The following is a 47,055-nucleotide window of genomic DNA, read 5'->3' on the forward strand; positions in this document are numbered from 1 at the left end:
CACCCGACCCCGAGAAGAGGCGACGTTCGACATGTCCAGGTATGAATGGAACGGCACCCACCCCGCCATCGAGACGCTCAAGGACGCCATCGAGGGCAGGGGCAGGGGCGGCGACGGGAGCGGGTGCCGGTGCCGGTGCCGGTGCCGGTGCCGGGGCGGAAGCGGGCGCGGGGGGCTGTGCGGCGGCGGGCGCCGGAGCGGCGACGCCCCCCGGCCCCTGCACGGCTGCTCCCGTGGCCCCTCCCGGCGCCCCCGGGGCCTGCGGGGCCCCCGACCGCACCGCCGCCCGGGCAGCGGCCGCGCCGCCGCCCGGCGGGATCGGCGCTCCGCCGCCGTGGGCCTCGGGTCCGGGGACGTAGCCCATGGCGGGCGCGCCGGCGCCGCCCGAGAAGCCGACGCCGCGCTCGATGCGGTCGAGGCGGGCCATCACCGAGCGCTCGTCGCCGTAGGCGGCGGGGAGCAGCACGCGCGCGCAGATCAGCTCCAGCTGGAGGCGGGGCGAGGTGGCGCCGCGCATCTCGGTCAGGCCCTCGTTGACCAGGTCGGCGGCGCGGCTCAGCTCGGCGGCCCCGAAGATGGAGGCCTGGGCCTGCATGCGCTCCAGGACGTCGGCCGGGGCGTCGAGGAGGCCCTTCTCCACGGCGTCCGGCACGGCGGCGAGGATCACCAGGTCGCGCAGCCGCTCCAGCAGGTCGGCGACGAACCGGCGCGGGTCGTTGCCCCCCTCGATGACCCGGTCCACGACCTCGAAGGCCGCGGCCCCGTCACCGGTGGCGAAGGCCTCGACGACGGAGTCGAGCAGGGAGCCGTCGGTGTACCCGAGCAGCGAGGTCGCCATGGCGTACGTCACACCGGCCTCGCCTGCGCCGGCGAGGAGCTGGTCCATGACGGACATGGAGTCACGCACGGAACCGGCGCCGGCGCGCACGACGAGCGGGAGCACGCCCTCCTCGACCGGGATCTCCTCCCGCCCGCAGACCTCGGCGAGGTAGTCGCGCAGGGTGCCGGGCGGCACGAGCCGGAAGGGGTAGTGATGGGTCCGGGACCGGATGGTGCCGATGACCTTCTCGGGCTCGGTGGTGGCGAAGATGAACTTCAGATGCTCCGGCGGCTCCTCGACCACCTTCAGCAGCGCGTTGAAGCCGGCCGACGTGACCATGTGGGCCTCGTCGATGATGTAGATCTTGTACCGGCTGCCCGCGGGGCCGAAGAAGGCCTTCTCGCGCAGCTCACGGGCGTCGTCCACACCACCGTGGGAGGCCGCGTCGATCTCGATGACGTCGATCGAGCCCGGCCCGTTGCGCGCGAGGTCCCGGCAGGACTGGCACTCCCCGCAGGGGGTGGGAGTGGGGCCCCGCTCACAGTTCAGGCAGCGGGCGAGGATGCGCGCGCTGGTGGTCTTCCCGCACCCACGCGGACCGCTGAACAGGTACGCGTGATTGACCCGGTTGTTCCGCAGCGCCTGCTGCAGCGGGTCGGTGACATGCTCCTGCCCGATGACCTCCGCGAAGGTCTCCGGGCGATAGCGGCGGTACAGGGCGAGAGACGACACGCATACGAGGTTATAGGCGCCCACCGACAACGGGCTCCGCCCGAGGCTCCCGCCCCTCGGCGGTCCACCGCATTTCCGCGCCCTCGGGGGAACGCAAGGGCCCCCCACGCACCCGCCAGAGCCGACCTACCCTTGCTGCCTTCCGGCCCTGGGGGAGTTCAGTCAGATAGCGCCACGTGAGGGGCTGGGCCCCACAGTACCCGATCGCGGCCCGCGGTCTGTACCCGGTGCGCGCCGCGGACCGCACCCGAGGACGGCCTGCGGGAACGGGTTCGCGAGCACTCCCCTCGGTCATGTAATGTTTCCGGCGGAGGATTCGCCTAGAGGCCTAGGGCGCACGCTTGGAAAGCGTGTTGGGGGCAACCCCTCACGAGTTCGAATCTCGTATCCTCCGCCAGTGCCTCACCGGGCACGATGTCGAAGGGCCCCGCCGCAAGGTGGGGCCCTTCGACGTTGTCCTCAGACCTCGTTGTCCTGGTTTTGTCCACAGCGGGTGTTTCCGAGGGGCCCCAGATGGCTTCGGCGATCTTCCGGGCCACGTCCTTGAGCATGGCGTCCGGCACATGCAGGTACCTCGCCCGCATGCTCGCGGAGGTGCCGGCTCCCACCCCATGATCTGATCGATGACGCCGTCCGGGGACGCCGAGCAGCATGAGCACGGTGGCGGCCGTGTGACGTGCGTCATGCGGCCGGGCGTTCCGGACCCCCGCGTCTTCCAGGAGCCGCTTCCAATCGCGATAGTCCGTGTTCGGGCTCAGCGGGCCGCCCAGCGGCTTGGTGAACACGTAGTCCGACTCGGTCCACAGGTCGCCAGCCGTCTTGCGCCCGCGCTCCTGCGTCTCGGCATGGGTACGGAGCATGGCGACCAGTGGGCCCGGCAGGGGCACGGCGCGCCGGCCCGTGCGCGACTCGGTGTTCTTGGTCTCGCGCCGCCCCTGCACCTTGGCCGGGCAGTACCCCGCCTTCCGGCCGCACGGTGAGGCTTCCGGGCACCCGTGCTCGCACCGGGGGCGCAGACGGTTGCGGCGAAGCTTCAGGTACTCGTTGTCCAGGTCGACGTCAGACCAGCGCAGTCCGAGCGTCTCGCCCTGCCGCAGTCCGAGCGCCAGAGCCAGCATCCAGCGGGCGCTGATCCTGCGCTTGTTGGCTTCCAGCAGTAGGCGCTGAACCTCTTCCACGGAGTAGGGCTCAACCTCGGATTCGTCCTCTTCCACCTGGGGCGACTTCGCCAGCGCGGCGGCATTCTTCGTACGGTGTTGTGGATGTGTCGCCGGGTCGGGCGGCACGATCGCAAGTGCTGCTGCAGCGCCCTGGCCAGCACCCCGCAGGCTTGCACGGCCGGTAGCGTCGGGGCCCCAGACGGGGGTGGCGCGCACGTGAGGAGTGCGCCTGCCAGACCGGACCGCTGCTCATTCTCCCTTTGGCCGGGCAGTTTGCAAAAATCAGTGCGCGGCACTTTACGGTGTGCGTATTGAGTCGATCTCCTGGTGCCCTTCATACTCGGCGCCATCCTTAAGGGAATCCCTCACCGCATTCCAGCGCACTGAGATGAGGGAGAAGCCCCAGATCTGGACTGTTTCCATCCAAAGGAGACGGCTGTGCGGCCTTTCATCCAGGCGAGCACTCTGTAGCAAGCCCCAGGTGAACAAGGTGGCGGCTGTGTCACCGATCGTTGTCACAGCCACATCTAGCGGATTGAATCGTAAGGCCATCGGCCAGTTTCTGCTCTCCGGCCGGATGGCGCATATGGCACCGCGCAGGGAAATCAAGCGGACATGTCGGTGAAATTGTCGGCGGAATTCTTCACTGGATTCACCTTACAACGCGGCAGCCATTCCGTCTGAAATAGGCAGGAGTAATCTTTACTCTATTCCATTGGAGATTCAGTGAAATCCTTCATTTATCGACGGTTTGCTACATTCATTTGCCCGGCTGCAGCGTGCGCTTCGGCTGCAATGGTACTCGTAGCGCCTCTCGCACATGCCACGAATCTTGTGCTGCCGATGTCAGGCGCGGACAACGATGCTCTGAACCGGGTCGTCGGCTTCGGCCCCTCCTACAGCGGCCCCCCGCGCGGATTCACCAACTCGGACTATGAGAAGTACTGCGACCAAGCTGGATACGGTACCGGTTGGGGCCAATGCGCGATTAGTACATATGTCGAAGAGGAGCGTGCCGCAGACATCAACTACCACAAGCAGGTATCAAATCCGGTCACTAACTGCAATACCGGCACCAGCGACATGATCATGCGCAGTGACGGCTATCAATACGGCGCTACCTACAAGGTAGGCCAGAAAGTGTCGATCGCAGTGACGATCGCCTTCAAAGAGTCACCTCTCGGATTTGGAGCCAACGAAGCAGCCTTGTTCAGTGCCAGCGTCAGCCAGGATGTTTCGTGGGGTGACACAGCCGGTGAGACCGTGAGCCAGACCAAGCAAATAAGCCCCGGCTATCAGGGATGGTTTGAGTTTTACACGGATCACGGCACCTCGCACGGGATTGCCCATGTAGTGATCGTAGGCGCGCCAAATCCTAATATTTATCAGTCAGGTTCCCTTATTCCGTATCCTCGCCCCAGCGCTACCTTGTCCTTCCCCATGGAGTTTAAGGGAGACCTTCCCGCACCACTCGATGCGGCTACGGCAGCAGCCGATGAACCTATCCATGGCCTTGTGCCGATCGAGGTAGCCATTAATTGCTAGCGCAAACACGCTGCACAGAGATTAAATCCGAAATAAGGAACCGCAAAGAGCTTGAGGCGGAGGAAGTCCCGCACGGGGTGTAATAACACAGTAAGGCACTAATGAATGAACAATTCAAAATTCCTGCGCATCTTCATCCCACTCTAGGAGATCACATGAAGCCCTTCAACCGTCGACGATTTGCCAGACTCTTTTGTCCAGCGGCAGTCTCTGCTTCGATCGTCATGGCACTTGGCGCGCCTCCCGTTCAGGCCGCAGGATCATTGACCACGCTCGACAATGCGATGCTGGGTAAGATTGTCGGATTCGGCCGCTCGAGTACCGGGAGCCGCGCATTTACGAATCAAGACTACTGGAATTACTGCAAGAAGGCTGGATTCGGCACGGGCTGGGGTCAGTGCGCGACCAGTGCATTCGTTGAAGAACAGCGCATCCAGGAAGATCAGAACTATAATCAGCACATCCTTCATAAGCCGAACTGCGGACCAGACCCCGAAACTTGGACCGACATCAAGAATTACACTCATTCAACAACCTATTCTGTCGGAACTTCGATCGGGACCGGGTTCTCTATTGAATTTGATCAGGCGCCGTTGGGTGTCGGCATTACCGAAAATGTCACTTTCCAGATAGAAGCCAGCTTCTCGGCCACTTGGACCCATGATGTCACGTATTCGAACGGAGTGGGCCTTACCATTCCCGGTGATAGTTGGGGTGACATCTACTTCTACACGTATCATGGACAGTCGCATGGACTCGGCTCGATTGAAATCGTTGGCGGGCCGAGGCAGGATATATACCAGCCGAGCACTAGTATCCCCTACCCGGCACCCAGCGCCACCGTGTCAATCCCCATGGACGTGAGTGGCGATCTGCCGAAGCCGCTGGATCCAAGTATGGCTGCCTTGCAGACATTGACCGGCTGGAAGACGATGACGCCGGCCATGAGCGCTGACGACAAGAGAAATATTTGTCATGAGGCATAGACGCTCATTCCACGTCTTCCTCTGAGAACCGGGATGGGTTTCGAGAAGAAGGCGCAAGTAATCGAGAAGTGATCCGGGCCGCGAGGGACGAGGGCGGCCCGGATCACTTCTCGTTCGCCTAACATTATTTCCCGACGCAATCGCATCGTCCGGTGGCCTGCACACACTGTCACGTTCGTGTCCATCGAAGTCTGACCGTCGGGTGACAGTCCCCCCATAACGGATCAGCCCTCAACACCCCACACATACAAGCGAAATTCCCTGATCGCAGCCTTCACCCGGTCGCCAAGCGACAGACACCGTGGCCGCCCGATTCGCGGCCCGTCGCCACCCCGCTCCCCCACCACCTTCAACAGTCGCTCAAACTGCTTCATCCGCAGCCCCGTGAACGTCTGCTTGTGGTGGCTGTCTACTACCGGACGAACCTCACCATGCGGCAGCTCGCTCCGCTGTTCGGGGTCTCGCCGACCACGGTGTGCAGGGTCATTAAGCGGCTTTGGCCTCTCCTCGCGCTCGAGCCGGCCGCGCGTCCCGTCGATGCCGCGGACCGGCTGTGGATCGTGGACGGCACGCTCGGTCCGGTCCGGCGCGGCCTACCTCCGCAACATCGCGATGGCCTCCGCGGCACTCGACACGATGAGGTCGGGCTTGCGGGGGCCATCGCCCGATTCACGGCCGCCGGCCACCCCGGCGGTCCGCAGTCCGGCCGCCTGTGCCCCCGCTATGTCCGTCGCGGTGTTGTCACCCACCAGCCACCCTCCGGCGCTCAGCGGCACGCCACAGGCCGCGGCTGCGGCATCAAAGAAGGCGCGCTCTGGCTTCCGTGCTCCGACACCTTCCGAGATGGTGACTCCGTCGAAGAGTCCGGTGAGTCCGGTTACGTCAAGCTTGGCGCGCTGGATATCAACCGCCCCATTTGTCGCAATCCCCAGTGTCCATCCCTCGCGGCGGAGCTCTTGGAGACCTTCCAGGACCCCGGGAAAGCAGCGCATCGAGCGAGTCACTCCGTGGACGTACTCACGCCACGGGTCCTCAGCGCCGTCCGTGAGCCGTAGGACGTCTCGCAGGTAATCGAAGTCTTCGGGGTACGCCCGGTCTCGCAGCCTGGCAGTCAAATGCCACGGCCTGATCTGACAGTCCACGGGAGCGGGCGAAGGCACTCGCCCATGCGTCCAAGCCGCCCTGTCGGTCAATCAGGGTGTTGTCGAGGTCAAAGAGTGCCAGCACACGCCGGACGCTACGCGACGACTGCTGAGCCAGATCAGCAAAAGCCGTGCGCGGGGATCATCGGTCAGCTGTCATGGAACAGACCGAACCCGTTTGGAGGGAAGCGTGCCTCAGAGTCACGAGGGAATCCTCGTTCCAGTGCAGCGGGACGTAGGAAGGTGGAGCATGCAGTGGCAGCTCAATTGCCCTGCGTGCGGCATCGCGGAAGTGGAGCAGGGGCAGGTCGGCGCCGACCACGAGGCGGTCACGGTGCATCCCGACCGCGACAGCAGTGGGAGCCCGCTTGGAACCAGAGGCGGATACGTCAGCGTGGAACTGACCTGCGCGGCAGGCCACGGCTTTGACTTCATCGTCAGCAACCACAAAGGGGCCGAGTTCGTTGGGGTAGTCGCTCGTACCTGATCTCGTTGTCCTGGTCTTTGCCCAGTGCACCGACGGCCGCCACCGTTCACCGCCGTACGCGCACCCCCTCTGACCTGCCCCGCCAACCCGTCCGTACGCCCCTGTACGGCCACGCGGACAGTTGGAAAGCGTGTTGGGGGCAACCCCTCACGAGTTCGAATCTCGTATCCTCCGCCAGTGCCTCACCGGGCACGATGTCGAAGGGCCCCACTGTTCGCAGTGGGGCCCTTCGACGTTGTCCGGCCTGCTGAGCGACCTAGCGGAGCATGACTCCCGTCACATGCATCGGCGGTCAGTCGATGCCTTCGACGATGCGGAAGTCGCGCTCGACGCCGTCGGAGAGGGCGGCCAGCGCCTCCTGGTAGGCCGCACTCTCGTGCGCCGCGACGGCCTGCTCGAAGCTGTCGAACTCGATCAGGACGGTGCGCTCGGCGATTCCGGCGTCATGCGCCTCGACCCGGCCGCCACGGACGAGGACCCGGCCGCCCCCGGCCTTGACGGCCGGACCGGCCAGCTCGTTGTAAGCAGCCAGCTTCTCAGGGTCGGAAATGGTGCGGTAGGCGCTGACCCAGTAGCCCTTGGGCATGGAACCTCCAGTGTCGGGATGAGTGCATCTGACTGTGTCGGGATGAGTGCATCTGACTTACGGGTTGGTCTCGGACGAGCGTCGGCGGGCGAGAGCGAGGCTCGTCAGCGTCGTGATCGCCATGGCGCCGATGCCGATCAGCGCCGCGGTGGTGTAGGCGCCGTCGTCGGGGAAGAGGTGGCCGGGGCCGGTGCCCGCGGCGAGGATCAGGCCGCCGATGGCGCTGCCCAGGGAGTACCCGACGCTGCGTACGACGTAGTTGAAGCTCATGGCGCTCGACGTCTCACTCTTGGGGGTGACGGCCAGGATGACGCCGGGCATCGCGGCCGAGAAGCCGCCGACGCCGAAGCCGAGCACGCCCATCGCCGCGAACAGTTCGGCCAGGTCCGACCGGGCCGCCGCGAACAGGGCGAACCCGCCGCCGACCACGACGGAGCTGCCGGCCAGGAGCAGGGGGCCGGCGATCCGCGTACGGACCCGCGGCGTGAGCTTGCCGGCGACGAACCCCAGCACCGAGAACGGGATGAGGACCAGCCCGGCGACGAAGGTCGTCAGCCCGAAGCCGTAGCCGGCGCCGTGCGGCGTCTGCGCGTACCGGGTGATGAGCGTGAGCAGGAGGTACATGCCGATCCCGCCGACGAACATGGCGAGGTTCGCCCCGGCGACCGCCGGGTGCCGCACCGCCCGCACATCGACCAGGGGCGTCGTGCCGCGCAGCTCGATGACGGCCCAGACGCGGAGCAGCACCACCGCGACGACGGCGAGGCCCGCCGCCACGGCGAGGTGCCGGCTCCACAGATTCCGTTCGCCGGCGAGGAACAGCACCAGGAGCAGCGCAGCGGCCAGGACGACCGCGCCCGCCACGTCCACGTGGGCGGAGCGGCCCTCGGGGGCTTCGGGCATGGAGCGCCACGCGGTGAGGAGGGCGGCGGCGGTGACGACCAGGCCGAGGCCGTAGGCGGCCCGTACCCCGCCGAGCTCGGCGAGCAGTGCGGCCAGCGGGTAGCCGACGCCGGCCCCGATGATCGAGACCACCGAGATCAGGGCGATCACGGCCGCGCCGCGCTCCTCGGGGAGGTGGTCCCGGGCCACGCCCATCATCAGCGCCGTCAGCCCGAGCCCGACGCCCTGGGCCGCCCTGCCGGCCAGCAGCCACGCGAACGGCAGCGGCAGCACGGTGAGCGCGCTGCCGGCGACGACGACCGCCAGCGTGGCGAGGATCGTGGCCCGGCGGTGCGGGCCGGCTCCGAGCCGGCCCAGGACCGGCGTGGCGACGGCGCCGCTGAGCAGCGCGACGGTCAGCGTCCACTGCGCGCTGCCGAGCGAGACGTGGAACGAGGTCGCCACGCTGGTGATGAGCGGCGTCCCGAGGCTGGCGACCGCCGCCACGACCAGAGCGATGAACATCAGGGCGGGAACCAGCAGCCGCGCCTCGGAACGCGCCACCGGGAACGCCTTCACCGCGCTCCCGCCGGCCGGCTGCCCGGTCACCGCTTCGGCACTTCGCGGTCCTGGCTCTCGAGCTCTGCCAGATGCTTCAGCGCCGGAAGGGCCGCCACCAGCGCCTCGACCTCGTCGCCGGTGAGCGCGCAGATCAACCGCTCGAACGCGTGGACGCCCGCCTGGCGCCGCGTCCGGACGTAGGAGGCGCCGGCCTCGGTCAGGCACACCAGCGTGACCCGCTTGTCGGACGCGTCGCCCCGCCGCTCGACCAGGCCGGACTCCTCCATCACCCGGACCAGGGCGGTCATCGCGGGCTGGGTGACGCCCTCGACCGCGGCCAGATCGGTGATGCGCCGCGGGCCGGTCCGGTCCAGGGTGGCCAGGGTGGCGGCGGACGTCAGGCTCATGTCCCGGGGCAGGCGTCTCGCGGCCCTGGTGGCCAGGCCGTAAAGGGCTGCCCCGATGGCGGCGGACGCGTCAGGAGCGGTGTCTTGACGACTCATGCTCGAAGCATAGCATTTTTATATTCATAGTTTATGGAAATATCTCGTGTGCCCCCGCAAGCCCAGAGGGCCGGACCACATCAGCGGTCCGGCCCTCAAAACCACGGTCGCAGGCCCCCCGAGCGCACGCCCGGAGAGCCCTGCGGGGCTGTCTGCCGAACCCCGTACGGGCCGAGTAGCCCGTCCCGCGTGGAGCCATGCCGGGTCTCGCCCTATCGCTGCACCCGGATCGGTGCCGAGACCGTCACCTGGTCCAGGGCGGAGACCCGTACCGTCGCCTTCACGGTCCACCGGCCCGGGATCGGCAGGTCGAAGGAGTCCGCGGCCCAGTAGCCCCCGCGGTCGGTGACCTTGGCGTCCAGAGGGCCGATCCGCTGGGCGGGGAGAGTGAGGGTGATCCGGAGTTCGGGGACCGTGGAGAGGCCGCCGTCGGGGCCGTAGACGACCGCCTGGACGGAGTTCGTGCCGACCCGGCCCGGGTCCAGGGTGATCTGGACGCTGCCGTGGCCACCGGGCGTGCCGACGTCGAACGGGATCGTGGTGACCGAGGCCGCGGCGATGCCGGCCGCCGGCGCGGCGGTGTCGGCCGCCTCCGCCGCCGTGCGCCCGGGCGGCGTGGTCGTCAGGAGGGTCGTCAGGGCCAGGACCACTCCGGCCACGGCCGCCTCGGCCAGCACCGAGCGGCGCAGGAGGTGGAAGGAGACCGCGGGGGGCGGGGTGGGGCGGCTCGGGGGCGGGGGCGGAGTGGGGGGCGACGGGGGGACGGTGACCGGTTCGGGGGTGCGGGCCCGGTGGGGGGACGGGGCCGGGGCCGGGGAGGGCTGGGTCAGGCGTTTCGTCCAGGTGCGGGAGCAGGCCGCCGCCAGCAGCAGCGCCGTCACCGCCGCCAGTTTGGCCAGCAGGGTGCGGCCGTACGTGGTGTCCGTGAGCGCCGGCCAGGAGCCCAGGCCCCGCCAGGACTGGTAGACGCCGGTGAGGGCCAGCACCGTCACCGAGGCGAGCGCCAGGCGGGAGAAACGGGTGAGGACCGGGACCGGGAGGGCCGACGGGTCGTGTGCCGTCCGCCGCAGGGTGCGCAGCAGCGCCGCCAGGCCGCCCAGCCAGGCCGCCATGGCCAGCAGGTGCAGGGTCGCCGAGGTGACCGCCACGGGGACCTGGAGGCCCGCGGAGGCGTGTTCGGCCGTCGTCCAGGTCAGGGCCAGCGGAAGGGTGAGGGCCGCGGCCAGGGTGAGAGCCGTACGGCGCGGCAGCCTCCTGCGGCGGGCCCGCAGGAGGGCCGCGCCCGCCCCGGTCACGAGCAGCAGCGCCAGCCGGGCGAGGAGCAGCTCGCCGGGCCGGGTCGTCGCCGTGCGGGAGAGCGCGGACAGGGAGAGGGCCGTCACCGGGGACGAGCCCTCCTCGTACGGGGCCCGCAGCAGGAACAGGGCGGCCGTCGAGACGAGGAGGGTCACGGCGGCGGCCAGGGCGGGGGTGCGGAGCGGGGACGTCACGGGCGGGCGGCAGTACGCCACGAACGCCGCCGTGCCCAGCAGCAGGGCCAGGGAGAGGTAGGCGAGGTAGCGGGCGATGTTGTACAGGGCCGCCGTCGCCGGGTTCTCCGCGTCGTCCGCGACGGGGCTCGCCGTGGTCGCGGTGCGTCTGCCGACCGAGAACGTGAGCGCGCCGGACACCGGGTGGCTGTCCGCCGAGACCACCCGCCAGGCGACCGTGTAGGTGCCGGTGGCGAGCTTGGCCGGGAGGGCGGCGCGGGCGGTGGCGGAGCGGCCGGAGGCGTGCTCGGTGGGGCCGGTGCGGACGCGGTGGTTGCGGGGGTCGTAGATCCGGAAGGAGTCGTCGAGCAGGCCGACCGACTCGCTGAAGGTCAGGGTCACCTCCCGGGGGGCCGTCTTCAGGACCGTGCCGTCGGCGGGGTCGCTCCGGCGCAGGGCCGCGTGGGCCGAGGCGGGGGCCGCGGTGCCGAGCAGGAGCAGCAGGACGGCCGTGCCGAGGAGCGTCAGGTGGCGCAGGGAGGGCCGCAAGGGGGCGCGGAGGGACGCCGGGAGAGGTGCCCGGAGAGGTGCCCGCCGCCGTTGACGGCGTGGCTCACGGCGTGTTTCCCGGCCTGGGCCTCGGTCCCGCTCTCGGTTCTGGCGTGTCTGGTGCACGTCGTTCCTCCGTCCCCGCGCGCGCGTGTGCCTCGTACAGGTACGCAGAGATCGGCCGCCGTGCTCACCAGGTCGGCCGCGCCGAGACTCCGCCGTCCACCACTAGGTCGTGACCGGTGATCCAGGAGGCCAGCGGCGAGGCCAGGAAGACGCAGGCGCCGGCCACGTCCTCGGGGCGGCCCAGGCGGCCGGTGGGGGCAGCGGCGAGCCAGCGGTGCACGCCCTCCGGCCAGGCCCCGGCCAGGCCCTCGCGGTCGATCAGGCCGGGCGAGACCGTGTTGACGCGGATGCCGGCCGGGCCGTACTCCAGGGCCGCCGCGCGGGCGTGCATGACCACCGCCGCCTTGGCCGCGGCGTAGTGCGCGTGGCCGGGGGCGGGGCGGGCGGCCTCGATGGAGGCGATGTGGGTGATGGTGCCGCCGCCGTGCTCGCGCAGCCGCGCGGCGGCTGCCTGGGTGCAGGCGAACACGCTGGTGAGGTTGGTGTCGACGACCGCGCGCCACTGCGCCGCCGTCATGCCGGGCAGGGGCTGGACCGGCTGGACGGCGGCGTTGTTGACGAGGGCCGTGAGACGGCCGCCGGACCAGTCGGCCGCCTCCCGGACCAGCCGGTGGCAGGCGTCCTCGTCCGTCAGGTCCGCCTGGAGCACGACGGCCTCGCCGCCCGACTCCCGGATGCGGTCCGCCACTTCCCCGGCCGCCTCCAGCGCCGTACGGCAGTGCAGGGCCACCGCGGCACCTTCCCGGGCGAAGCGCAGGGCGATGGCGCGGCCGATGCCGCCGCCCGCACCGGTCACCAGGGTGGTCTGTCCGTCGAGCAGGGTCATGGGCGGCACAGTTCCGTGATGCGGGCGGCTTCGGACGGGTAACGCGCCGTCAGCTCCTCCGCGTTTGCGTGCGCGTAGTCCTCGTAGGTGAATCCGGGGGCCATCGTGCAGCCGAAGAACGTCCACGCGCCGCCCGGTGCCACCCGCGCGCCCATCCAGGTGCGGGCCGGCACGGTCAGCTGGAGGTGCTGGCCCGAGCGCAGGCCGGGGCCGAGGACGGTGGTGCGGGCGGTGCCGTCCGGGGCGAGGAGCAGCAGGTGGAGCGGATCGCCGAGGTAGAAGTGCCAGACCTCGTCGGTGGGGAGGCGGTGCAGGGCGCAGAAGTCGTCCGCGGTGAGCAGCACGACGATGGCGGAGCCCTCGGGCCGGCCGTCCGGCCGCTGGGGCCCCGCCCAGGTCTGCCGGAACAGTCCGCCCTCGCGGGGGATCGGCTGGAGTCCGTAGTGGGCGATCAGCTCTTGTGGCGTCGTCGTCACCCGGGGAAGGCTACCGCCCGGTCGAGGAAGGCCAGTTGGGCGCGCTTCTCGGGCAGGTGGACGTCGGGAACGTCCACCTCGGGGAGGACGACCGCCGGTCCGCGGACGAAGCCCTGGCGCTCGAAGCGGTCGATCGCCTTGGTGTTGCGTACGTCCGGGTCGACCACGAGCCGTCGCCGGTCCAGGCCGAGCAGCGCGTACGCCGTCATCGCCGTCAGCAGCGCGGAGGTCCAGCCGGGCCGGGGGCCGGCGGGGCCCGCGGGGGCGAGGAGGACGTGGATGCCGAGGTCGCCGGGGCGTACGTCGTAGCACTCGCCGACCCGGTCGGCGGCCGGTTCGTACGTCTGGAGCAGGGCGGCCGGTGCGCCGTCCTTGGTGACGAGGTGGGCGTGGTGGGTGTCGAGGCCCGCCATGTGGGCGTAGACCTCGGCGACCTGGTCCCGGGTGAGGCCGGTCATGCCCCAGAAGGCGGCGCGTTCCTCACGCGCCCAGGCGTGGACCACGGCCGCGTCGGCCGCCGGGTCGAGGGGGCGGACACGGACGGTGCCGTAGCCGTCGACGTGGTGCTCGTACAGGTCAGACATCGGTCTCCTCGGTGCGGTCGCGGGTCAGGAGGGCCCAGTCGGTGACGATCGGGGCCAGTTCCCCCGTGAGCCAGAGGGGGAGTTGGTCGGTGTGGTGGGGGGCGCCGGGGACGCCGTCGGCGCCGAAGGGGACCACCCAGCGGCTGTTGTCGCGGTCGGCCAGGTCCCAGACGTAGCGGGCCGCGGGGCCGCGGGCGGCGCGGTCGGTGAGGCCGGGGACCGCGGAGGTGCAGAGCACGCAGTCGTGGTCGCCGGCGAGGCCGGGTTCCGGGTACGGCTCCGCGGACGACTCGGGCGCCGGGTACGGCAGCGCGCGCCAGGGGATCAGGCGGTGGGTGTCGGACCAGGTGCCCGCCGGGGGCCGGACGGCCACCTCCTGAAGTGCGGTGCGGACGGCGGCCGGGCGGTCGATGCCGTACAACTCCTCGGCGCGGAGCAGGTGTTCGAGGGCATGGCCGATGCGGGGGACGAGGGCCAGCCAGGGGAGCAGGACCTCGGGGTAGGCGGGGGGTTCGGCGAGCGGGGCGAACACGGGATGCGCGGCGAGGTGGCGTACGACCGCGGAGCGCACGGCCGCGTAGGCCGCCGCGTCGGTGCTGCCGGCGTCCATGTGGCGGTCCCAGGCGAGCAGGCGGTCGCGGAGACGGGCCGCTTCGGGGGTGAGGCCGTCGAGGGCGGCGAGGTGGTCGAGGAGGGGCGCGGCGGAGGCGAGACGGGTGTCGGTGTGGATCGCGGGCATGGCCTCGGCGGTCCAGGAACGGCGGGTGTCGAGGAGGGCGCGGATGCGGTCGGCACGGTGCGGTGGGGCGAACTCGACGCCGAGGGGGGTGGCCAGGCCGCGCTGGTTGGCCATCACCGCGATGCCGTCGGCCGGTTCGGCGTACGGCGTCCGGTGCGTGCCGTGCCAGTCGTGGCCGGGGTGCCAGGCGGGGACCGGGTGGAGCCGGTTGGCCTCGGCGCGCAGGGGGACGCGGCCGGCGACGCGGTGGAGGGTGTGGCCCCGGGTGTCGGCGGCCTGGACGACGTTGACGGGCTCGGCCCAGGCGTCCAGGGCCCGGTCGATGTCGGCGACGGTGCGGGCGCGGAGGAGGGGGAGCAGGGCGCTGAAGCCGAGGTCCTCCGTGACGCGGGGTGGGTAGCGCAGGGCGAGCGCCTCGGCGTCGGCGTGGGCGGCCCGCGGGGTGTGCGGGGGTTCGCGGGTGAGGCCCGCCTCCAGCCCCTCCGGGCCGCCGGCGATCACCGGGCCGCGGGGTGTCTCGATCAGCTCGATCTCGACGGGTGCCTCGCCCGCGATCCGCACGGTCTCGGTGTGGCGTGCGGCCCGGCGCCAGTGGCCGTCCGGGCCGAGGGCCTCCACGCCTGCGCCGGTGCGCCGCAGCCGTTCGCGGTAGAGGTCCTGGTAGTCGGCCATGGCGTTGGTGATGGCCCAGGCGGCCGTGCCGGTGTGGCCGAAGTGGGCGATGCCGGGCACGCCCGGGACGGCGAGGCCGATGACGTCGAACTCGGGACAGGCGAGGCGGATCTGCTGGTAGACGCCGGGGTCCTCGATGAAGCGGTGCGGGTCGCCGGCGATGAGGGCGTGACCGCTCGCCGTACGGGCGCCGGTGAGCAGCCAGCCGTTGCTGCCGGCCGTGCCGGGGCCGTCGGTGGCGAAGAGGCGGGCGGCGTCGGGTCCCAGGTGCCGTATCGCCTGCTCGCGCCAGAGCTTGGCGGGGAACCCGGCGAACAGGATGTGGGTGGCGAGCCAGACGCCCAGCGGGGTCCACGGCTGCCAGCGGCCCGGGGTGAGGCCGGTGCGGGGGAACTCGGGGGCACGGCGGGCGCCGGCGGGCAGGCCCTCGTTGACGCCGTCGGCGTAGGCGCGGACCCAGTCGGCCGTCTCCGGGTCCCGGCGTTCCAGTGCCGCGAAGCAGCGGCGGGCGGTGTCGTCGAGGCGGGCCCGGCGGGCGAGGACGTCCCAGGACAGGGCGTCGGCGCCGAGGAAGGAGGCCGAGGTGCCCTGGGCGCGGTGGCGTTCGACCTCCAGCTGCCAGGCCCGGTCGAGGGCGGTCACCCGGCCCTGGGCGTGGGCGAGTTCGCGGGCGCCGGACGCGCGCAGGTGCGGGACGCCCCAGGCGTCGCGGTAGGTCTCGGCGGTCACCCCGGGGGCCCCCTCTGATCTCAGGCCTTCCTTTTAGGTAAGCCTTGCCTAAGTTGTGTGGGGGAATCGTACGCGAGCGGCAGGCGGCCGGGCGCCCCCGGGACCGGCACCCGCCGCGTACCCCCGGACCGGCGCGCGCCGTTCCCGGGCCCGCGAGATCATCGACCCATGGACGTGACGCTGCACCTCGCCCAGGACCCCGAGGCCGACGCCCTGCTCGGCCGCTCCCCGCTCGCCGCCCTGGTCGGGATGCTGCTCGACCAGCAAGTGCCGATGGAATGGGCGTTCAAGGGGCCCCGGACCATCGCCGACCGGCTCGGCGCCGACGACCTGGACGCGCACGACATCGCCGCCATGGACCCGGAGGCCTTCGCCGCGCTGCTCTCCGAGAAGCCCGCCGTGCACCGCTACCCGGGATCGATGGCGAAGCGGATCCTGCAGCTGTGCCAGTACCTGGCCGAGCACTACGACGGGGACGCGGAAGCGGTCTGGCGGGACGTCCGGACCGGTCCTGAGCTGCTGCGGCGCCTCGAGGAACTGCCGGGGTTCGGCAAGCAGAAGGCGCAGATCTTCCTCGCGCTGCTCGGCAAGCAGCTCGGGGTGGCGCCCACGGGGTGGCGGGAGGCCGCGGGCGCGTACGGCGAGGTGAAGTCCTTCCGGTCCGTCGCCGACATCACCGGCCCCGAGTCGCTGGCCAAGGTACGCGCCCACAAGCAGGAGACGAAGGCGGCGGCGAAGGCGGCCAAGGCGGGCGGGAAGCAGGCCGGGGCGAGGTAAGCCGACCGGCCCACCCGGGTGGCGGGAGTCCCCCGCGCGGTCCAAGCATGGACCATGACCGAGGCACCGAACAGCGGCCCCGAGTGGGGCCGTGAGTACGACGACCGGCATGTCCACGCGACTCCGCCCGCGGGCGGGCACCACGAGCCCGAGCCGCCGTTCGAAGGCCCCCTGCACGCCCTGTCCCGGGCCGCCTGGCAGGTCGTCCTGGTCACCGGGATCGCCTCGCTGATCCTCGGGATCCTGGTCCTGATCTGGCCCGGCCACTCGCTCCGCGTGGCCGGCGTCCTCTTCGGCGTCTACCTCGTCGTCAGCGGCGTCTTCCAGCTGGTCTCCGCGTTCGGCACGCACAAGGCGACCTCGCTGCGCGTGCTGGCCTTCATCAGCGGTGCGCTGTCGATCCTGCTCGGCCTGTTCTGCTTCCGCGGGCCCATGCAGTCGATCCTGCTGCTCGCCCTGTGGATCGGCATCGGGTGGCTGATCCGCGGCATCACCCAGACCGTGGCCGCGCTGCACGACTCCCGGATGCCCGCCCGGGGCTGGCAGATCTTCCTCGGGATCGTCACCTTCGTCGCCGGGATCGTGCTCATCGACTCGCCGTTCCGCTCGATCGCGGTGCTGACCCTCGTCGGCGGCATCTGGCTGCTCGTGGTGGGCGTCGTCGAGATCGTCACCTCGTTCGGCATCCGCAGCCGGGCCAAGGCGGTGCCCCGCACGCTGTGACCCGCGGCGTCAACCCGCGGCCCCTCACCTACGCCGTGCGGGCGGATCCCGGGCCCTGCGTGCTGCACGCCCCGCCCGCGGGGGGACAACCCTGCCGTGAGCAGAACCGCGCGCAGTCCCCGCAGCCGCACCTGGCTGCGGGCGCTCGTGCTGCTGCTCGCCCTGTGGGTGCCCGGCGCCCATCTGCAGGCCCAGGCCGCGCCCGCCGCCGGCGCGGCGGCCGAGACCTTCGAGCACGACGTCCTCGACACGCTCGTACGGCCCTGCGCCCGCGCCATCCACCGGGCCGACGTACCCGAACGCCCCGCACCCCTCCCCGACCCGGCGCCACCGGCCCGGCCCGCTCCGCGCCCGTGCTCCGCCACGCCCCGGGAGCCGTACGCCCCGGCCCTGCTGCGCACGGTGGTCCTGCGCTGCTGACAGACCCGCGCCCCGCACAGGTCAGTCGGCTCGACGCAAGGAGCACAGCCATGCCCATGGACCCGTACGCCGTTCTGCGCGCTCTGCTGCGCGCGGAGGCCAGGCGCGGTACGGCACCCAAGCCGGAGCAGAAGGAGGAACCGCAGCGGCCGACCGGGAAACGGAACCGCTGAACCGGTGCCGGCGGGGGCGGGCTACCGTCTCCGCCGGGCCGTGCCGAACAGGGAGCGCGTGATCTCACGGCCGAGCTGCGTGCCGACCGAACGGGCCAGGGACTTGAACATCCCGCTTCCGACGACCTGTTCGACCAGGGACGGCTCCTCATCGGGGGCCCGGGGAGCCCGCGGGGGCGGTGCCTGCGGTGCGGGCGCGGCGGCGCTCAGCTTCTCGTAGGCCGACTCGCGGTCCACAGCCTGTGCATAACGGCCGTGCAGCGGGGAATCGCGGACCGCCCGGTCCAGTTCGGCCGCGTCCACCGGGCCCATCAGGGACTCCGGGGGGCGCAGCCGGGTGGCCGCGACCGGGGTCGGGGCGCCGTTCTCGCTGAGCACGGTCACCACGGCCTCGCCGATGCCGAGGCCGGTGAGCAGTTCCTCCAGGTCGTACGCCGACCTCGGGAAGGTCTGCACGGTGGCCCTCAGGGCCTTCTGGTCGTCGGGGGTGAAGGCGCGCAGGGCGTGCTGGACGCGGTTGCCGAGCTGGGCGAGGACGTCGGCGGGGACGTCCTTGGGGGTCTGGGTCACGAAGAAGACCCCGACTCCCTTGGAACGGATGAGGCGGACCGTCTGCGTGATGGAGTCCAGGAACGCCCTGGAGGCGTCGTCGAACAGCAGGTGCGCCTCGTCGAAGAAGAAGACCAGCTTGGGCCTGTCGGCGTCCCCGACCTCGGGCAGGTCGTGGAAGAGGTCGGCGAGCAGCCACATCAGGAACGTCGAGAACAGCAGGGGTCTGTCCTGCACGGCGGGGAGTTCGAGCACCGAGACGATGCCGCGCCCGTCCTCGGCCGTACGGAGGAATTCCGCCGTGTCGAACTCCGGCTCGCCGAAGAAGTCCGCCATGCCCTGTGCCTCGAAGGCGGTGAGCGAGCGCAGGATGACCCCGGCCGTGGCACTGGACAGGCCGCCGATGTTCCGCAGCTCGGCCTTGCCCTCGGCCGAGGTGAGGAAGGCGACCACCGCCCTGAGGTCCTTGAGGTCGATCAGCTCCAGGCCCTTGGTGTCGGCGTAGTGGAAGATCAGGCCGAGGGACTGCTCCTGTGTCTGGTTGAGCTGGAGGACCTTGGCCAGCAGCACCGGGCCGAAGCTGGTGACGGTGGCGCGCACGGGAACGCCGTGACCCAGGCCGCCGAGCGCGAGGAACTCCGCCGGAAAGCCGGCCGGCGTCCACGGCCGGCCGACCTCGCCGGACCGCTTGCGCACCCGGTCGTTCTCCTGCCCGGGCCGGGCGATGCCGGACAGGTCGCCCTTGACGTCCGCGAGGAACACCGCAACGCCCTGGGCCGAGAGTTGCTCGGCGATCAGCTGGAGGGTCTTGGTCTTGCCGGTGCCGGTGGCGCCCGCGACCAGCCCGTGCCGGTTGAGCATGGACAGGGGGATGCGGACGGCGGCGTCCGGGAGACAGGTGCCGTCCCACAGCAGCGCGCCGAGGTCGAGGGCGGGGCCCGTGAAGGCGTATCCGGAGGCGATCTCCCGTGCCTCGGCGGGGAGGTCCGCGCCGCCCCCGGGGGCGGCGGGCGGCACGGTCTCGCTGTCGCTCATCTCCGGCCCCTCTTCCCACGATCGGCCCATATGCCCCTTTTGCGGCATCTTTTCAAGCGTTGCACTCCGCCGCCATGGCTGCGCCCGGAACGTCTGGGCCGGTAGGCTTTCCGTGTGATCTTCAAGCGCATCGGAAACGGCCGGCCGTACCCCGACCACGGCCGGGAAAGCACCCGGCAGTGGGCGGACGTCGCGCCGCGCCCGGTCCGCCTCGATCAGCTCGTGACGACCAAGCAGCAGCTCGACCTCGAGACCCTGCTGGCGGAGGACTCGACCTTCTACGGCGACCTCTTCGCGCACGTCGTGAAGTGGCAGGGCGACCTGTACCTCGAGGACGGCCTCCACCGCGCGGTCCGCGCCGCCCTCCAGCAGCGGCAGGTGCTGCACGCGCGCGTGCTCGAGCTCGACTGACCCCGCGCGGACACGACGGCCGGCTCCTTGGCCCTTTCGGGTTCCGCTGAGCGGCATCGACTGATCATCTAATAGGCATCGCCGCTCAGGCGCACTACGCTGCGCCCATGAGCATGCTGACTCCCCCCGGCATGGGCGGCAAGTACCGGATCACGGGGGACAAGTACCCTCGCATGCGCCCGCCCCGGCGCCGCGGCAGGCTCGTGGCCGTGGTGGTGGCGTCCGTCGCCGTGCTCGGACTGGTCGGGTGGGGCACCCTGCAGCTCGTCGACGTCTTCACGGGCGGCGGCGAGAAGCACACCACGGCCGGGACAGGGACGCGCTGCCGCACCGAGGCCGCGCCCGCCGCGCAGCTGAAGGCCCTGCCCCAGCCGGGCGGGATCACCGTGAACGTCTACAACGCCACCGCCCGCGCCGGGCTCGCGAAGGACACCGCGGACCAGCTGAAGAAGCGCGGCTTCAAGATCGGCTCCGTGGGCAACGCGAGCAAGGAGTTCGACAAGAAGGTGAAGGGCACCGGCCTGCTCCTCGGCCCCGCCGACGCCCGCGACACCTCGCTGGCGGTCCTCGCGACGGAGATCACCGGCGCCGAGCGGCGCGCCGACGCCGGCCGCAAGGGCGCCGCCGTGGACTTCGTCATCGGCGACGCCTTCAAGGGCCTGGCCGCACCGGCCGTGGCGGAGCAGGCCCGGGCGGCCCTGACCGCGCCTCGGCCGACGGCGTCCACGAAGAAGGGCTGCTGAGGAAGCACGCAGGGGCGCGGGGCGAGGACCCCGCACCCCCTCGGACGCGGACCTGCCCGGCCGGACGCGGAACCGCCCGGCCGGACGCGGACCTACTCGGCCGCGCCGTACAGCCGGTCCCCCGCGTCCCCGAGCCCCGGCACGATGTACCCGTGCTCGTTGAGGTGGTCGTCCACGGCCGCCGTGACCACCGTCACCGGCGTACCCGCCAGCTCGCGCTCCATCAGCTCGACGCCCTCGGGAGCCGCGAGGAGGACCACGGCGGTGACGTCGTCGGCCCCGCGCTTGATCAGCTCCTGGATGGCCGCGACCAGCGTGCCGCCCGTGGCCAGCATCGGGTCCAGGACGTACACCTGGCGGCCCGAGAGGTCCTCCGGCATCCGCGAGGCGTAGGTGGAGGCCTCCAGCGTCTCCTCGTTGCGGATCATGCCGAGGAAGCCCACCTCGGCCGTCGGCAGCAGCCGCACCATGCCGTCCAGCATGCCGAGGCCGGCCCGCAGGATCGGCACCACCAGCGGGCGCGGGCGGGCCAGCTTGACGCCGGTGGTCTGCGCGACGGGCGTCCGGATGTCGACGACCTCGGTGCGCACGTCCCGCGTGGCCTCATAGGCGAGCAGGGTGACCAGCTCGTCGGCGAGACGGCGGAAGGTGGCGGAGTCGGTGCGCTGGTCGCGCAGCGTGGTGAGCTTGTGAGCGACCAGGGGGTGGTCGACGACATGGAGACGCATGGCCCTAACGGTACCCGCGCCCCGCACTTCGTCGGCCCTGGCATCGGACCCGCCGTCCGGGGGAAAGTGGGAGGGACGGACCTGGGGTGGTGGTGACATGGCTGACCTGTCGGACCCGCCGGAGACGGCGGGCGAGCGCGAGACAGCCGATCCCGAGCCGTCGGAGACCGACTCCGAGCGGCGCCGCCGCCGCGCCCAGTTCCTGCGCGACCTGGCCGAGGCACGCGCCCTGCGCGCCCGGGTCCAGCCGCGACGCGCCAAGGCCGCCCGGCTGCGCCACGCGATGCGCATGCGGACGTTCCGCTGGTAGGGAGGAACCCCCGTGAGCACGGCACCGCAGATACGTTCTGAGTGAGGAAGATCCGCGCACGCACCGGCGTTTGGGCGGCGGGCGTGCGTGAGCGCGCGGAAAAGCCGCGTACGATCCGCAGGTGGCGGCAACGAACGCTCAACACACAGGGAGCCGAAGACGTCCCCTGACAGCCTTGTTTCTGCCACGATTCCGAGTGGGCGGGGCTCGGAGACCGAGCTCTTCCCGCCGATGTACCTCCGCCGGGGGGACCCCCAACCGGCACGCCTATGACCAGTGGGAGAGTCACGGTGTACTTCGCCGCACTGCTCGCGCGCACCGAAGACGGGTGGGAAGCGAGCGACACAGAGCTCGACGATGTGGAAACCCTGTCGGATCTGGCCGACCTGGCCCGGGAGGCCAACCCCGACGAGGACACGGTGCTCGTCCTGATCGAGCAGGAGGACGCCTGGTTCGGCGTCGTCCGCGTGGACGGCGAGGACGACCCTCGCATCTACGTCTCGGACGCGGCCGCGGCCCAGCGCAGCGCCTACGGTGAGCTGCTGCTCACGGACGAGCTGCTCGGCCGGGACCCCGGCGCCGACGACGGCACCGACCTGGACTCCCTGGACCTCGACGGCACGGAGGACGGTGAGTCGGAGGACGACGACGACGAGGACGAGGACGGTGTCGCCGCCGACGCGGTGCCGCACAGCCCGGTGGGCGACGGCGCGATCCTGGACGACCTGGGCGTCAGCGAGAAGGAGCTGCGCACTCTGGACGCCGAGGAGGCCCTGAGCTCGATCGCCGAGGCCCTGGGTGCCTCGGAGGTGCTGGAGACCGTCCGCTGACCGCGGCACGGCTCCCCGGCGCCACGGCCGGCGCACCGGACCCGGTCCGCGACCCCTGGCGGGCGGCGATGCGGCTCGCCCTGGACGAGGCCGAAGCGGCCGTCCGGGGCGGGGACGTCCCCGTCGGCGCCGTCGTGCTGTCCCCGGACGGTACGACGGTGCTCGGCGCCGGGCACAACGAGCGCGAGGCCACCGGCGACCCCACCGCCCACGCGGAGGTGCTCGCCATCCGGCGGGCGGCGGCCCGGCTCGGGGAGTGGCGGCTGACCGGCTGCACGCTGGTGGTCACCCTGGAGCCGTGCACGATGTGCGCCGGCGCCCTCGTGCAGTCCCGGGTCGACCGGGTGGTCTACGGCGCCCGGGACGACAAGGCGGGCGCGGCCGGATCCCTGTGGGACGTGGTGCGCGACCGGCGGCTCAATCACCGTCCGGAGGTCGTCGAAGGCGTGCTCGCGACGGAGTGCGCCCGGCTCCTCACCGATTTCTTCCGGGACCGGTGAATACCGATTTCAGACCTTGCCCCACCTTGCTGTAGGGTCTCCCTCGGTAGCGTGTCCGAGCGGCCGAAGGAGCTCGCCTCGAAAGCGAGTGTGGCGCAAGTCACCGAGGGTTCAAATCCCTCCGCTACCGCTTGTGGAAGGGCCCCGTCGAAAGACGGGGCCCTTCCTGCGTCCCGTGGAAGGGACACAAGAAGGGCCGCACGGCGAGGGACCTCCAAGTGCCCGCCGCTTTCCGGAGGATGGCGCGCCGCGCGGCCGTACGGGCCCGGCAAAAGACCTCGGCCGCCGGGCCGTTGATCCCCGGAAAGCGCGCGAAGGTTACACTCGCCGCCGGCAGCAGGGGCCCACGGGGCACGGGACAGGGGAGGCCGCGGTGGCGGTGAACGCGAAGAAGATCGCCGTGTACGCGCTCGTGGTCTTCGCGCTGTACGTGATCATCACGGACCCGGCGAAGGCCGCCGACTACGTGCAGATAGGCTTCGAGGGCATTTCGGACGCGGCCAAGGCCATCGGCGACTTCATGACCTGGGTCGCCCACGGAGGAAAGAGCTGAGGTACACCCCATGATCCGCCACCTGGTCCTCTTCAGGCTCAACGAGGGCGTCGAGCGCGACGATCCGCGGGTCGTGGCGGGTGTCGAAGCCTTCCGCGCGCTCGGCGGGCAGATCGAGGAGCTGCGCTTCTGGGAGTGCGGCTGGAACATCAGCGACCGGCCGATCGCGTACGACTTCGCGATCAACTCGGCGGTCGAGGACACCGACGCCCTGGGGCGCTACCTGGAACACCCGGCCCACCAGGCGGGCGTCGCGCTGTGGCGCGAGTTCGCCACGTGGGTGATCGCCGACTACGAGTTCTAGGGCATCTTCCCGAAAGCCCCCCGCCGGATCGGCGGGGGGCTTTCGTGCGTCTTTACGTCCCAACTTGTCGATGTTTGACCACAACACGACGTTATGCGGTGCTTGCACACAGTGCACATGTCTTGTGATGCTATGACCGCTTTTGACGGATGATTGAGCGATGAAGAGGTGGCGTTGACCGTGTCGGCCAGTACTGCGCCACCCCAGGAGGAGGCGCCCGCTCCCGCCCCCGAGCCCCCCGAGAAACGGCGTGGCGCCGACACCCGAGCCCTCACCCAGGTACTCTTCGCCGAGCTGAAGGAGCTGACCCCGGGCACGCCGGAGCACAACCGCGTACGGGGAGCGCTGATCGAGGCGAACCTCCCGCTCGTGCGCTATGCCGCCGCCCGCTTCCGCTCCCGCAACGAGCCCATGGAGGACGTGGTCCAGGTCGGCACCATCGGCCTGATCAACGCCATCGACCGCTTCGACCCGGACCGGGGCGTGCAGTTCCCGACCTTCGCGATGCCGACCGTGGTCGGCGAGATCAAGCGCTACTTCCGGGACAACGTCCGCACGGTCCACGTACCGCGCCGGCTGCACGAGCTGTGGGTGCAGGTCAACAGTGCCACCGAGGACCTGACCACGCTCTACGGCCGCTCGCCGTCGACCGCCGAGATCGCCGAGCGGCTCAGGATCAGCGAGGAGGAGGTGCTCTCCTGCATCGAGGCGGGGCGTTCGTACCACGCCACCTCGCTGGAGGCCGCGCAGGAGGGCGACGGGCTGCCCGGCCTGCTGGACCGGATCGGCTACGAGGACCCGGCCCTGGACGGCGTGGAACACCGCGATCTGGTCCGCCATCTGCTCGTCCAACTCCCCGAGCGGGAACAGAGAATCCTTCTGCTGCGCTACTACAGCAATCTCACCCAGTCTCAGATCAGCGCGGAACTCGGTGTCTCCCAGATGCATGTCTCCCGGCTACTCGCGCGTAGCTTTCAGCGGCTGCGGTCCGCCAATCGCATCGACGCATAGCGCACACCGGCGGTGCACAGCGGGCGTTCGACCGGTGCATAGCAGGCGCACGGGAGCACACGAACCGAACGCCACTGCATCGCAAACTCGATCGAGCGCTAACCGGCGCGAGCGAATCGCTCACCTGGGCTGTTTCCGACAGTTGCCCGCCGAATAACCGTCAGACCCCTTGTTTCCAGGGCTGATTCGCCTCTCGCATGTCGACATGTCACTACAGCGTGTTGCCGACATGTGACATTCTGCGGGAAGCGCGTTTGCCGGGGCCCCGGCGCCGGTATTCAGGTGAAGGCTGCGTCGCTCGAAAGACAGGCGCCGCCCCGACCGTCCCGCGACCCAAAGGGGGTGGCATGTCCGCAGAACAGGGCAGCTCGAAGGTGCTGACGCCCACGAAGAGCGAGGCAGCGCCCAAGGAGCTCGACGCTCTCGACGTCCTCGACGGCATCGAGGGCGTCACGGCCCTCGACGCCGTGCCGGCCCCGGCCGTCCCCGCAGCCGATGCGGAGGCCGCCGCCCCGGCCCTGCCGGCCGCCGGGGACATCGACACCCGCACCCTGTCCCGCTCCCTGTTCCTGCGGCTCGCCGCACTCGACGAGAACAGTCCCGAGCGCGCCTACGTCCGGGACACCCTGATCGAGCTGAACCTGCCGCTGGTCCGCTACGCGGCGGCCCGCTTCCGCTCGCGCAACGAGCCGATGGAGGACATCGTCCAGGTCGGCACCATCGGCCTGATCAAGGCGATCGACCGCTTCGACTGCGAACGGGGCGTGGAGTTCCCGACGTTCGCGATGCCGACGGTCGTGGGCGAGATCAAGCGCTTCTTCCGGGACACCTCCTGGTCGGTGCGCGTCCCGCGCCGTCTGCAGGAGCTGCGCCTGGCCCTCACCAAGGCCAGCGACGAGCTGTCCCAGAAGCTGGACCGGTCTCCGACGGTGACCGAGCTGGCCGCGGTGCTCGGCGTCTCCGAGGAGGACGTGGTCGACGGCCTCGCGGTCGGCAACGCCTACACCGCCTCCTCGCTCGACTCCCCCGCCCCCGAGGACGACGGCGGCGAGGGCTCCCTGGCCGACCGGCTCGGCTACGAGGACACCGCGCTGGAGGGCGTGGAGTACCGCGAGTCCCTCAAGCCCCTGCTGGCCAAACTCCCGCCCCGGGAGCGCCGGATCATCATGCTGCGCTTCTTCGCCAACATGACCCAGTCGCAGATCGGCGAGGAGGTCGGCATCTCCCAGATGCACGTCTCCCGGTTGCTCACCCGGACCCTGGCCCAGCTGCGCGAGGGTCTGATCTCCGACTGACCCTTCTTTTCTGACATACCGTCAGTCACACTGGCCCGATGCCGCGAGCGACAGGGCCGGACCGCACCGCACGCACGGCCGGGATGACCCGGGCGACATGGACGCGTGGCCGCCGAGGCGCCGTTACGGCAGCGTCGGCGGCCGTCGTCTGTCTGGGCGGGGTGCTCGCCGCGTGCGGGGGCGGGAACTCGGGCGGCGGCTACGTCGCCGTCGGCGCGGGCTCCCCACGGGACGATCCGAGCGCCACCGCACCGACCGGGTCGGTGACGTTCGTACCGCTCGACGGGGCGAACGGTGAGGGCGGAGCCAACTCTTCCGAAGGCACGCGGGGTTCGGGCCGTACCGGCGCTTCGGGCCGGCCCGGTACCGCGGAGGGGGCGGCGCCGGACGATTCGGTCACCCCGGACGCGGGCGGCGACCCGGGCACCCCGGGCGCGGGCGGCGGCTCCGGCACCCCCAGCGGAGGTGCCACCCCGGGCGGTCCTGGCCCGGGCGGCGGCGGGGGCGGTCGTACGACACCGGCGCCCGGCCCTTCCGGCCCGGCTCCGAGCCGTACCGCGAGCCCTTCCCCGGCCGACCTCTCCTGGGGCGACCCGGCGACGGCAGCGGCGGACCGGCGGTGGTGCCAGAAGGTGACCGTCGCCTTCCACAACTCCGGCGGTACGGCCGTGCGTTCGGGCTCGGTGACGTTCGGCACGCACATCATCGGCGCGCTCGGCATCGACTGGGGGACGGTCGAGTCGACCGTGGACCTCCCGGCACCGATCGGTCCCGGCGCACACGAGAAACCCACCTGGACGTTGTGCGTCGACACCTGGCGGGTGCCGCTCGGGATGCACATCGAGACGCGGGACGTGTCCGTCCGGTGGGAGTAGGGCCTGCGGGAGCGGGCCCGGTACGTCCTACATCATCGCGAGCCAGGCGACGCCCGCGATCACGGCGACGGCCACGACGATGCCGACGATCAGGCCGATGCGGGGGCCCGAGGAGGCGGCCGCCGCCTGCTGCTGCCGGCCCTGCGGGGCCTCGTCGACGAACGCGCGGAACATCTGGGTGCTGCCGGCGGGGTCGTAATTGCCCTGGGGGCCCTGGGTGTTAGCCATGGCCCGAGACCTTAGCGAAGACGGGCCCGGCGGCCCAAGTGGGGGGCCATCGGGACAGAGGGGGGCACCCCACCCCGCCTCACCTCGATGTTTACGATCGCAATACTTGCCTTTGTCAAGTTTTTACGCCCGCACCCCCCTACTTGTTTGCCTGCAGCAACCAACCGCCGTTATGGTTGCCCCAAGCAACGATTACGGGAGGTGTGATGGCCGAGCAGGCGCAGTTCGAAGAGCTGGCACGTCAGCTCAGTGCCGTCGGAGCCGTGAAGCGGGACATGGGGCGCATCCTGCCCCCCGACTGCCCGGCCGGCTCGGCCGCCGTGCTGACCCTGCTCAGCCGACACGGAGACATGCGCATGAGCAAGCTCGCCGAGCTGCTCGCCGTCGACATGTCGGTGACCAGCAGGCATGTCGCGCACGTGGCCGCACGCGGCTGGATCGAGCGGCACCCGGACCCGGCGGACAAGCGCTCGCGCATCCTGCGCCTGACGCCCGCGGGCCTGGAGCAGTGCGACGAGCTGTCCCGGCGCACCACGCACCTGCTGGCCGAGCGGCTCGCCGACTGGACCGACGACGAGGTCGGCCAGCTCATCCGGCTGATGACGCGCCTGCGCGCGTCCTTCGGCGACTGCCGCTCCGCCCCCGTCCGGCTCCCGGCCCCGGTGGCCGGGGAGACCGCTCCCGTCGTCGCACAGACCACCCGTACACCCGCAAGCACGTAAGAAAAGGAAGCCCATGGCAACGACCACACCAGCCGGTGTGCGGGCTCACGCCAAGCACGGGGGAGGTTCCTCGGCGAGCGAGGCCCCGATGACGCACCGGCAGATCATGGAGGCGCTCTCCGGCCTGCTGCTTGGCCTGTTCGCCGCCATCCTGTCCTCCACCATCGTCACCAACGCCCTGCCGACGATCATCAAGGATCTCGGCGGCGGCCAGTCCGCCTACACCTGGGTCGTCACCGCGGCGCTGCTCGCCCTGACGGCCTCCGTGCCGCTGTGGGGCAAGCTCGCCGACCTGGTGAGCAAGAAGGCCCTCGTCCAGATATCCCTGGTCATCTACATCATCGGCTCGGTCGTCGCCGGTCTGGCGCAGAACCCGGCGATGCTGATCAGCGCGCGTGTCATCCAGGGCCTCGGCGCCGGCGGTCTGTCCGCCCTGGTGCAGGTCATCATGGCCGCGATGATCTCCCCGCGGGAGCGCGGCCGGTACTCCGGCTACACCGGCGCCACCTTCGCCGTCGCCACCGTCGGCGGCCCGCTGCTCGGCGGTGTCATCACCGACACCTCCTGGCTCGGCTGGCGCTACTGCCTGTACGTCGGCATCCCCTTCGCGCTGATCGCGCTGGTCGTCCTGCAGAAGACGCTGCACCTGCCGGTCGCCAAGCGGAAGGTCAAGGTCGACTGGACCGGCGCCTTCTTCATCACCGCCGCCGCCTCGCTGCTGCTGGTCTGGGTGACCTTCGCCAACGACAAGTACGACTGGCTGTCCTGGCAGACGTACACGATGGTGGGCGGCACGATCGTGCTCGCGCTGCTGTTCGTGTTCACCGAGACCAGGGCCTCCGAGCCGATCATCCCGCTGCGCCTGTTCCGCAACCGCACGATCTCGCTGGCCTCGCTGGCCTCGCTGTTCGTCGGCGTCGGCATGTACGCGGGCACCGTCTTCTTCTCGCAGTACTTCCAGCTGGCCCGCGACAAGTCCCCGACGATGTCCGGCGTCATGACCATCCCGATGATCGGCGGCCTGTTCGTCGCCTCCATGGTCTCCGGCCGGTTCATCACCAACACCGGACGCTGGAAGGGCTGGCTGGTCGCCGGCGGGCTGTTCCTCACGGCCGGTCTGGCCCTGCTCGGCCTGATGCGCTACGACACCCCCTACTGGCAGCTGTCGATCTACATGGCGCTCCTGGGCATCGGCGTCGGCATGATGATGCAGAACCTGGTCCTGTCCACCCAGAACCAGGTCAGCCCCAAGGACCTCGGCGCCGCCTCCTCCACGGTCAGCTTCTTCCGCTCCCTCGGCGGTGCGGTCGGCGTCGGTGTGCTCGGCTCCGTCATGGCCGAGCGGATCACGCACTACGCCAAGGACTCCATCACCGACCTGAGCCCGAAGTCGCGGCTGGCCGCGGCCAAGGCCACGGGCGGCGGCGCCCTGCCCGACATGAACGCGCTGCCGGGGCCGGTGCGCAACTGGCTGGAGGGCGCCTACGGCCACGGCATCGCGGACGTCTTCCTCTACGCGGCCCCGTTCGCGCTGGTCGCGTTCCTCACGGTGCTGTTCATCAAGGAGGTCCCGCTGCGGACCACCGGCGCGCTGGCGCAGGCCGCGCAGGACAAGGCCGGGGCGGTCGCCGAGGCCGCCGCATCCCTCGAGACGACCGTGGAGAACGTCGTGCAGGAACCCGCACAGCAGAACGTGCCCGGCTGGGCCCAGCCCGTCGTGTCGGACACGTCCGGCCCGGCGGCGGCCACCGCCGCGGCGCCCGTGGCGACCGCCGTGGCCACGCTCGCCGAGCCCACGTCGGGCGCGGGCGGCGGCACCCCGGTGCACGGCTTCGTCCGCGGCGCCGAGAGCGCCCCGGTCCCGCAGGCCGCGGTCACCCTGATCTCGCTCGGCGGACGCCAGCTGGGCCGCTCGGTCGCCCAGGCCGACGGTTCCTACTCGCTGGCCGCCCCGGGCACCGGCAGCTACGTGCTGATCGCCTCCGCCGACGGCTACCAGCCGCAGGCCTCCACCGTCGTGGTGGGCGAGGAGCCGCTGTCGTACGACATCCTGCTCAGCGGCACCAGCGGGCTGACCGGTGTGGTCCGGGCCGCCGGGAGCGCGCTGCCGGTCAAGGACGCCATGGTGATCGTCACCGACGTGCGCGGTGACCTGCTGGCCACCGCCGCCACCGGCGAGCAGGGCGAGTTCGCCTTCACCGACCTGGTGCCCGGCACGATGACCGTCGCCGTCAACGCGAGCGGGTTCCGCCCGCGGGCGCTGCCGGTCGAGGTCGGCGCCACCGGCATCACCCGCCTCGAGGTCGACCTGGACGCCGGCGCCCGGCTGCAGGGTGTCGTCAAGGCCCCGCACGGTCCGCTGGCCGACGCCCGGGTGACCCTGGTGGACCAGGCCGGCAACGTGGTCGGCACCGCCACCACCGGTACGGACGGCGCGTACGCCTTCACCGACCTGAACAGCGGCGAGTACACCGTCATCGCGACGGGCTACCCGCCGGTGGCCACCGCGCTGACCGTCTCCGGCACCGGTGCCGACGGCCACGACATCGAACTCGCCCACCCCGGCGAGTAGTTCGACCACGGCCCGTGGCGCGCGCCGCTCCCGGAGGTGGCGGCGCGCGCCACGGGCCGGTTTCATGAGACCAATTTGTAGGGCTTTTCAGGGAGAAAACGGGATGGGACTGACCGCGAAGATCCGTACGCGGGACGGGTGGGCCGTGTCGCACGCGGTCGTCACGGTGACCGACATGACCGGCACGCAGGTGCTGCGCGCCGAGGCGGACGCCGAGGGGGCCGTACGGGACGCCACCGAGCTGACGCCGGGGGCGTACACCGTGATCGTGACGGCCGTCGGGTACGCGCCCGTCGCGTCCAGCACGATCGTCACCGCGAGCGGCCGGGCCGAGGTGGGCTCGGTGACGCTGGCCCGGCAGGGCGGCACCGAGCTGCCGCCGCCCGGCCCGTGGACGATCGACCCGGTGCACTCCTCCGTCGCCGCCGTCGCCCAGCACCTGGGGATCTCCAGCGTGCACGGCCGGTTCACGGAGTTCGGCGGCACGATCGAGATCGCGCCCGACGACGTCATCAAGTCCCGTGTGGAGGCGGTGATCAGGTCGGCGTCCATCGACACCGGCAACGGCATGCGCGACACGCATCTGCGTTCCGCCGACTTCCTCGACGTCGAGCGGCACCCGGAGATCACGTACCGCTCCACGGGGGTGACGGCCGCGGGTTCGGACCGCTGGACGGTCCACGGCGAGCTGTCCATGCACGGGATCGTCCGGCCGGTGGACCTGGACCTGGCCTACCTCGGCACCGGCGCCGACCCGTGGGGCGGCACCCGGGCCGCGTTCCGCGCCACCGCGGAACTGCACCGCGAGGACTTCGCGATGAACTACAACCAGGTGCTGCAGGCCGGCATCGCCGCGATCGGCACGACGCTGAGGGTCGAGCTGGACATCCAGGCGGTGCAGGGCGACTCGCTGCCCCAGGCATAGGCACAGCAGGGTCAGCCACAGGGGCACGCGCTGCCCCTAGGCTGCCCCCATGGCACCGAACATCGCGAGCAACACCCGGGTTTCGCTGGACGAGCTGCTGGACTTCGTACGGCCCCGCCACCGCGCTCTGCTGATCACCCGCCGCACCGACGGCAGCCCGCAGGCCTCCCCGCTGACCTGCGGCGTCGACGACTCGGGCCGGATCGTGGTCTCGACCTACCCCGAGCGTGCCAAGACCCGCAACGCCAAGCGGGACCCGCGGGTCAGCCTGCTCGTCCTCAGCGACGACTGGAACGGCCCCTGGGTCCAGATCGACGGCACGTCCGAGGTCATCGACGCCCCCGACTCCGTGGAACCCCTGGTCGAGTACTACCGCAACATCGCCGGCGAACACCCCGACTGGGACGAATACCGGCAGGCGATGCTCAAGCAGGGCAAGTCCATCATCCGGGTGACCCCCGAACGCTGGGGCCCGGTGGCCACCGGCGGGTTCCCGGCGCGGCTGGTGACGGACGAGCGGTAGGCCCCGGCGTCAGCCGCGGTCGACCATCGCCTCGATGCCGGCGATCAGCAGGTCCAGGGCGAAGGTGAAGTCCCGGTCCAGCATCTCGGCGACCGTGTCCCCGCCGCGGGCCGCCAGGATGTCCTTCGCCTCCTCGATGACCCCGGCGGTCTCCGGGGCCTCGGCCACCATGGCCATGGCCTGCCGGTGGTACTCGTCGGCGCTCAGCCCGGTGTCCGCGATCCGCGCGGAGAAGTGGGCCTCCATCGTGCCGAAGCCGTACACGAACTGGAAGACGGCCGAGATCGCCCCCATCACCCCGTGCGCGGGCAGCCCCGCCCCGCGCACCACCCGCTGGACCGCACGGGAGAAGGCCAGCGAGTTCGGGCCGATGTTGAGGTAGCGCCCCGCCAGCGGCGACAGCCAGGGGTGGCGCACCAGCAACGCCCGGTACTCGGTGGCCAGCCCCCGCAGCTGCCCGCGCCAGTCCTCCCCCTCCGCCTCCGGGTCGGGCAGCGGCAGCTCGCCCAGCGCGGCGTCCAGGGCGAGTTCGAGCAGGTCGTCCTTGGTGTCGACGTACCAGTACAGGGACATCGCGGTGACGCTCAGCTCGGCGGCCAGCCGCCGCATGGAGAACTTGGCGAGTCCTTCGGCGTCGAGGAGCCGTACGGACACGCTCGTGATCCGCTCCCGGTCCAGCCCGGACGGCTGTCCGCCGCCACGGCCGCCCCGGCGGGCCTTCCCCTCCAGCCACACACTGGCACGCGCCGACCGACCCGCTTCCTTCACCACGGCGCACCCTTCTCCCGTCCGCTCACCGACCCAACCTACGGGGACCCATACCCTCCCGGGCTCCCAGACGCTCACCCGCGCCTCCCGCCGATGAGCGGACCGGCCGCGACGCTACTTCTTCCGCGTCAGGTCGTAGAAGGTGGCCGAACCGGCCGTGACCTTCTTGAAGGTGCTCTGCACCCACGAGCTGATCCGGGAGGACGTGCCGCTGTCGCCGCCACCCCCGCCGAACCCGCCGCCCGCGATGAAGTAGTGGACCTTGCCCTCGGCCACGTACTTCTCGAACTGCGCCAGTGTCGGGGACGGGTCGGTGCCGTTGAAGCCACCGATCGCCATCACCGGGTCACCGGTGGCGAGCTGGTATCCGGCCGCGTTCTGCGAACCGATGGAGGCGGCGACCCAGGTGTACTTCGAGGCGTCCGTCTCCAGCAGCTTCTCGGCGGCGGAGGACACGGTCGCGCCGTTCAGCAGGCCGCCGGCGCCGCCGCCCATGCCGCCCTCGCCCATCCGGCCACCACCGGGGAAGCCATTGCCGTTCTGGCCCTGTCCCTGGCCCTGGCCCTGGCCCTGTCCCTGTCCCTGTGTGTTGCCGTTGCCCTGCTGCTGGTTCTGGCCCGGCATGCCACCACCGGGGAAGCCGCCGCCCCCAGGGAAGCCGTTGCCGTTCTGCCGATTCTGCTGCCCCGGCATCCCCCCGCCGAAGCCACCCCGCATGCCTCCGCCGGCGCCGCCTCCCGGGCGGCCGCCGCCGAAGCCCATCGTGCTCGCGCCCGCCGGACCGGCCGTCGGGATGGAGCCGGTGTGCGCGGAGTCCACCGTGCTGAGCGTGTACGCCGTCGGACCGGCGAGCGCGGCCACCAGGCCCACCGCCGCCGCCAAGAGCGCCGGCCGCCGGGAGATCCGGCCGGCGAAGATCAGGCCCAGCGCCGCCGCCAGACCACCGATCAGCACCAGCCACTTGAGCCAGGGGAGATAGGTGGAGGTGCGGTTGAGCAGGACGTATCCCCAGGCCGCCGCGGCCACCACGGACGCGGCGAGGGTGATCGACGCCCAGGTCTCCCCCCGCCGCTCCCACAGCAGTCCGGCACCCATGCCGACGACGGCCGCCAGGTACGGCGCGAGCGCCACCGTGTAGTACTGGTGGAAGATGCCCGCCATGTAGCTGAAGACCACCAGCGTCATCAGCAGCGAGCCGCCCCACACCAGGAACGACGCCCGGGTGACGGACGTCCGCTTCAGCTTCCGGGTGGCCACCAGCCCCGCGGCCAGCAGGATCAGCGCGGCCGGGAGCAGCCAGGAGATCTGGCCGCCGATCTCGGAGCCGAACATCCGGTCCCAGCCGGTCGCGCCCCAGCGGCCGGAGCCGTTGCCACCGCCACCGCCGCCGACGCTGCCGGTCTCGTCGCCGTTGATGCGGCCGAGGCCGTTGTAGCCGAAGGTCAGCTCCAGGAAGCTGTTGTTCTGCGAACCGCCGACGTAGGGGCGGGAGGAGGCCGGCCACAGCTCCACGATCGCCACCCACCAGCCGCCGGAGACGACCAGCGCGACGGTCGCGAGGCCCAGCTGGGCCAGGCGCCTGAGCAGCTTCACCGGACCGCAGACGGCGTAGACGAGCGCCAGCGGCGGCAGGACGAGGAACGCCTGCAGCGTCTTGGCGAGGAACGCGAAGCCGATCGCGGTGCCGGCCCACACCAGCCACCCCGTCCGGCCGTCCTCCACCGCCCGTACGACGAAGTAGCAGGCCAGCGCCATCAGCAGGGCCAGCATGGCGTCCGGGTTGTTGAACCGGAACATCAGCGCCGCGACGGGGGTGAGCGCGAGCACCGCACCCGCGATCAGACCGGCCGCCGGGCTGAACCGGCGCCGCACGCCCGCGTACACGACCGCCACCGTGCCGACGCCCATGAGGACTTCGGGGGTGAGGATCGCCCACGTGTTCAGGCCGAAGACCCGGACCGACAGCTCCATCGGCCACAGGAAGGCCGACGGCTTGTCGACGGTGATGGCGTTGCCCGCGTCCAGCGAGCCGAAGAAGAACGCCTTCCAGGACTTGCCGCCCGCCTGGACGGCCGCCGAGTAGAAGGAGTTGGCGTAGCCGGAGGCGCTGAGGCCGTAGAGATAGAGGAGGAGGGTGGCGGCCAGCAGGCCGAGGAGGGCCGGGCGGGCCCAGCGGGGGTCCTCGGGCCGGCCGCGCCACAGTCTCCGGGCGAACGGCTGCCCGGGCTCACCGGCCTCGGGCGCGCTCGGGGGAGCCGTGGGAGGCGGGCCCCACACGGTCGTACCGCTCTCCTGGTGGATGGTCATCGGGGGTCCCCCGGGTCGGTGTCGTGAGGGCGCACCGGCTGCAGTCGCATGGTGGCGTCCCTCCAGCTGCCGTCCGCGGCGTCACCGGCGCGGACCTGGGTGGTCGTCGGGTAGGGGCCGTACGGCTGCGGGTGCGGCACCGGCCGCTGGGGCAGCGGTGCGTACGGGGCCGTAGGGGCCGTCGTGCTGTAGGTCGGCGAGGACGGGGTGTGCGCGGCGACCACCGTGGACGGGGTGGTCTCCCCCCGGTCCGGGAAGACCCAGGCGCGGAAGAGCAGGAACCGCAGCACGGTCGCCGCGAGGTTGGCGGCGATCAGCACCGCCAGCTCGGTGGAGTGCGCCGGGCCGGCGCTGGCCGTGTTCAGGGCGGCCAGGGAGCCGCTGGTCAGGGCGAGTCCGATGCCGAAGACGACCAGGCCCTGTGCCTGGTGGCGCACGGCGCCGCCCCGGCCGCGCACCCCGAAGGTGAGCCGGCGGTTGGCGGCCGTGTTGGCGACCGCGGAGACCAGCAGGGCGAGCGCGTTGGCGATCTGCGAGCCGGAGAACTGCCGGAAGACGCTGTAGAGCAGGAGGTAGAACAGGGTCGACAGGGCGCCCACGACACAGAACCCGACGAGCTGGCGGGCCAGTCCCTTCGGCACGTCGGTCAGCTGCCGGTCGCGCGGGTCGTCCCCGAAGGGCCGGGTCAACCGGTCCAGCGACAGCGAACCGGTGGTCAGCGCCTTGCCGACCCGCCACACGCCCTTGAGGTCCTCGGTGGCGGTCCGCACGATGTGCACGGTGGAGTCGGGGTCGTCGACCCAGTCCACCGGCACCTCGTGGATCCTGAGCCCGGCCCGCTCGGCGAGCACCAGCATCTCGGTGTCGAAGAACCAGCCGGCGTCCTCCACCAGCGGCAGCAGCACCTGCGCCACATCGCGCCGGATGGCCTTGAAGCCGCACTGCGCGTCGGAGAAGCGGGCCTGGAGCGAGCCGCGCAGGATCAGGTTGTAGGCCCGGCTGATGAACTCCCGCTTGGGGCCGCGGACGACCCGGGAGGTGCGGGCGAGCCGGGAGCCGATCGCGAGGTCCGAGTGCCCGGAGATCAGCGGTGCCACCAGCGGCAGCAGGGCGTTGAGGTCGGTGGACAGATCGACGTCCATGTAGGCGAGGACCGGCGCCTCGGAGGCGGACCACACGGTCCGCAGGGCGCGCCCGCGGCCCTTCTGCTCCAGCCGGAAGTTGGTGACCTCGGGGATCTCCGCCTCCAGCCGCGCCGCCACCAGCGGGGTGCTGTCCGTGGACGCGTTGTCCGCGATCGTGATCCGGAAGGCGTACGGGAAGGTCCGCGTGAGGTGCTCGTGCAGTCCGCGGACGCACGGCTGGAGGTCCTTCTCCTCGTTGTGGACGGGGACCACTACGTCCAGGACAGGCGTACCGGCGTCCGCGGCCGGGAGGTGCTCCCGCGCCGGCAGGGTGCCGGGAGAAGAGTCGGTTCGCATGGGACCGACTTTCGTCAGGCGCCCTGTCGCACCCATGTGGTGGTGCTGTGCTGGGCCTGTGAGTGCGCTGCCCAGTTCGTTTCCGGGGCCGGGTGCGGGACGGCCGGGGCGAGCGCGGGCAGATGCACGGTGAACACGGTCCGCCCGGGGGCGCTGTCGACGGTCACGGCTCCGCCGTGGGCGGCGGCCACGGCCTGCACGATGGCGAGCCCGAGCCCGGTCGACCCGGTGGCCCGCGAGCGGGCGCTGTCGCCGCGTGCGAAACGCTCGAAGACGTGCGGCAGCAGCTCGGGGGGAATCCCCTGGCCGTTGTCCTCGACGTCGACGCACATCCAGGGCCCGCGCCGCTGCACGCGCGCGGTGACGGTCGTACCGGGCGGGGTGTGCTTGCGGGCGTTGCCGAGCAGGTTGACCAGCACCTGCTGGACGCGGGCCGCGTCGGCGGACACGAGGGCGGGCTCGTCGGGCAGGTCGAGGCGCCAGTTGTGGTCCATGCCGGCCGCGCGGGAGTCGCTGACGGTGTCCACGACGAGCGGGATGAGGTCGGTCTGCTCGCACTGCAGCGGCCGGCCCGCGTCGAGCCGGGCGAGCAGCAGCAGATCCTCGACGAGGAGGGTCATCCGGCCGGCCTCGGACTCGATCCGCCCGAGCGCGTGCCGGGTGTCCGGCCCGACCTGTTCGCGTCCGCGCCGGGTCAGCTCGGCGTACCCGCGGATGGAGGCGAGGGGCGTGCGCAGCTCGTGGCTGGCGTCGGCCACGAACTGCCGTACCCGCATCTCGCTCTGCTGCCGGGCGTGGAGAGCGCCGTGCACGTGATTGAGCATGCGGTTGAGCGCGGCTCCGACCTGGCCGACCTCGGTGTGCGGGTCGCACTCCGACTCCGGGACCCGCTCGCTGAGGTTCACCTCGCCGGTGTGCAGGGGGAGTTCGGAGACGCGGGTGGCGGTGTGGGCGACCTTGCGGAGGGGGCGGGTGGCGAGGCCCACGATGACGGTCCCCGCGAGGGTGGCGGCGATGAGGCCGGCGGCGGTGACACTGATCTCGACCAGGATCAGGGTGTTGACCGTGTTGGTGACCGTCTCGGTCGGCAGGGCGACGTAGTAGGCGCCCTCGGCTCCGGGGACGTACCGCACGAGGTACTCACCCAGGTGCGGGATGTCGACGCTGTGCGTGCCCGTGGCGGGCACCTTGTTCAGAGCCGCCTTCTGCTCGTCGCTGAGTTCTACGGCGTCGTTGCGCTGGTAAGGGCCTTTGTCGCCGGAGGTCTGCCGGGCGATGACCGCCCGGGTGACCGTGCCGTCCGTGCCGACCTCGGCGGCGACCGTCTTCGGCTGCGTCGGCCCCTCGACGAAGCCCGTGAGCCTGTCCGTCAGCCGGGAGCCGTTCATGCCACCGGGCTTCATGGGCCCCGACACACGCTTGCCCGCCTCCGCCACCTGCCCGTCCAACTGCTCGTACAGATGCGAGCGCAGCGCCAGTGTCGTCACGGTGCCGATCACCGCGCACACCACCGCGATCAGCGCCACCGACGCGACGACGAGCCGGGTCCGCAGGGTGCGCGGCTGTCCCGCCCGTCGGCGTTTGCGCGGACCCGGCCGTCGTCGCCCGCTCATGACACGGCGGGCTTGATCAGGTAACCGGCCCCGCGCCGGGTGTGGATCATCGGCTCGCGGCCCGCGTCGATCTTCCTGCGCAGGTAGGAGATGTACAGCTCCACGACATTGGCCTGACCACCGAAGTCGTACGACCACACGCGGTCCAGGATCTGCGCCTTGCTGAGCACGCGCCGCGGGTTGCGCATGAGGAAGCGCAGCAGCTCGAACTCGGTGGCGGTGAGGTGGATGGAGTCACCGCTCCGCGACACCTCGTGGCTGTCCTCGTCCAGGGTCAGGTCGCCCACGACGAGCACGGAGTCCGACCGCCGGTCGGCGGCCCCGGAGCGACGTATGAGCCCGCGCAGCCGGGCGACGACCTCCTCCAGGCTGAACGGCTTGGTGACGTAGTCGTCGCCGCCGGCGGTGAGCCCGGCGATACGGTCCTCGACCGCGTCCTTGGCGGTCAGGAAGAGGACGGGCACGTCGGGCAGCTCGCGGCGCAGCCGCCCGAGGACGGCCAGCCCGTCCATGTCGGGCAGCATCATGTCGAGCACGACGGCGTCGGGCCGGAACTCACGGGCCGTCTGGACCGCCCCCTGACCGTCTCCCGCGCTCCTGATCTGCCAGCCCTCGTAGCGAAGGGCCATGCTCAGCAGTTCGGTGATCGACAGCTCGTCGTCCACCACCAGCACTCGGACGGGGCTCCCGTCCGGCCTCAGCAGTTCGGTGCGCCCCTGGGGCGAGGTCGTGGTCATGGTGCACACCTTGGCCGGGCCCTCTGAGAGGACGCTTTCCCCAGTCTGTGATTTCCCTGAGAAACCCACAGGTGTCTCTCAGGGAACTCCTGGGGCCCCTCGAGGGCGCTCATTGACGGGTGAAGGCGTGCGCGTGCTCGACCCGGGCGATGTGGATCGCGTAGCGCTCGTACCACCGCTCCCGCCCGCGTCTCTTGGCCGCGAGGTGCTCGGGATGCCGTCGCCACCGCTCGATGCCGTCGAGGTCCCGGAAGTAGGCGACGCTGATGGCGAGACCGCCCGGGGTGTGGGCGAAGTCCTCGCCGAGGAAACCGGGGATCTCCCGCACGAGCCGGGAGAGGTGTTCGGCGGTGCGGCCGTATCCGTCGGCGTCGTCTCCGGTGCGCAGGGAGGTGAACACGACGGCGTAGTAGGGCGGTTCGGGAGCGGCGGTGGGGGCGACAGGACTGTGCGTGTGATCACTCATGACGACCACCGTCGTCGGTGGGACCCGTCCGCGTCCACGGACCTTGCCCGAAGGGATCCGTACGGGATCCGATTCTTTACCCGCGCCCTCGCGCCCCCCGCGCCCGCGCGCCCCCGCGTCCCCGCGCCCTTCAGAACAGACCGTCCGGCTTCCTCCTGAACTCCCGCACCGGCAGACCGACTTCACCGGTCGTCGCGCCCGCCGGCACCAGCTCCCACCCGGTCATCAGCCGGGTGTCGAGGACGACGGCCCCTCGCCCCTCGACCGCCAGGTGCAGATCGGGGCCGGCCGCCGCGGCCAGCTCCCCGCTCACGGCCCCGCCCGGGACCAGCTCCAGAACCTCACCGAGCGCGGCCGGTGCCCCGACGAGCCCGAACACGCCCATGTGGTCGACGACGTGACACTCCGCCGGGCGCAGGGACTCCGGCCACTGGGCGAGCGCGCGGGCCCGGGCGTGCAACTCCCTCACTTCCGCGCCCCGTTCGTCCGCCGCCGCCGGCAGGGCGGAGCGCACCGCCCGCTTCTCGGCGTACGGAATCCGGTCCGGCACCCGCAGGGCCGCCCGCAGCAGTTCCTCGGTGCGCCGGGCGGCCATCAGCGGACCGGTGCCGAGCCAGCTGAAACAGACGGCGCCCTGTTCGAGCAGCCGCGCCGGCCCCCGCTCCAGGGCGGTGATGCCGACCTTGACCATCCCCGGCCCGAACCACGCCAGGTACACCCGGTACGGCCGGGGGTCGTCGGCGATCGTGTCCGCGGCCACCGAGTGCGCCCGGTCCAGCCGCGCGCACTCCTCGCACCGGGCCCCCGTACTCCGCCCCGACACGGCGGCCCGCACGGGACAGACATGCCCGCGCGCCCCCACACACGTCCGCCGTGCCCCCTCCGGCACGGCGAACGCGACCCGCTTCCCCCAGGGCAGCGCACTGCGCCGCCCGCCGCCCCACACCAGCACGGGCCCGCCCGACGACCAGCGGAGCCCCGAACACGTCCATACCTGTGCCATCACCTGCGAGGGTAGGCGGTGGGTCCGACAACGGGGTCCGGGCCGGGACCGCCGGCCGCAGGGCGCCCGTTCACTCGACGGGCGGCACAGGGGCCGGCCGCGCGGAAAGCCCCTCCGGCGCCGAGACGGCCCCCTTCCCCGACACGGCCTCCGGCATCGACACGGCCCCGGGTGCCGAGGCGGCCGCCGTTCGCCGCCCGCGCCCCGCCAGCCGGCAGCTGACGCACCCGGGATGCCCCTCCCGCGCCCGCGCGTCCCGGACCCGCATGCCCCACTGCTCCCGAGGCCGCACCCCCGGCGGCTTGCCCCAGCCCGACAGATGCAGGACCCACGTCACCAGGACGCTCCCGGCGGCGACGGCGAGCCCTCCCGCGACCGCCACCGGCGAGGCCGTGCACACCCCCAGGCCCAGCACGGCGCCACCCGCGGTCGCGATGCCGAAGCCGGTCCACCCGGCGATCGTGTGACCCTCGTCGTACAGACTCATACCGCCACCTCCACGGAGGGCAGTCCCTCACGAACTAAGAAGTTCATCAATCTGAATATCTCACTAGCTAAGGGATTCTGAAAGATGCACGGCACGCCGCGACCGCCCGCCACCCCGGCCCAGGCGCTGTCGTCGATGGACCACCTCATCGCCGCCCACCTGATCGGACAGCAGGAGCTGGCCCGGCGGCTGGGGCTGAACGTCACCGACCTGACCTGTTTCGCCTTCGTCCTGGAGGCCGGCGACGAACTGCTGACGGCCGGCGGCCTCGCGGCCCGCGCCCACGTCACCACGGGCGCGGTGACCGGCATCCTCAACCGCCTCGAACGCGCCGGTTACGTCACCCGCCGCCCCGACCCGAAGGACCGCCGCCGGGTCCGGGTGGCCGCCGTACCGGCCGCGGTGGCCCGCGTCGAGGCGGTCTACGCGGGCCACTACAAGCGCCTGACGGCCCTGTTCTCCGACTACTCGCCCGGCGAACTGGCGGTCATCACCGACTGGTTCACCCGGGCCACGGCGCTGGCCCACGAGTACCTGGAGAAGCTGAACCGGAACGACGCGGCCGAGGAGTGCTGAGGCCGGGCGGACAGGAGCCCGGTCAACTCCCCTGACCGCTCCCCACGTCCGCGCGCATGGCCGAGCGCAGCGCGGCCAACGCGTCGGCGTACGGCAGGTGGGCGTCCCGCCACGCCGACGCCCCGGGACCAGGGTCGTCCCCCTCAGGGCCGGGGCCGGGGCCGCTGATGGTGACCGCGGCCGTGCCGATGAGGTTCCGTATCTCGCGCAGCGCCCGGTACGCCGTCTCCGCCGCGGCGGCGACCGGCGGCGGGGCCACGAGCGCGATCTCGTAGTTCAGGGCGAGCAGGGAGTGACCGCGCCAGGCGGCCCGGAGATCGGCCCCGTCCACCGGGGCCCGCTGCCGGACGGCGAGCAGCTGCAGCTCGCTGTCCGTGCTGGTGAGCGCTTCGAGATAGCGGGCGTACAGCTGCCGTCTGAGCTGGTGCAGTTGGTGTCCTCGGTCGCGTCGGGACCGCACGCTCTCGGCCAGCAGCGTCGATCCCACCCCGACCAGCCCACCGAACAACGTGCTCACGGGCGTAGTCCAGTCCATGACAGACAACCGTAGGTCCCGGAGAAGCCAGGGACCCCGGATCTCTCCGGGGCCCCTGTTCCGTGCGCACGCGGCAGGTTCGGTGCCGGACCTCAGCTCACGGCGTACGCGTTGTACACGGTGGTCGTCGAGGTGTCGCTGTGGGTGTCGGTGACCGTCGAGCGCAGGCCGACGCGGCCGGAGGCCGGGTTGTGCACGGCGATGGTCCACCTGCCGCCCGACGACTTCGCGGTCGTGGCGTGCCAGGTGGTGCCGTTGTCGGTGGTGTACCAGGCACGCACGGACTTCACGCCGTCCGACAGCTGCCGGATCGTGCCGTCGTTCGTGCCGTCGCGCTGCATGCCCAGGTCGACGGTCGTGGTCGATCCGGGAGCTGCCTGGTTCCTGCTGTTCAGTGCCTCGGGCCAGAACCGGGTGAGGTAGTCCCGGATCTGCTGGTTCTTGCCGGCGTCGGCGTAGAAGTGCAGGGAGAGGCTGGAGGAGGTCGACAGCGAGCCGGAGGGCAGCCCGGTGCGGTGGGCGGTCTCGGTGATCGTGTACCAGCCCGATCCCGGGATCCGCGGATGCGGGTCGATCTCCTGGGAGGGGGTGTAGCTGTGGTTGTAGAGCGTCTTGCCCGCGTGGGTCAGCTTCACGGTGCCGGAGGCCAGCACTCCGCCCCCGGTGAGCTTGGGGTCGGCGAACGGGTCGTCGCCCCCGAAGTACAGCTGGTGGTACCAGGTGTACGGCAGCTGCCCGCCGGGCCCCCAGACCGCGTGCCCGAGGGACAGCGAGGTCGTCCTGCCGGCCGCGTACGTGCGGAACCCGCTGTAGATGTAGTCGTGGCCCTGCTGGCCCACGCCCCAGCGGCCGGCCGGGACGTGGACGCCGAAGGAGGCGGGCAGGTCGCGCTGGAAGTCGAGGATGTCCGTGTACGACGAGCAGTCGCCGCCGCTGGTCGACTCGCCGTTGAACGAGAACATCGCCTGCCCGCTGTCGGGACCGGAGTGCGCGGACACCTTGAGGTTGGTCAGCCCGGACCTCTTGAGCGTCGCGGACACCCCGGACGGCACACCACCGTGGTGTGTCGCGGACGCCAGCCAGAAGTCGCCGCCGGTCGTCGACCGCGGCTCGTACGTGGTGCCGTAGGCCAGCTCGTACGCCTTGCTGCTGTTCGGGATGACGTACAGGTCACCCGCCAGGGCCGAAATGCTCATGGTGGCCGGGCCGTTGTCGGTGGCGCAGACGGCCGCGACGACCTCGTGGTCGTACCCGCTGCCCGGACTGGGGCTGAGCGAGACCTTGACCGCGCGGCCCTGCCGGGCGTCGAACGTGGTCGTCGTGGCCCCGGAGACCTTCACGCTGTGGCCGCCGAGGGCGGCGTCGTCGCCGTTGCCGCCGACGAAGGACGTGGCGAGCTCGTAACTGCCGTTCGGCAGCGAGGTCTTCCGGTTGCCCTCGATGTAGCGGAAGTCGTTCGTCTTGGTGTTGTAGACCGCCACCTGGGCGTAGACCGGCTTTCCGCTCCGGTCCAGCGTTCTGACGGTCAGTGAGCCGTTGGCCGCGGCCGACGCCGCGGAGGCGCCGGCCAGGAGAAGCGGCGCGAGTACGGTGACGACACTCGCTGCCGCTGTGGTTCGCCGCATCAAACCCCCCATAGGTGCGCGACAAAAGCGAGTCACCGTAGCGCACCGGGGAGCCGCCGCCTTCGCCGGCCCCGCACCGCACCCTCACCGGCCCGTCACCGGTGTCACCGCACCGGAGTCTCCTTTCTTTCCGGCGCCGCGCGGGACGCGGAACTGGCAAGATCCGCCCATGTCCGTACCCATGCCCTCGCCCATGGATCCTCTGCAGGCCGGAGCCCGCGCGCTGTGGGAGGGCCTGGCGGCGGTGCCCGTCTCGTTCCCGCCGGCCGGAGGCGTCAGCGTCGTCGTCTCACCCGCGTCGGGCCTGTGCCCGGCCGGCTGGGTCGGTGTCGTGTCCCTGTGCGGTGCGGCCCTCGTGACCGCCCCGACGAAGCGCGCGGCAGACCTGGTCAGGGACGCACTGGCGACGCTGCCGCAGGACGCGCTCACGGACGCCGACGCGGTGCGTGCGGCCCTGCCCGTAGCCCGCGTACTCGGCCCCGCGGCCCTGTCCTACACCTCCTCGGACCTGTTCCGCCCGGCCGCCCCGGGCGTCCTGCCGGTGCACCGGCTCCCGGGTGGTCACTCCGCTCTACGGCGCCTGGAGGAGGCCGCGGGCGCGGACGACACCGACGAGGCCGCCCTGGACGACATCACCTCGCCGGCCTTCGTAATCCGCGCGGGCGACGCCGGCGGCCCGGTGATCGCGGCTGCCGGGTACCGGTCCTGGCCGGGCCGGGCCGCCCACCTCAGCGTGCTGACCGATCCCGCCCTGCGGGGCCGCGGCCTCGCCCGGGTGACGGCGTCGGCAGCGGTGACCCACGCACTCACGGCCGGACTGCTGCCGCAATGGCGCGCCCGGCTCCCCGCCTCCCGCCGGGTCGCGGCCGCTCTGGGCTTCCGGGAACTGGGCGCCCAGCTCAGCATCCGGCTCCGCTCGGCCGGCGCACAGCGGCACCCGCGTCCCTGAAGGGACACATCGCGGGATCACTCCGGGCAGGACGAGGGGCGCCCGCCGGTCAGCCGATGAAGACGCTGTGCGTTCCGGGCACCTGCACCGCCAGCCCGGGAGGGAGGACCTGGACGACCCCGCCCGCGCAGCCCGGCACGTTGTGGACCAGGGCGAGCGTGTCCGTGAAGTTGAAGACCGTTGACAGGTGAGCTATCTCGAAGCAGCCGTGCGGGGCATCGTGGCGGACTCCGTCGATCGCGAGGAAGCCGTTCGCGGCGCAGGCCGAGCCCGGAACGGCGAGCGCGAGCACTCCGGCGGCGGCGAGTGTGGCGAGTGTCGAGCCGATGTGACGCATCACGAACCTCCCGGCTTGGCAGGCCAGGCGCATCCGGGCCCTGCAACCGACCGTACGGAACCGTGCACGTCGTGCATCCGGGCATCCCCCAAGTGGGCGACGCGAGGCGTACCGGCCGGCGTACGACGGCACCGAGGGCGACCGGCGTGACGTGCCCGGGTCGGGAGCCGTCCCCGTGGAGCAGCGGAGGCTAACCGGCAGGGCGGTCCTCCGCCGTGCCGACCCGGCGGCTTTGCGAAGTCTTGTGCGGCTGTTCCGCATGCGTTTCCTGGCCGGTCCCGGGGCCTCTTCCCCGCCGGTCCTACGATCGGGCGGCCGCCGGGCGGGGAACAGATTTTCGGGACGTGTTGGTCCCGAACCAGTTGGCGGTACCCACGAGCTGCCGTCGGTCGGCGGCTTTTCTCCCTGTCCGCGTGCGCGAAAACCCCTTTCACCGACGGGAGATCCGAGTGTTCTCTGCCCACAGGGCCAGCGGGGGCGTAAGACGCAGGCGACGGGCGCGGAGAGTCGTCCCCGCAGCCGTGGCGCTCGCCGCCGCCCTTGCCGGCGCCATCTCTCTGGCGTCCGCCCACGCTTCCCCCGCCGCCGTTCCCACTCCCGCCCCGGCGAAGGCCACGGTCGCCTCGCAGGCGCAGTTGACGGCGCGTGTGAAGGGCGCGCTGCGGACCGACCACGCCGCGCGGACGCCGTCCAAGCCGTCCGCGGCCACCGCGACGCCGCGCACGGCGACGCCGGCCGCCACGCCCTCGGCCTCCGGGACGTCCACCGCCGACCCGAAGATCATCGGCGGTACGGAGACCACGATCGCCAAGGCTCCGTGGATGGCGCAGCTCTGGTACTACGACGACAAGGGCACCAGCGACACCTCGGACGACATCGGCTTCTTCTGCGGCGGCTCGGTCGTGTCCCCGACGAAGATCCTCACCGCCGCGCACTGCGTCAAGGGGTACGACTGGCACGCGAACGGCACCATCGTCACCGGCACCGCCCAGCTGCCGACCGACAACGCCGACGGCTCGGTCGACCTGCACGGAGGCACCGTCTCCGGCGTGTGGCGGCAGTGGAACCACCCGTCGTTCAACACGAGCACGATCGACAACGACATCGCGGTCCTGACGCTGCCGAACCCGGTCGGCGCCAAGCCCGTCAACATCACCACGTCGAACGACACCTCGTCCTACGGGGCGGGCACGAGCGCCACCCTGTACGGCTGGGGACGCACGAGCTCCACCAGCGACGACATAGCGCAGACGCTGCGCACCGCGACGCTGCCCATGGTCTCGGACGCCACCTGCTCCAGCACCTACGCGACCGACTTCGTCGCCGGCCACATGGTCTGCGCGGGCACACCGGCCTCCGGATCGGACAGCGGCACCGTCGCCGCCTGCAACGGTGACTCGGGCGGCCCGCTGATCGTCGGCGGCAAGATCGTCGGCGTCGTCTCCTGGGGCGTCCAGGACTGCGTGGCCTCCGGCTCGTACAGCGTCTTCACGAAGGTGAGCACGTACGTCGGCGCGGCCTACCCGCGCATCGACGACACCAACCTGAGCGGCGACGCCGACGCCGACCTGTTCGTGCGCCGCGCGTCCGACAACACCGGTTACGAGTACGACTCCAAGGGCACGTCCTTCGCCGGCCGGATCTCCTGGGGCTCCTACGGCGACAAGAACGTCGTCCTGTCCACCGACCTCAACCGGGACGGCTACCAGGACCAGATCATCCGGCGCGCCTCCACCGGCGCCGTCTACTGGCGGCACTACGTCCCGGCGAGCGACAGCTGGGCCACCACCCTGGTGTTCGGCAACTGGTCCACCCGTACGAGGATCGTCGCCCCCGGCGACGTCACCGGCGACGCCCTGCCCGACCTGCTGTCGGTGACGGCGAGCGGGATCCTCTACGTCTACCCGGGCCTCGGCAACGGCACGTTCGGCTCGCCGGTCGCGGTCGGCAGCGGCTGGAACCAGTACAACGTGCTGCTCGGCCACGGCGACTTCACCGGGGACGGCAAGGCCGACCTGCTCGCCCGGAGCAGCGGCAACTCCGCCGTCTACCTCTACCCGGGCACCGGCAAGTCCGGTTCGGGGGCGTTCGGCGCCCGGATCCAGGTCCGCACGTGGGGGCAGTTCAACGCGTTCGACGCCGTCGGCGACATCACCGGGGACGGCAGGGCCGACCTCGTCGCCCGCACCCCGGCCGGCACGCTCTATCTGTACCCGGGCACGGGCAAGGCCACGTCCGACGTCTTCGGCACCCCGGTGACGATCGGCACCGGTTGGCAGCAGTACAACCTGTTCGGCTGGGGGTTCGGCGTGCTCGCGGGCGCGTACACCGCCGCACCCCTCTCCGGCGGTCAGCTCAATCCCGCGGTGACCATCGGCATCGCCGTGGAC

At 71.4% G+C, this 47,055-nt stretch carries 47 protein-coding genes, 2 tRNA genes, 1 other RNA gene and 4 pseudogenes; 27 read left to right on the forward strand and 27 right to left on the reverse strand.

Going from position 1 to position 47,055, the window contains the following annotated elements; all coding sequences use genetic code 11:
* Together AB0N17_RS38950 and ffs are read right to left on the reverse strand one after the other, a co-directional pair.
* Positions 1 to 1,552, reverse strand: a 1,552-nt coding sequence (locus AB0N17_RS38950; RefSeq protein WP_366016406.1) for a DNA polymerase III subunit gamma and tau, incomplete at its 3' end; no start/stop codon positions are given.
* A 93-nt stretch (positions 1,553 to 1,645) separates the two neighbouring features.
* Positions 1,646 to 1,740, reverse strand: an RNA gene (ffs, locus tag AB0N17_RS38955) — signal recognition particle sRNA small type.
* A gap of 121 nt (positions 1,741 to 1,861) precedes the next feature.
* On the opposite strand from ffs, the gene AB0N17_RS38960 reads away from it, so the two are divergent.
* Positions 1,862 to 1,949 (forward strand) — tRNA-Ser (locus AB0N17_RS38960).
* An 82-nt stretch (positions 1,950 to 2,031) separates the two neighbouring features.
* Here AB0N17_RS38960 and AB0N17_RS38965 read toward each other — a convergent pair.
* A pseudogene (locus AB0N17_RS38965) lies at positions 2,032 to 2,799 on the reverse strand (site-specific integrase); the annotation flags it as partial.
* Between the two features lie 756 nt (positions 2,800 to 3,555).
* Here AB0N17_RS38965 and AB0N17_RS38970 point away from each other — a divergent pair.
* Both AB0N17_RS38970 and AB0N17_RS38975 read left to right on the forward strand, forming a co-directional pair.
* Positions 3,556 to 4,257: a hypothetical protein gene (locus AB0N17_RS38970; protein WP_366016407.1), complete on the forward strand. Its 702-nt coding sequence runs from the start codon at positions 3,556 to 3,558 to the stop codon at positions 4,255 to 4,257.
* A 155-nt stretch (positions 4,258 to 4,412) separates the two neighbouring features.
* Positions 4,413 to 5,243: a hypothetical protein gene (locus AB0N17_RS38975; RefSeq protein ID WP_366016408.1), complete on the forward strand. Its 831-nt coding sequence runs from the start codon at positions 4,413 to 4,415 to the stop codon at positions 5,241 to 5,243.
* Positions 5,244 to 5,518: 275 nt separating this feature from the next.
* Here the strand turns inward: AB0N17_RS38975 and AB0N17_RS38980 are convergent.
* Positions 5,519 to 5,617 (reverse strand): annotated as a pseudogene (locus tag AB0N17_RS38980) (IS5/IS1182 family transposase); the annotation flags it as partial.
* A gap of 12 nt (positions 5,618 to 5,629) precedes the next feature.
* Here AB0N17_RS38980 and AB0N17_RS38985 point away from each other — a divergent pair.
* Positions 5,630 to 5,830, forward strand: a pseudogene (locus AB0N17_RS38985) (transposase family protein); the annotation flags it as partial.
* 6 nt (positions 5,831 to 5,836) lie between these two features.
* On the opposite strand, the gene AB0N17_RS38990 reads toward AB0N17_RS38985, so the two are convergent.
* Positions 5,837 to 6,358: an HAD family hydrolase gene (locus AB0N17_RS38990; protein WP_366016409.1), complete on the reverse strand. Its 522-nt coding sequence runs from the start codon at positions 6,356 to 6,358 to the stop codon at positions 5,837 to 5,839.
* 277 nt (positions 6,359 to 6,635) lie between these two features.
* Here AB0N17_RS38990 and AB0N17_RS38995 point away from each other — a divergent pair, with 277 nt between their 5' ends.
* Positions 6,636 to 6,872 carry a hypothetical protein gene (locus AB0N17_RS38995; RefSeq protein ID WP_366016410.1) on the forward strand — a complete coding sequence of 79 codons (237 nt, stop codon included), beginning with the start codon at positions 6,636 to 6,638 and terminating at the stop codon, positions 6,870 to 6,872.
* Positions 6,873 to 7,164: 292 nt separating this feature from the next.
* Here AB0N17_RS38995 and AB0N17_RS39000 read toward each other — a convergent pair whose 3' ends face one another.
* The 8 genes from AB0N17_RS39000 to AB0N17_RS39035 form a co-directional block, all read right to left on the reverse strand.
* Positions 7,165 to 7,458 carry a DUF1330 domain-containing protein gene (locus AB0N17_RS39000; protein WP_366016411.1) on the reverse strand — a complete coding sequence of 98 codons (294 nt, stop codon included), beginning with the start codon at positions 7,456 to 7,458 and terminating at the stop codon, positions 7,165 to 7,167.
* Between the two features lie 57 nt (positions 7,459 to 7,515).
* Entirely contained in the window at positions 7,516 to 8,949 is a 1,434-nt protein-coding gene (locus AB0N17_RS39005) for an MFS transporter (protein ID WP_366016412.1), read from the reverse strand.
* The gene (locus AB0N17_RS39010) at positions 8,946 to 9,308 is read right to left on the reverse strand and encodes a MarR family transcriptional regulator (protein WP_366016449.1); all 363 of its coding nucleotides are present in this window, start codon (positions 9,306 to 9,308) and stop codon (positions 8,946 to 8,948) included. Before AB0N17_RS39010 ends, AB0N17_RS39005 begins: the two co-directional genes overlap by 4 nt.
* A gap of 308 nt (positions 9,309 to 9,616) precedes the next feature.
* Entirely contained in the window at positions 9,617 to 11,422 is a 1,806-nt protein-coding gene (locus tag AB0N17_RS39015; RefSeq protein WP_366016413.1) for a copper resistance protein CopC, read from the reverse strand.
* A 190-nt stretch (positions 11,423 to 11,612) separates the two neighbouring features.
* Positions 11,613 to 12,374 carry an SDR family NAD(P)-dependent oxidoreductase gene (locus AB0N17_RS39020; protein WP_366016414.1) on the reverse strand — a complete coding sequence of 254 codons (762 nt, stop codon included), beginning with the start codon at positions 12,372 to 12,374 and terminating at the stop codon, positions 11,613 to 11,615.
* Positions 12,371 to 12,850 carry a cupin domain-containing protein gene (locus AB0N17_RS39025; protein WP_366016415.1) on the reverse strand — a complete coding sequence of 160 codons (480 nt, stop codon included), beginning with the start codon at positions 12,848 to 12,850 and terminating at the stop codon, positions 12,371 to 12,373. Before AB0N17_RS39025 ends, AB0N17_RS39020 begins: the two co-directional genes overlap by 4 nt.
* Positions 12,847 to 13,434 (reverse strand): GNAT family N-acetyltransferase, encoded by a 588-nt coding sequence (locus AB0N17_RS39030; protein ID WP_366016416.1) that lies wholly within the window; start codon positions 13,432 to 13,434, stop codon positions 12,847 to 12,849. The genes AB0N17_RS39025 and AB0N17_RS39030 overlap by 4 nt, the downstream gene beginning before the upstream one ends.
* Positions 13,427 to 15,574: a penicillin acylase family protein gene (locus AB0N17_RS39035; RefSeq protein ID WP_366016417.1), complete on the reverse strand. Its 2,148-nt coding sequence runs from the start codon at positions 15,572 to 15,574 to the stop codon at positions 13,427 to 13,429. The genes AB0N17_RS39030 and AB0N17_RS39035 overlap by 8 nt, the downstream gene beginning before the upstream one ends.
* Before the next feature lie 168 nt (positions 15,575 to 15,742).
* Between AB0N17_RS39035 and AB0N17_RS39040 the strand changes: the two genes are divergently transcribed.
* The 4 genes from AB0N17_RS39040 to AB0N17_RS39055 all read left to right on the forward strand — a co-directional run bounded on the left by AB0N17_RS39040 (position 15,743) and on the right by AB0N17_RS39055 (position 17,667).
* Positions 15,743 to 16,351, forward strand: a complete 609-nt coding sequence (locus tag AB0N17_RS39040) for an HhH-GPD-type base excision DNA repair protein (RefSeq protein ID WP_366016418.1) — start codon at positions 15,743 to 15,745, stop codon at positions 16,349 to 16,351.
* Between the two features lie 54 nt (positions 16,352 to 16,405).
* Positions 16,406 to 17,074, forward strand: coding sequence for an HdeD family acid-resistance protein (locus AB0N17_RS39045; protein WP_366016419.1), 669 nt, complete (start codon positions 16,406 to 16,408; stop codon positions 17,072 to 17,074).
* A gap of 96 nt (positions 17,075 to 17,170) precedes the next feature.
* Complete coding sequence (locus AB0N17_RS39050; RefSeq protein ID WP_366016420.1) at positions 17,171 to 17,494, forward strand: hypothetical protein; 324 nt, start codon at positions 17,171 to 17,173, stop codon at positions 17,492 to 17,494.
* Positions 17,495 to 17,544: 50 nt separating this feature from the next.
* Positions 17,545 to 17,667 carry a hypothetical protein gene (locus AB0N17_RS39055; protein WP_366016421.1) on the forward strand — a complete coding sequence of 41 codons (123 nt, stop codon included), beginning with the start codon at positions 17,545 to 17,547 and terminating at the stop codon, positions 17,665 to 17,667.
* 21 nt (positions 17,668 to 17,688) lie between these two features.
* Here AB0N17_RS39055 and AB0N17_RS39060 read toward each other — a convergent pair whose 3' ends face one another.
* Positions 17,689 to 19,251, reverse strand: coding sequence for a helicase HerA-like domain-containing protein (locus AB0N17_RS39060; protein ID WP_366016422.1), 1,563 nt, complete (start codon positions 19,249 to 19,251; stop codon positions 17,689 to 17,691).
* A gap of 114 nt (positions 19,252 to 19,365) precedes the next feature.
* Between AB0N17_RS39060 and AB0N17_RS39065 the strand changes: the two genes are divergently transcribed.
* Together AB0N17_RS39065 and AB0N17_RS39070 are read left to right on the forward strand one after the other, a co-directional pair.
* The gene (locus tag AB0N17_RS39065) at positions 19,366 to 19,662 is read left to right on the forward strand and encodes a type II toxin-antitoxin system VapB family antitoxin (RefSeq protein WP_004943146.1); all 297 of its coding nucleotides are present in this window, start codon (positions 19,366 to 19,368) and stop codon (positions 19,660 to 19,662) included.
* A 107-nt stretch (positions 19,663 to 19,769) separates the two neighbouring features.
* A complete protein-coding gene (locus AB0N17_RS39070) occupies positions 19,770 to 20,405 on the forward strand; it encodes a LytR C-terminal domain-containing protein (RefSeq protein ID WP_366016423.1) in 636 nt (211 codons plus the stop codon).
* A gap of 92 nt (positions 20,406 to 20,497) precedes the next feature.
* Here the strand turns inward: AB0N17_RS39070 and upp are convergent, their stop codons facing one another.
* Positions 20,498 to 21,133, reverse strand: a complete 636-nt coding sequence (gene upp, locus AB0N17_RS39075) for a uracil phosphoribosyltransferase (protein WP_366016424.1) — start codon at positions 21,131 to 21,133, stop codon at positions 20,498 to 20,500.
* 97 nt (positions 21,134 to 21,230) lie between these two features.
* Here upp and AB0N17_RS39080 point away from each other — a divergent pair, with 97 nt between their 5' ends.
* The 9 genes from AB0N17_RS39080 (at position 21,231) to AB0N17_RS39120 (ending at position 26,811) form a co-directional block, all read left to right on the forward strand.
* Positions 21,231 to 21,443, forward strand: a complete 213-nt coding sequence (locus AB0N17_RS39080; protein WP_366016425.1) for a hypothetical protein — start codon at positions 21,231 to 21,233, stop codon at positions 21,441 to 21,443.
* Positions 21,444 to 21,733: 290 nt separating this feature from the next.
* Positions 21,734 to 22,273, forward strand: coding sequence for a hypothetical protein (locus AB0N17_RS39085; RefSeq protein ID WP_366016450.1), 540 nt, complete (start codon positions 21,734 to 21,736; stop codon positions 22,271 to 22,273).
* 68 nt (positions 22,274 to 22,341) lie between these two features.
* A complete protein-coding gene (gene tadA, locus AB0N17_RS39090) occupies positions 22,342 to 22,773 on the forward strand; it encodes a tRNA adenosine(34) deaminase TadA (protein ID WP_366016426.1) in 432 nt (143 codons plus the stop codon).
* A gap of 45 nt (positions 22,774 to 22,818) precedes the next feature.
* A tRNA-Ser gene (locus tag AB0N17_RS39095) sits at positions 22,819 to 22,903 on the forward strand.
* Between the two features lie 243 nt (positions 22,904 to 23,146).
* Positions 23,147 to 23,326, forward strand: coding sequence for a hypothetical protein (locus AB0N17_RS39100; RefSeq protein ID WP_366016427.1), 180 nt, complete (start codon positions 23,147 to 23,149; stop codon positions 23,324 to 23,326).
* A gap of 10 nt (positions 23,327 to 23,336) precedes the next feature.
* Positions 23,337 to 23,630: a Dabb family protein gene (locus AB0N17_RS39105; RefSeq protein ID WP_366016428.1), complete on the forward strand. Its 294-nt coding sequence runs from the start codon at positions 23,337 to 23,339 to the stop codon at positions 23,628 to 23,630.
* A 174-nt stretch (positions 23,631 to 23,804) separates the two neighbouring features.
* Positions 23,805 to 24,641 (forward strand): RNA polymerase sigma factor SigF, encoded by an 837-nt coding sequence (locus tag AB0N17_RS39110; protein ID WP_366016451.1) that lies wholly within the window; start codon positions 23,805 to 23,807, stop codon positions 24,639 to 24,641.
* A 347-nt stretch (positions 24,642 to 24,988) separates the two neighbouring features.
* Positions 24,989 to 25,936 carry an RNA polymerase sigma factor SigF gene (locus tag AB0N17_RS39115; protein WP_366016429.1) on the forward strand — a complete coding sequence of 316 codons (948 nt, stop codon included), beginning with the start codon at positions 24,989 to 24,991 and terminating at the stop codon, positions 25,934 to 25,936.
* 38 nt (positions 25,937 to 25,974) lie between these two features.
* A complete protein-coding gene (locus tag AB0N17_RS39120) occupies positions 25,975 to 26,811 on the forward strand; it encodes a hypothetical protein (protein WP_366016430.1) in 837 nt (278 codons plus the stop codon).
* 27 nt (positions 26,812 to 26,838) lie between these two features.
* On the opposite strand, the gene AB0N17_RS39125 is transcribed toward AB0N17_RS39120, so the two are convergent.
* Positions 26,839 to 27,039, reverse strand: a complete 201-nt coding sequence (locus tag AB0N17_RS39125; protein ID WP_366016431.1) for a hypothetical protein — start codon at positions 27,037 to 27,039, stop codon at positions 26,839 to 26,841.
* A 206-nt stretch (positions 27,040 to 27,245) separates the two neighbouring features.
* Here AB0N17_RS39125 and AB0N17_RS39130 point away from each other — a divergent pair, with 206 nt between their 5' ends.
* From AB0N17_RS39130 to AB0N17_RS39145, 4 genes are all read left to right on the forward strand, one after another.
* Positions 27,246 to 27,761, forward strand: coding sequence for a MarR family transcriptional regulator (locus AB0N17_RS39130; RefSeq protein WP_366016432.1), 516 nt, complete (start codon positions 27,246 to 27,248; stop codon positions 27,759 to 27,761).
* A 13-nt stretch (positions 27,762 to 27,774) separates the two neighbouring features.
* The gene (locus AB0N17_RS39135; protein ID WP_366016433.1) at positions 27,775 to 30,333 is read left to right on the forward strand and encodes an MFS transporter; all 2,559 of its coding nucleotides are present in this window, start codon (positions 27,775 to 27,777) and stop codon (positions 30,331 to 30,333) included.
* 103 nt (positions 30,334 to 30,436) lie between these two features.
* The gene (locus AB0N17_RS39140) at positions 30,437 to 31,258 is read left to right on the forward strand and encodes a YceI family protein (RefSeq protein ID WP_366016434.1); all 822 of its coding nucleotides are present in this window, start codon (positions 30,437 to 30,439) and stop codon (positions 31,256 to 31,258) included.
* A gap of 49 nt (positions 31,259 to 31,307) precedes the next feature.
* Positions 31,308 to 31,781, forward strand: a complete 474-nt coding sequence (locus AB0N17_RS39145) for a PPOX class F420-dependent oxidoreductase (protein WP_366016435.1) — start codon at positions 31,308 to 31,310, stop codon at positions 31,779 to 31,781.
* 9 nt (positions 31,782 to 31,790) lie between these two features.
* Here the strand turns inward: AB0N17_RS39145 and AB0N17_RS39150 are convergent, their stop codons facing one another.
* The 8 genes from AB0N17_RS39150 to AB0N17_RS39185 all read right to left on the reverse strand — a co-directional run bounded on the left by AB0N17_RS39150 (position 31,791) and on the right by AB0N17_RS39185 (position 40,643).
* Positions 31,791 to 32,552: a TetR/AcrR family transcriptional regulator C-terminal domain-containing protein gene (locus AB0N17_RS39150; RefSeq protein ID WP_366016436.1), complete on the reverse strand. Its 762-nt coding sequence runs from the start codon at positions 32,550 to 32,552 to the stop codon at positions 31,791 to 31,793.
* 111 nt (positions 32,553 to 32,663) lie between these two features.
* Positions 32,664 to 34,856 carry a glycosyltransferase family 39 protein gene (locus AB0N17_RS39155; RefSeq protein WP_366016437.1) on the reverse strand — a complete coding sequence of 731 codons (2,193 nt, stop codon included), beginning with the start codon at positions 34,854 to 34,856 and terminating at the stop codon, positions 32,664 to 32,666.
* Positions 34,853 to 36,337, reverse strand: a complete 1,485-nt coding sequence (locus tag AB0N17_RS39160; protein ID WP_366016438.1) for a bifunctional glycosyltransferase family 2/GtrA family protein — start codon at positions 36,335 to 36,337, stop codon at positions 34,853 to 34,855. The genes AB0N17_RS39155 and AB0N17_RS39160 overlap by 4 nt, the downstream gene beginning before the upstream one ends.
* Before the next feature lie 14 nt (positions 36,338 to 36,351).
* A complete protein-coding gene (locus AB0N17_RS39165; RefSeq protein ID WP_366016439.1) occupies positions 36,352 to 37,950 on the reverse strand; it encodes a HAMP domain-containing sensor histidine kinase in 1,599 nt (532 codons plus the stop codon).
* Entirely contained in the window at positions 37,947 to 38,687 is a 741-nt protein-coding gene (locus tag AB0N17_RS39170; protein WP_366016440.1) for a response regulator transcription factor, read from the reverse strand. Before AB0N17_RS39170 ends, AB0N17_RS39165 begins: the two co-directional genes overlap by 4 nt.
* A 109-nt stretch (positions 38,688 to 38,796) precedes the next feature.
* Positions 38,797 to 39,153, reverse strand: coding sequence for an antibiotic biosynthesis monooxygenase (locus AB0N17_RS39175; protein ID WP_366016441.1), 357 nt, complete (start codon positions 39,151 to 39,153; stop codon positions 38,797 to 38,799).
* Positions 39,154 to 39,283: 130 nt separating this feature from the next.
* Positions 39,284 to 40,156, reverse strand: a complete 873-nt coding sequence (locus AB0N17_RS39180) for a DUF2797 domain-containing protein (protein ID WP_366016442.1) — start codon at positions 40,154 to 40,156, stop codon at positions 39,284 to 39,286.
* Positions 40,157 to 40,226: 70 nt separating this feature from the next.
* Complete coding sequence (locus AB0N17_RS39185) at positions 40,227 to 40,643, reverse strand: HGxxPAAW family protein (protein ID WP_366016443.1); 417 nt, start codon at positions 40,641 to 40,643, stop codon at positions 40,227 to 40,229.
* An 84-nt stretch (positions 40,644 to 40,727) separates the two neighbouring features.
* On the opposite strand from AB0N17_RS39185, the gene AB0N17_RS39190 reads away from it, so the two are divergent.
* Positions 40,728 to 41,219 carry a helix-turn-helix domain-containing protein gene (locus tag AB0N17_RS39190; RefSeq protein WP_366016444.1) on the forward strand — a complete coding sequence of 164 codons (492 nt, stop codon included), beginning with the start codon at positions 40,728 to 40,730 and terminating at the stop codon, positions 41,217 to 41,219.
* Positions 41,220 to 41,241: 22 nt separating this feature from the next.
* Here AB0N17_RS39190 and AB0N17_RS39195 read toward each other — a convergent pair whose 3' ends face one another.
* Together AB0N17_RS39195 and AB0N17_RS39200 are read right to left on the reverse strand one after the other, a co-directional pair.
* Positions 41,242 to 41,736: a hypothetical protein gene (locus AB0N17_RS39195; RefSeq protein ID WP_366016445.1), complete on the reverse strand. Its 495-nt coding sequence runs from the start codon at positions 41,734 to 41,736 to the stop codon at positions 41,242 to 41,244.
* A gap of 110 nt (positions 41,737 to 41,846) precedes the next feature.
* The gene (locus AB0N17_RS39200) at positions 41,847 to 43,379 is read right to left on the reverse strand and encodes a hypothetical protein (RefSeq protein WP_366016446.1); all 1,533 of its coding nucleotides are present in this window, start codon (positions 43,377 to 43,379) and stop codon (positions 41,847 to 41,849) included.
* A gap of 169 nt (positions 43,380 to 43,548) precedes the next feature.
* Here AB0N17_RS39200 and AB0N17_RS39205 point away from each other — a divergent pair, with 169 nt between their 5' ends.
* On the forward strand, positions 43,549 to 44,328 hold the full coding sequence (locus AB0N17_RS39205) for a GNAT family N-acetyltransferase (RefSeq protein WP_366016447.1): 780 nt from the start codon (positions 43,549 to 43,551) through the stop codon (positions 44,326 to 44,328).
* A gap of 49 nt (positions 44,329 to 44,377) precedes the next feature.
* Here AB0N17_RS39205 and AB0N17_RS39210 read toward each other — a convergent pair whose 3' ends face one another.
* Positions 44,378 to 44,665, reverse strand: a complete 288-nt coding sequence (locus tag AB0N17_RS39210; protein ID WP_366016448.1) for a hypothetical protein — start codon at positions 44,663 to 44,665, stop codon at positions 44,378 to 44,380.
* A gap of 449 nt (positions 44,666 to 45,114) precedes the next feature.
* Here AB0N17_RS39210 and AB0N17_RS39215 point away from each other — a divergent pair.
* A pseudogene (locus AB0N17_RS39215) lies at positions 45,115 to 46,962 on the forward strand (trypsin-like serine protease); the annotation flags it as partial.
* Between the last annotated feature and the right edge of the window lie 93 nt (positions 46,963 to 47,055).

The organism is Streptomyces sp. NPDC051133 (assembly GCF_040682635.1).
Lineage (GTDB): Bacteria > Actinomycetota > Actinomycetes > Streptomycetales > Streptomycetaceae > Streptomyces.

Bases quoted from the DNA above. Each gene is read 5' to 3' on its own strand.
- AB0N17_RS39145 (WP_366016435.1), top strand. From the start codon at position 31,308: ATGGCACCGAACATCGCGAGCAACACCCGGGTTTCGCTGGACGAGCTG.
- AB0N17_RS39080 (WP_366016425.1), top strand. From the start codon at position 21,231: ATGGCTGACCTGTCGGACCCGCCGGAGACGGCGGGCGAGCGCGAGACA.
- AB0N17_RS38995 (WP_366016410.1), top strand. From the start codon at position 6,636: ATGCAGTGGCAGCTCAATTGCCCTGCGTGCGGCATCGCGGAAGTGGAG.
- AB0N17_RS39180 (WP_366016442.1), bottom strand. From the start codon at position 40,156: ATGGCACAGGTATGGACGTGTTCGGGGCTCCGCTGGTCGTCGGGCGGG.
- AB0N17_RS39010 (WP_366016449.1), bottom strand. From the start codon at position 9,308: ATGAGCCTGACGTCCGCCGCCACCCTGGCCACCCTGGACCGGACCGGC.
- upp (WP_366016424.1), bottom strand. From the start codon at position 21,133: ATGCGTCTCCATGTCGTCGACCACCCCCTGGTCGCTCACAAGCTCACC.
- AB0N17_RS39130 (WP_366016432.1), top strand. From the start codon at position 27,246: ATGGCCGAGCAGGCGCAGTTCGAAGAGCTGGCACGTCAGCTCAGTGCC.
- AB0N17_RS39125 (WP_366016431.1), bottom strand. From the start codon at position 27,039: ATGGCTAACACCCAGGGCCCCCAGGGCAATTACGACCCCGCCGGCAGC.
- AB0N17_RS39210 (WP_366016448.1), bottom strand. From the start codon at position 44,665: ATGCGTCACATCGGCTCGACACTCGCCACACTCGCCGCCGCCGGAGTG.
- AB0N17_RS39140 (WP_366016434.1), top strand. From the start codon at position 30,437: ATGGGACTGACCGCGAAGATCCGTACGCGGGACGGGTGGGCCGTGTCG.
- AB0N17_RS39160 (WP_366016438.1), bottom strand. From the start codon at position 36,337: ATGCGAACCGACTCTTCTCCCGGCACCCTGCCGGCGCGGGAGCACCTC.
- AB0N17_RS39040 (WP_366016418.1), top strand. From the start codon at position 15,743: ATGGACGTGACGCTGCACCTCGCCCAGGACCCCGAGGCCGACGCCCTG.
- AB0N17_RS39105 (WP_366016428.1), top strand. From the start codon at position 23,337: ATGATCCGCCACCTGGTCCTCTTCAGGCTCAACGAGGGCGTCGAGCGC.
- AB0N17_RS39020 (WP_366016414.1), bottom strand. From the start codon at position 12,374: ATGACCCTGCTCGACGGACAGACCACCCTGGTGACCGGTGCGGGCGGC.
- AB0N17_RS39200 (WP_366016446.1), bottom strand. From the start codon at position 43,379: ATGCGGCGAACCACAGCGGCAGCGAGTGTCGTCACCGTACTCGCGCCG.
- AB0N17_RS39045 (WP_366016419.1), top strand. From the start codon at position 16,406: ATGACCGAGGCACCGAACAGCGGCCCCGAGTGGGGCCGTGAGTACGAC.
- AB0N17_RS38970 (WP_366016407.1), top strand. From the start codon at position 3,556: ATGTCAGGCGCGGACAACGATGCTCTGAACCGGGTCGTCGGCTTCGGC.
- AB0N17_RS39115 (WP_366016429.1), top strand. From the start codon at position 24,989: ATGTCCGCAGAACAGGGCAGCTCGAAGGTGCTGACGCCCACGAAGAGC.
- AB0N17_RS39175 (WP_366016441.1), bottom strand. From the start codon at position 39,153: ATGAGTGATCACACGCACAGTCCTGTCGCCCCCACCGCCGCTCCCGAA.
- AB0N17_RS39190 (WP_366016444.1), top strand. From the start codon at position 40,728: ATGCACGGCACGCCGCGACCGCCCGCCACCCCGGCCCAGGCGCTGTCG.
- AB0N17_RS39135 (WP_366016433.1), top strand. From the start codon at position 27,775: ATGGCAACGACCACACCAGCCGGTGTGCGGGCTCACGCCAAGCACGGG.
- AB0N17_RS39155 (WP_366016437.1), bottom strand. From the start codon at position 34,856: ATGACCATCCACCAGGAGAGCGGTACGACCGTGTGGGGCCCGCCTCCC.
- tadA (WP_366016426.1), top strand. From the start codon at position 22,342: ATGCGGCTCGCCCTGGACGAGGCCGAAGCGGCCGTCCGGGGCGGGGAC.
- AB0N17_RS39120 (WP_366016430.1), top strand. From the start codon at position 25,975: ATGCCGCGAGCGACAGGGCCGGACCGCACCGCACGCACGGCCGGGATG.
- AB0N17_RS39070 (WP_366016423.1), top strand. From the start codon at position 19,770: ATGAGCATGCTGACTCCCCCCGGCATGGGCGGCAAGTACCGGATCACG.
- AB0N17_RS39055 (WP_366016421.1), top strand. From the start codon at position 17,545: ATGCCCATGGACCCGTACGCCGTTCTGCGCGCTCTGCTGCGCGCGGAG.
- AB0N17_RS39060 (WP_366016422.1), bottom strand. From the start codon at position 19,251: ATGAGCGACAGCGAGACCGTGCCGCCCGCCGCCCCCGGGGGCGGCGCG.
- AB0N17_RS39185 (WP_366016443.1), bottom strand. From the start codon at position 40,643: ATGAGTCTGTACGACGAGGGTCACACGATCGCCGGGTGGACCGGCTTC.
- AB0N17_RS39030 (WP_366016416.1), bottom strand. From the start codon at position 13,434: ATGTCTGACCTGTACGAGCACCACGTCGACGGCTACGGCACCGTCCGT.
- AB0N17_RS39165 (WP_366016439.1), bottom strand. From the start codon at position 37,950: ATGAGCGGGCGACGACGGCCGGGTCCGCGCAAACGCCGACGGGCGGGA.
- AB0N17_RS39170 (WP_366016440.1), bottom strand. From the start codon at position 38,687: ATGACCACGACCTCGCCCCAGGGGCGCACCGAACTGCTGAGGCCGGAC.
- AB0N17_RS39205 (WP_366016447.1), top strand. From the start codon at position 43,549: ATGTCCGTACCCATGCCCTCGCCCATGGATCCTCTGCAGGCCGGAGCC.
- AB0N17_RS39000 (WP_366016411.1), bottom strand. From the start codon at position 7,458: ATGCCCAAGGGCTACTGGGTCAGCGCCTACCGCACCATTTCCGACCCT.
- AB0N17_RS38975 (WP_366016408.1), top strand. From the start codon at position 4,413: ATGAAGCCCTTCAACCGTCGACGATTTGCCAGACTCTTTTGTCCAGCG.